This is a genomic window from Nocardia sp. NRRL S-836, assembly GCF_001279525.1.
Lineage (GTDB): Bacteria > Actinomycetota > Actinomycetes > Mycobacteriales > Pseudonocardiaceae > Lentzea.
The window spans coordinates 113,797-170,366 of record NZ_LGDY01000093.1; the positions used below are offsets into that span (position 1 = coordinate 113,797).

Below are 56,570 nucleotides of genomic sequence, written 5' to 3' on the forward strand. Positions count from 1 at the left end.
TGGAGGTCTTGTTCAACAACGGCCGCCGCTATCGGTACACGAGTGTTCCGGTCGAGGTTCACCGCGCGTTCCTCACGGCTCAGAGCCACGGGAGGTACTTCAACGCCCACATCCGGGACAAGTACCCGACTAGGAAGATCGTCTGAGTTTGGCGTTGGCGGGGCGTGATACGGTCGTCGAACCTCCTGTGGAGGTGCGGCCTTCACGAAGGGCTGCCACGGCGTCCAGCGGACGGTCTCGGCACCACCGCGTACGACGTCAGAAGGTGTGGGGCACCTGCTTCGTGGTGTTTCAAGCATGACTGTGTGAGAGCAACGTGACCCATGGCGGGCCGAGCCGCCGGAGATGGATCACGTCATGCCCGCGTCCAACCGCCGCACCCGTCGCGACCTCCGCCGCTCCTTCACCGGCGAGGACAAGATTGCCGCGGAAAGAGGCCTCGGCCGCGCCTGCCTGGGGCTCGACCGGTGCTCACTGGGACAGCGTCGTCTCCGAGCACTGCTCGCGCTGCACCTGTTCAACAGGTACGAGAGCATGCCGGACCACGTCGACGTCTACAGTGCGCACGCCTTCCTGTCGTACACGATGATCGCCTCACCCGAGTACGACCGCATGGTCTTCATCGTGCCGAGCGCCGTGCGCAACGCGTTCGGTCGTCTCATCGGCCATCCGCGTGATCTTCAACTCGGCATGCCGGGCCTCCGGCTGGTAGCCGGCGACTGGTCCAACACGTTCCACGCGATCCACCTTCCGACGGACGCCCGCGCCGTGTTCGCCGCGCGCTCGGACTTCGAACCGCTGAGCGCGGTCTCGAGATCGAGTGGCAATCTCACCGAACGGCAGACGGGCTCGTTTCCGTTCGCGGACGTGCCTCTCTCAGCGGAGGAGCAGAACTCCCTCGATCGCATTCCTCCGATGACAGCCGAGATCGAGACGCTGCTCGCCGCACTTGTCGTCCGCATCTCCGCAAGGGATCCGCACCAAACCTGGGACATCGGCAACTGGTGGGGCGCCCCTCTGCGGCGACCTCGGCGAGGTGGAGGCTGGAAGAGCCAGGAGCGTTTCTTGTGGGGCGCCGGCGAGCGCTGGACGCTGCGCTGGAACGAAGATCCCTACCCTGAAGACCTCGTCGCCAGCCTTACCACCCCGGAGATCGGTGTTGACGGCACGAGCTCGGAGAAGACCGAGTCTGGCTGGGCTGTCAAGCTCGGCCGGTCCGAACTGAGCCTCGACTACACCGGGCCGGACGCATGATCGAAACAGTCGGGGCGATCGTCCTCGCCGTCACGGCGACGGTCCCGCTCGTGTACCTCGGCCTCGCGGTAGGCACGGCACTCTTTCACCCGGATGCGGATCGCCGGAAGGACGCACGATCGGTGCTCATCACGTTGATCAAACGTGGTCGTCGCTAGCAGCGCCCAGCAAGCGCTGGCACTCGACACCGCGGGGCGGTCGGCCAAGCACTGTCACGACACCGTTCTCAGCAGCGGTGCAGAACGTCAACCGGTGCCGAGCAGCGGGTCTTTCACGCACACACTCGACGACACCGTCGCTGTGAGTGGAACTGCCACCCGGTACTCCGATGCCTGTACCTCCAGCGTGGTGGCCCGACCCGGACCACCTGCCGGCGGGACGAACAAGATGATCGCGACTCCACCGCGCGATGCAATCCTCGTGGCCCGCCACCCCTTCTTCTCACAGATTCGCAACGGATCCGCCGACACCGGGGTGAGTGTCACGTGCGCGGCGCGTGGCGGCAAGAACCACAGGGCGCTCCTGTCGTACGGCTTTCCTGCGGCGAGTGCTCGTCCAGCTTCGGTCGCAGTGGTTGCCTGATCCCAGCTGAAGACGATCAGTAATAGCAGTGTCGTGCCGACGAACGCCAACCGCGTGGTCCCGCGAATGTGCGCCCGGTGCCGCCGAAGCACCGAGGAGCCTTGGCGCAGCGCGACGCTCGCCGCGAGCCCGAGCGAGATCCCGGTGACTGGCGTGAGCGCGAAAGAGACGACCAACTCACGGTTCGTGCCATGTGGCAGCGACACTCCGATGATGACAGCGAGTGCACAGAACGCCAGCCCACAACCACTCGCGGTTATTGCGAACGCACGATAGCCGCGGCGAGTCAAGAGCGTCGACTCCAACCAGCGCACAAGCCTGAAACCGAGCACGAGGACAGTGGTGAAAGCGACCGCAAGTGCAGCGACAGTCAACGTGACCGCCAGCCCGGACAGGATCAGGTACGCCTTGTCCTGAGGGACATCGAGCAGCCCCACACCGAGCTGCCCGTAGTAGTAATACTGCGTCAGCAGTGACAGTGTCATGCCCGCCACCGCAAGCAGCGCGAGCACTGGCGCGGTGGCGCCTAGGATTTCTCTCCACGATGAGCTCGTCGCCGACGCGGGTTCGACCGGCCTCGGACGCATTCTGCGCTGCATGATCCGATTATGAACTGTTCGACCACGCGATGAGCGCGATTCACATGAAAAGGTTGATCAACTCACGGCGCCGACTCGCGGACGCGTCGCCCAGGATGGATTCCGACGATGATATTCATCGCGAGCGCACCCGCATGCGCGCCGGAATCTTCATCCGCAGGGATCAAGCGGCATGGCGATACTCGCGGCTTCGCCGAGGCGGTTCCGCTGATCCTTGGGGAGCCGAAAAACCTCGATCTCGTTCGGGACGTAAGCGCACTCGCTAACGTCGATCCAGCCGCCGGTCAACGCTCGTCAACGTGCATCGGCTAACCCTGCGCGCGAAGCTTGATGCCAGCACCGCGATGCCAGCAAAGACAAGGAGGGAGTTGCGCGCGTGAAGGAGTAATCGAACTCATGCAGTGGACCAATCGAGTCGGCTGCAACGAACGAGCCGCAGCCCTGGACTGGTAGTAAATCCGGTAGCCGAGACGCAGGACCACTACCGCGATTCTAGCGAATCCGTGAGAGCATATCCGGTCATCCATGCAGATCAAGGCAAGCGTTTTGAGATACGCGCGGCCGCCTGGCTCTCGAAATGATCCGTTCACACCGAAGAGGTCACTGGTTCGATCCCAGTATCGCCCACATAAACCGGGAACCTCTGACCTGCGAAGGTCAGGGGTTCCCGGCATTTTCGGACGCTCACGGACATCGTTCCGGGGTTCACCTGGCCTCAGGCCTGAAGCCGACGACCACCCCGACTCCGGGGGGTCAGCGCCCTCAGCTGGCCTCGTTCTCAGCTCAGCCCGCACCGCCCTGGCCGTGGCCTGCGACGCCGTCTCGCCTTACCACCAGGCCCTGGCCCACGACCGCCTGGCAGCAGTGTTCGACCGCCTCGGCGCCTGTTCACCGAACTGGGCGCACCGGAGGCCAACGGCATCCGCGCCCGCCTGGCCCGCGCACGGGCCGTGTCGGTGGGGTGAACGGGCGGGCCACTCGGGCCGGCTGCGCGAGTGGGCTGAATGCGGGTGCGTTGCCTGGGTGGGTTGCGCGCGGGCGGGCTTCGCAAGTCAACTGGTGTCGTTACTCCTGCTGCAGTCAGGATGTGTGACAGCCGCCGCGCCGGCCGCCGAGGTGGAAGAGCCGGTCCGCACGACCTACCAGAACGTAGAGTCGCTGCACGGGCAGCGTCCCGCTGTACGTCGATGCGGGCCCGGCTGGGGGCCACCGGCTGCTGGCTTGGCGGCTGTTTGACGACCCGCCGCCATCCTGGGACGACGAACACGGGCGCACCCGTTGATTCCAAGCGGACAATCATGATCAGGGCCCGGATATGGCGGTGGCGCGCTCTACGTGGTGCTGGCCGGTCTCCAGCGCTATCTCGGCACTACCGGAGGCGCTCTCACCGAGCTCAACTCAGCCGTCCAGATCCAGACGGCGACCGAACTGGCCCGCGCGAAGGGAGGCCGCATCGACGACATCGGCCGACTGTCCGCCGGTGAGTTCTACGGAGCAACAGAGGGCACGACGCCGTCGAAGATCAAGGTGCCGATGTGTCTGAGCCACCACCCGCCGACGGCACTGGCAGAGGAGAATGTCTTGGCGCGTGCGCGGCGTTAGGTGAGTACGTCCGCCGAGGAAACACGTTGCGCGAGCATGGCCCGGCTGGATGTAAGACGTGCATCGACTACGGTCGTCGATGAGAGCCTTCCAGCGTGCACAAGTCGGTACTGACTCGACTTTTCTGCAAGAAGCACAGCAGCACCTCAGATGCCGTCACGATTCCGCTGCACTGAGGTCGACCGACATGCGGACCGGGCGTTGCTTGCCCGAGCTGCTGATCCGCACCGACCTGCACGGACGTAATTCTCGGCACGCACGAGCTCAGGCTTCACGCCATCCCTGTTCCAGCATGTCAAATATGACGTCGAGAGCGGTGCGTGGATCAGGCTCGGCGCCGGCGAGATCCGGGACCATCAGGACGTACCGCGCGAGGGCACGGATGTCCATGTCACCAGCAGACCTCCCGCACTCGGCGGCGATGGCCTCCGCGAGCGCGTCCTGGCTGCGGAGCCACAGTTTGAGCTGGTATCCGCGCAAAGCGGGAGTGTTGACGATCAGCTCCGTTCTGCGGCGGAACTCCGCCGAGGGGTTGCTCCGGAACGGGCCCCGGTCGGCCAGGAACCCCCGCAGCGCCCGCAGAATCGTCGTTCCGCTCGGGCGGTCATGAACGGCGCCCACCAGGGCGGCGGTGCGTTGAGTGCCGTCATCGAAGATCAGGGACTCCTTCCCGTCCGGGAAGTGGCTGAACACGGTGCCCAGGGCGGTGTCGGCCGCCGCGGCGATCTCGGCCACGGTCACGTTGTCGTACCCGCGCTCCAGGAAGAGCGTCATCGCCGCCTCCGACAGAGCTTGGCGCGTCCGCGCCTTCTTGCGCTCGCGGCGCCCCACCGTCTCCACGGAGCGAAGCATAGGACACCTGGAACCATGTCAAAGTTGAAGTCATTCTAAGTTTGATATGGTTCTAGCGTTGGTCGCTACGGCGACAGGAAGCCGAAGACTGGAGTGACAACCATGGGTACTGCGATCACCAACGCGCGTGTGTTCGACGGCGAACGGGTGCTCGACGCCGCCACCGTCGTGATCGACGGTGGCGTCATCACGTCGATCGGCGTGCCTCCGCCTGCGGGGAGCGAGATCGTCGACGCTCGGGGCGGCACCTTGCTCCCCGGTCTGTTCGACGCGCATGTGCACACCAACGAGGAGGCGCTGGCGCTGGCCTTGCGGTTCGGGGTCACCACGGAACTGGAGATGCAGGGCACTCACACCAAGCCCAACCGGGCGCACATCACCGGCAACGACGCTCTCGCCGACGTCCGGTCGGCGGGTTTCGGGATCACGCCCCCCGGCGGGCATCCCAGCGAGCTGTTCCCGGAGGGCTTCCGGCCCGGTGGCGGGCGCCGCCCCGTCGGCGAGATCGTCCAGCCCTTCTCCACCACGCCGGAGGAAGCGGCCGGCTTCATCCCGCGGCTGGTTGCGAGCGGGTCGGACTACATCAAGTTCATGATCGACGACGGCAGTGTCGAGGGGCATCCCGGTCTTCCGATGCTCGACCGGGAGACCGTGGCGGCAGGCGTCGCCGAGGCGCACCGGCACGGCATGCTCACCGTCGCCCACACCCTCACCGTCGAGGCGACCAGGATGGCGATCGAGGCGGGCATCGACGGGCTGGTGCACCTGTTCATGGACCAACCGCACACCGATGACCTCGTCGAGCTCATCGCGGCCTCAGGCGTCTTCGTCGTACCGTGCGTGGTGCTCAACGCGTCGATGATGGGCATCACCGGTGATGCCCTCGCTGACGATCCGCGCGTGTCCTCCCGCCTCGACGCGGCCTGGACCGAGACTCTTCGCAGCAGCTTCAACCGCTATCCGCAAGGGAAGCTCGACGACGTGCTCCGCTCCGTCAAGGCGCTGCACGAAGCAGGTGTCGACCTCCTGGTCGGCACGGACGCCTCGATGCCGCTCCCCTTCCTGGGCGGCCTGGCCCACGGCGCCAGCGTTCACCAGGAACTGCAGTACCTCGTCCAGGCGGGTCTCTCCCCCGTCAGCGCTCTGGCCGCGGCCACGTCGTCTCCGGCACGACGCTTCGGGCTCCACGACCGCGGTCGCATCGCCGAAGGCGCGCGGGCCGATCTGCTTCTGGTGGACGGTGATCCGACCACGACGATCTCCGACACCCTCGGCACCCGTGCCGTCTGGCGCCGTGGCACTCGCCTTGAGCAGGAGAAAGGCATGCACAGCAACAACTCCACCTTCGCGCTGTGACGCCTCCGAATGCACGGGCCCGGGACCCGGCTGGCCGAACGGCCTGCACAAGCCGCCGGGCGCTGTGCGGATGGCGATCGGGCTCGACCGGCTTGTGCTGCACGGCTCCGTGGGCGAAGCTCCACGGGTCGAGGTTGTACTCGCAACGTCGTGAGCCCCGCGCCACGACGCCCCCGGCACGTCGATCACCCTCGGCAACGCGTGGCTGAAGATCCTCGCGGATGATTGCGCCGGTTGCAGCAGGGGCATCATGTGGTGAGTGCTGGTCGGGCGCGGCGGGACGTCGGGGCAGCGTTACCACTCTTTGACGAGGACGTGAGGCGCGTGCATCGCACTGGCGACACACATGACGGTCCCCGGACTGGCTCTGTGGAGTTCGCCGGGAACGCCGGGGCGCCTGCCGCGGCGCGGCGTTGGACGCGCGAGATGCTGCCTGACGTGAGTGGTGACGAGTTGGACGACATCCTCCTCGTCGTCACGGAGCTGGTGAGCAACGCCATTGACCACGGCACGAGCCCGTTCGCGTTGCGGCTGTCGCAGTCGGATGAGCCGTGCTGGGTGCGGGTCGAGGTCGACGACGCCGGTGCGGACCTGCCCGTTGTCGGCGTCTCGCGGCTGCACGGTGATCGCGGGCGAGGGCTGGTGATCATCGACCAGCTGGCCAAGGACTGGGGCGTCATCGCGGGTCCGGCGGGCAAGACCGTCTGGGCCGAGATCGCCTGTGAGCCGCCGTTCCGTTCAGCGTGACGCGTGACGCCTGACGCCGAACGCGCGTCACGGGCCCACGGCACGCCGCAGAGCGCGGTTGTACCGCGGCTCTGCTGCGGTCGTGGAGGAACGCCTACTGCCTGCTGTGGTCGAGCAGCTCGGGGAAATCGGGGTGCAGTTCGATCACCTGGTCGAGCTCGGTGATCTCCAACGGGTGCAGCACCGCGCGGTGACCGGCGATCACGATGAACCTCGTGCCGGCGTTGTGCGCGCGTAGGTGGCTCTGCGCCAGCAGGCGCATACCCGCCGAGCCGAAGAACTGGATGTTCTGCAGGTCGACGATCAACGTCGCCGGACGGCGTTCTAGCTGGACGCCGATGATGTCGCTGACCTCGTGGTCGTTGCTGGTGTCGATCTCCCCGCTGATCACGACGACAGGCACACCGTCACGTGTCTGGACCTCAACGCTGAAGGGTGCTGCATCATCGCGGAACGGAGCAACCATCGAGTGCTCTTCCCTGTTGCGCACTGCGCGCCCTCGGCTGCGTGCTCAACCCGGACCACAACCCGCCCTGTGGCGAGCACATCGTGTGCGTGACCACCACGGTAGGCGCATACCCGGTTATTCACAACCAAACGCGCGTTGAACTGCGGCGACTCTCCACCGGTTCTGGTGTTTGGTGATCGCGAGGGGCGGGCATACAAGGCGGAGCTGAGCACCGACGGAAGGCCCCCATGACCGTGTCCGCCCACGACAGACCGCTCGCCGAGCGTTATGAGCTCGCCGAACTGATCGGGTGCGGCGGGATGGCAGAGGTGTGGCGCGCGTGGGACACCCGCCTGCACCGGCACGTCGCGGTCAAGCTCTTCCGGGCCGGGTCCGACCTGGCCGACGGCCTCAGGTTCGACAACGAGATCAGAACGCTGGCCGCGTTGTCCCACCCGCGCCTGGTGCAGGTGCACGACGCCGGGACCAGCGGGGGAACGCCGTTCGTGGTGTTGCAGCTCATCGAGGGCCACACGTTGCGCGACCGCATCGCCGACGGACCGCTCGCCGCCGATGAGGTGCGCCGGCTCGGGGCCGAGCTCGCGGAGGCGCTCGCCCACGTGCACGACCGGGGTGTCGTGCACCGCGACGTCAAGCCGTCCAACGTGCTGCTCGACCGGGACGGCAACGTCCACCTCGCCGACTTCGGGCTGGCCCGGTTGATCGGCGCCACCCGGCTCACCCGCCCTGACCAGCTGGTGGGCACCGCCGCCTACCTCGCACCCGAACAGGTGCGCGGCGAGGAGTTCGGGCATCCGGTCGACGTCTACGCGCTCGGGCTCGTCCTGCTCGAATGCCTCACCGGCCGGCGGGAGTACCAGGGCAGCGAGATCGAGGCGGCCGTCGCCCGCCTGCACCGGCAGCCGGACGTCCCGGAGGACCTGCCCGCGGACCTCAGGCGCCTGCTCACGCTGATGACCTCGCTGTCGTCGCGGCGCCGCCCGACCGCCGCCGACTGCGCCCGGATGTTGCGTGACCCGCAGGCCACGCCCACCCTCGACAAAGCGCTGATCCCGGCACCACACCCGGTTCCGGCACGACACCCTGTTCCGGCACGACGCCCGGTCCGGCCGCTCGTCGCCGGTGCCGCGCTGACGCTGCTGTGCGCTGCCGGTGCCGCCACCGCCTTCCTCTGGCCGCCGCCGGCCACACCCAGCGGATCAGCGCCGCCCGCTTCGACCACGCCGGTCGCCTCGACGCCGTCCGGTGAGGCCCCGCCGTCTGCCGGGGCCGTTCCGCCTCCGGTCGCCCACACCGTCGTCGTGCCTGTCCAGGTCGACCCGAAGGGTGACGACAAGGGGTCCGAGAAGCAGAAGGGCAAGGGCAGGGCCGACGAGAAGAAGGGCGAGAAGCCCGGCAAGGGCTGACCCGCCTCAGGTCCGGGCCGGCGGCGCCGGGAGGTGTCTCAGCGCGCGGCGGCGAGTGCGGAGTCCAGGTCCGGGTGCAGCTCGAAGACCTGGTCGAGGTCGGTCACGGCGAGCGCGCGGAGCACGGTGCGCTGGTCGGCGACGAGCAGGAGCTTCGTCCCGGCCGCCACGGCCTGCCGGTGGCTGTCGACGAGCGCGCTGAGGCCGCTGGAGCCCAGGAAGGTGACCTCGCGCAGGTCGAGGACGAGGGCGGCCAGGTGTGCGGTGAGCTGGGCGTGGACCTCGTCGACCAGGAGGTCGGCGTCCTCGTCGACGTCACCGCCGATGACGGTCACCGCGACGCCTTCGCGGTCGTGGGTCCGCACGTACATCGCTCGCGCGTCGTCTTCGAGCTGGCCGTCCATCGCGAGGCCCGCCTTTTCTGCCCACGTCGTCTGCCGCGGTTCCGCTGCCCGCCCAGGGTGAGAGGCACCGATCACAGTAGGGACGTGTCCGCCCGGCCACAAGCGGAGCCGCGACGACCTCCCGGACACGCCTTCCACGTCCGCGTCGAGGTGGAGGACGGCGAACGCACGGCCGCCCGCACCGGCGTTCACCCACTTCGGGCTTCGGCTGGTCAGCGGCCTCAGCGCTGCGTGGGGTGTCGTGCGGGGGGACGATGGCAAGGTCGTCTGGGCGGACGTGACGCGATTCGACGGTGTGCCGTTCTGGCGCATCCCCGTCCAGCGGGCTCCGCGCACACCCTGATCGCCGGATCGGCGCGCCTCGACGGCGCAGGGTGAATCGCCGTCACCGGAACGAGCGAATTGTGTGACCTTTTCACCGCTCTTCCGGGCCTTGGCCTTGTCATGGCCCGGCACTCCGGGCATCGAACGGCCTCAGACCGGGACCGACCGTGGGAAGGTCACCGGTGTACGACGTACTGTCATGGGCGCGATCGGCGCAGAGGGAGGCGGAATGGCTCAACCCGGGAGTTCGGCCATCCGGTTGCACGTCCTCAACGCCGTCACCGACTGGACGCTGCGGGAGCTCGACCTCGACAAGCTCCTGGAGGTCCTGCTGGAGCGGACCCGTGAGCTGCTCGCGGTCGACACCGCGGCGGTGCTGCTGGCGGACCGGACCGGCGTGCAGCTGGTGGCGAAGGCGTCCTCGGGGCTGGAGGAGGAGGTCTTCCAGGGCGTGCGCGTGCCGGTCGGCAAGGGGTTCGCGGGCCGCGTGGCGCAGTCGCGGGAGCCGTTGCAGCTGGAGCGGGTCGACGAGTCGACCGTGGTCAACCCGTTGTTGTGGGAACACGGCGTGCAGGTGCTGCTGGGTGTGCCGATGATCGCCGAGGGTGAGCTGACCGGGGTGCTGCACATCGGCAGCACGACGGCACGCAGGTTCACCGACGAGGAGGTCGAGGCGCTGCAGCTGGTCGCCGACCGCCTCGCGGTGGCGGTGTACGTGGACCGGATGCGGTCCGAGCGCACCGCGGCCGCCATGCTGCAGGAGAGCCTGCTGCCCTCGCGCCTGCCCAGCACCGACGGCTGGGAGTTCGCGGCCCGTTACGTCGCCGGCACGGAGAGCGGTGTCGGCGGTGACTGGTACGACGTGTTCGAGCTGCCCGGCGACCGCATCGGCGTGGTGATCGGTGACGTGGCCGGCAGCGGCCTGAAAGCGGCTGTCGTGATGGGACGGCTGCGCAGCGCCCTGCGCGCCTACGCCCTGGACTACCCCGACCCCGCCGAGGTGCTCAACAAGCTCGACCGGAAGGCCAGCCACTTCGAGCACGAGACGATGGCCACCGTCGCCTACGCGGTCATCGACACGAGGACCCACCGCATGAGCCTCGCCGTGGCCGGGCACCTGCCGCCGATCAGCGCCGTACCGGCGGGCGAGGCCGGGTTCGTCGCCGCCCACGTCGGTCCGCCGATCGGGTTCGACCTCGGCAGCACGGGCCGCCGCAGCACCGACGTCGAGGTACCGCCGGGTGCGCTGATCATCCTCTACACCGACGGTCTCGTGGAGCGCCGCGGGCAGGACCTGGACGAAGGGCTGGAGCGGCTGCGGCAGGTCGTGGTGCCGACGGCGCCGGAGGCGGCGTGCACCCAGGTCATGGCCACGATGGTCGGCGACCAGCCGGCGACGGACGACATCGCGCTGGTGGCGATCCGCCACAGCGCTTGACGCTCCGGCGTTCCGGCCACGCGGCGACAGCGCCGCCCTCCAGTCCGTCCTGTGTGGACGAAACACGGACCCGGTCGCCGGCGCGGCAGGAGGCCGCCGGGACGACCTCCCGCCCGGCAACGGCGAACGCGGCACGAGGTCGTCGTTTGCTGTCGAACAGCGGTGCACGACCACGGCGTGGCGTAATACGATCGAGGGCGAATCCGGCCGCCCCGGTCCCCGGCGGTACCCGCTCCGCCGTTGCTGGTCCGGGGGCTTGCCATGATCGGAACATCGGACGTCACGCGCCTGGAGGAGAGCATCCGCACGCTGCGGGAGATCGACTACCGCAGCGGCGGCGAGGCCTGTCTCGACGAGGTGCGGCGGCGGATCCGGGACAGCCTTCCGCTGCTCGACGCCGCCGCGCCGGAGCACGTGCGGCGGCGGTTGCAGGTGGCCCTGGCGGACCTGCGGAACCTGGCCGGTTGGGTGTGCTTCGACGCCGGGCTGGTGAACAGCGCGCACAACCACTTCTGCCACGCGCTGGTGCTGGCCGGGCTCGCTCGCGCGGACGGGTTGACGGCCAACGTCTGCTACCGGTTGGGGCGGGTGTTCCTGCACCACGGGCACCTCGACGAGGCGTTGCGGTACTTCGACCTCGGGCAGCTCGCGGCCGCGCGGTCCGGTGACGTGCTCGCGGCCGGCATCCTGTCGGTCAACTCGGCGTGGGCGTGCGCCAAGAAGGGGGCCGAGCGGGGTGCGCTCGAACTGCTCGGGCGAGGCCAGGAGCAGTTCGCCGCGGCGGACCGCGGTGAGGTGGCCGGGTGGGCGGCGTTCTTCACCGAGGCGGACCTGTCCGGGCTGTCCGGGGCGGTGCACGCGGACCTGTCCGGCACGGCGGGGCGGCAGCACGCGGGCACGGCCGTCGCGCTGCTCACCACGGCGGTCGACGGCTACGGCGAGGGGATGGTCCGCAGCCGGACGTTCAGCCTGATCCTGTTGTCCACCAGCCATCTCGTCGAGGGGGACGTCCAGGCCGGTGTGGACGTCGGGTTGCGGGCGCTCGCGATGTCGGAGTCCGTGGGATCGGCCCGCGTGCGCGACCGGTTCCGGCCGCTCGTGTCGCTGGCGCGCAGGTACCACCGGCACGCGGAGGCGCTGGACCTCGCCGCGCGGATCGACGCCGGCACCGAACCACCCGCACCGGTGCGGCCCCTGGCGCCCGGCGAGTCCCGTGCGGTGGTCGAGCGGCCGCCGCCGTGAAGCCGCGTGGGATGCTCTGCACGACGAAGGGCGGGACCGGTGAGCGGTGAGCGGTGAGCGACTGGCCAAGGTGCTGGCGCACCTCGCCGGGGACGCGGCCGCCCGCGGCGTCACGACCTCCAGCGAGGCGGCGTGCGAGGCGTGCGTGCCGCTGGTCGGGGTGAGCGGCGCTCAACTGACCCTGATGAACGGCATGGGCCGGGGCGAGAGCCGGTACTCCACGGACGGGATCGGCAGCCAGCTCGAGAACCTGCGGTTCACCCTGGGTGAGGGGCCGTGCGAGGACGCGGTCCGGTCCGGGGTGCCGGTGCTGGTGGCCGAGCTGGACTCGTGGGCGAGCCACCAGCGGTGGCCGCTGTTCTCGCCCGCCGCGGCCGCTGCCGGAGCGCAGGCGTTGTTCGCCTTCCCGCTGCGCAGCGGTGCGATCCGGCTCGGCGCGCTCGTGCTGCACCGGACGAGCCAGGGCCCGCTGAGCGCGGACCAGGTCTACGACGCACTCGTGCTCGCCGACATCACCATGTCGTTGCTGCTGGACGAGCTGACCCGCCCGCACCTGGGCTCCGAGCTCCCTCCCGTCGACGGGATGCCGCTCAGCCGCGCCGAGGTGCACCAGGCCACCGGGATGCTGTCCGTCCAGATGGGGGTCAGCATGGACGAGGCACTGGTGCGGTTGCGTGCCCACGCGTTCGCTCACGACCGGTCGGTCATCGAGGTGTCCCGCGACATCGTCGCCCGGCGTCTGCGGCTGAGCCAGGAGGGGTGGTCGGATCCGCGATGACCACTCCGCCGGCGATCGAACAACAGAGGTGGCTCCCATGACCATGGAGAATCTGGCGGAGACCTTCGTCGAGCTGGCCGACACCCTGGTGGCCGACTTCGACCCGGTCGAGTTCATGCACCTGCTCACGGACCGCTGCGTCACGACGCTGGAGGTGGACGCCGCCGGCATCCTGCTCGTCGACCACCACGGCGAGCTGCAGGTGGTCGGTGCCTCCAGCGACCGCGCCCGGCTGCTGGAGCTCTTCGAGCTGCAGCACCGGCAGGGCCCGTGCATGGAGTGCTACCTCACCAGTGTGCCGGTGACCGTCGCGAACTTCACCGAACCGCCGCAACGCTGGCCCGAGTTCTCCTCGGTGGCGCGGGAGGCCGGCTTCGGTGCCCTGCACGCGCTGCCGATGCGGTTGCGCGAGCAGACGGTCGGCGCGCTGAACCTGTTCACCGTCGCCGAGGGGGCGTTGACCGAACCCACTCTCAGGGTCGCGCAGGCCATGGCCGACGTCGCCACCATCGGGCTGCTCCAGGCACAGGTCATCAGCCACCGCGAGCTGCTCGCCGGGCAGCTGCAGAACGCGTTGCAGAGCAGGGTGCTCGTCGAACAGGCGAAGGGCGTGCTCGCCGAGCGGCTCCAGATCGGCATGAGCGGGGCGTTCGAGCGCCTGCGCCGGTACTCGCGGAGCCACGGCGAACACCTCAGCAGGGTGGCGGAGGGGGTCATCGCGGGCTCGATCGACATCACAGCGCTGGCAGCGATCCGGGAAGCGGAACCGGACGTGTAACCCACGCGCGTGCGGGCTGGTTGCGCTGATCGCGTGTGAAGGATTGACCGCGACCTCGCCTCGGCTAGGCTGGTGGGTGAATCCGCCCAGACCCCGCGGTAGCTCTGGCCTCGTGAGGAGATGTCCTTGAGCACCGTGTGCGGTGGGTCGTGAACGCAACCCCGGCAGTGCTGGCCCGGCACCTCGGCGACGGTTCTGCCGTGTGCCCGGCGTGGTAGCGGGCGTGGACGGGCACGCGAGCGTGCGGGACGCCGTTCGCCACGTCTGCATCGCCTGCGGCGTCAGGACGGACGCGGTCGGCACGGCGATCTACCTCAGGGCGGGCGCGAACGCGGTGCGCTCGTTCGAGACCGCCGGTTTCTGCGGTGAGGAGGTCGCGGAGCTGCAGACGGCGCTCGCGGAGGGGCCGGCTCTCGCGGTGGCGCGGGACAACTGGCCGGTGCTCGTGCCGGACCTCGCGGACTCCGCGAGCACGGCGCGCTGGCCGCGGTTCGCTCCCGCCGCGGTCGAAGCCGGGGTTGCGGCGGTGTTCGCGTTCCCGCTGTCGTCGGGCGAGCAGTCCCTCGGTGCGCTGGAGGTCTACCGCGACACGCCGGGCACCCTCCTGCCGGAGGAGATCCTCGACGTGGGAGAGCTGGCCGACGCGGTGGTGGGCCTGCTGCTGGACCAGCCGGCGCGGGTCGCGGACGAGGTGCCGGCCGATGAGCGGTACGGGGAACCGGTGCTGCTCGGGGGCTCGTTGCGCGAGGCGGCCGGTGTGGTGGCGAGGCGGCCGACCGCCGGCTACGGCAGGGCGTTCGGCCGGGTGCGCGCGATCCGGCCGGTGCCCCTCCCCGGTGTCCGGCGCCGTGGCCGGACACGGAACGACGGTCACCAACAACGACAGGTGAGGGGCGCGCAGGTGTCGGACCAACGAGTGGCACAGACCTTTGTCGAACTGGCCGACACGCTCGTGGAGCGGTTCGACAGCATCGAGTTCCTCCACGTGCTGGCTGAACGGTGCGTCGAGCTGCTCGCCGTGGAAGCGGCGGGCATCCTGCTGGCCGACGAACGGGGCGCGCTCAGGCTGATGGCCGTCTCCAGCGAACTGGTGCGCCCGCTTGAGCACTTCCTGCTGCAGGGCGGAGAAGGTCCGTCCGAGGAGTGCTTCCGCTCCGGGCAGAGCGTGCGGGGCAACGACCTGCGTGCGGAACCGCAGCGGTGGCCCCGGTTCAGCGGCGCGGCGGCGGAGCTCGGGTTCGCCGCGGTCGACGCGGTGCCGATGCGGCTGCGCGACGAGGTCATCGGCACGCTGAACCTGTTCCGCGCCTCGCCGGGACCGCTCCTGCCGGAGGCGGCGGCGCTGGCGCAGTCGTTCGCGAACGTCGCGACGATCAGCCTGCTGCAGGTGCGGGCGTCGCGGCAGAACCAGGTGCTCGCCGAGCAGCTGCAGGCCGCGCTCACGAGCCGGGTCGCGATCGAGCAGGCCAAGGGCGTGCTGACCGAACGCCTGCAGATCGACCTCGTGGACGCCTTCTCGCTCATGCGGAACTACGCCCGCAACACCAACCAGCTGCTGTCGGAGGTCGCTGACCAGGTCAACGCCCGCGCACCGCAGATCGACGGGATGACGAGGACCGGCCGGCCGCGCAGCTAGTCGCCGACGGCACTCCACAGTGGACTCGGCGGCCGGCCGCCTGTCCGGGAGCCGGGTTCGGGCGTAGCGTCGGGGTCATCGACGAGTCGACGAGCGGGGAACAACCCGGCGCCGGTCCGCCCGAGGTCGCCGGGAGGATCAGGGCGGGCGCCGCCGTGATGGCGGGCGTTCTGGTGCTCGCCGCGGCCACGCTGGTCGTGACGTCCGGGATCGCGGACGCGGGCGCGGCGCTGCTGGGTGTGCTGGGCTGGCTGGTCGCGCTGGCGGCGAGCCTGCCGGTGCTCGCGTCGGCGAGCAGGCTGCACGCGGCCGGGAAGCGGGACACCATCCTCGCCGTCGCGTCGGGAACCACCGACGAGGTGGTCCGGCTCGCGCTCGTGCTGGTCGTCGTCGACGGGACCGGATCGGCGCGCTGGGCGGGCCTGGGCTGGGCGCTGGCGGGGCTCGTGTTCGCCGTCGCCACGCAGCTGAGGCGCTTCAGCCGGCCCGTCGGGCGGCAGGCGGCCGAGCAGCTGCGGTCACACGGCGGGTACATCAGCACGCACCCGCTGCACGGCGGCTTGCGCGGCATCACCGCGACCTCGTTCCACCTCGGCGCGACCCTGCTCCTGGCCTCGGATCCGCGGTGGGTGTTCGCCACCGCCGCCGCGCACGTGGTCTTGAACGTGGCGTTCGCGCGGTGGGCCCGGCGACGGCCGGTGCCGGTCGAGGTGATGGGCGCCGGGGTGAGCGCGGCGCTCCTCGCGGCCGGGCTGCTGACCTGAGGACGGCAGAACTGACGACGGCAGAACGCCCGCAGGAGCGCACACCCTGGGGTGCGCGCTCCTGCGACGGGCGAAGAGGGTCAGTCCTTCTTGAAGGCGTCCTTCACCTTCTCGGCCGACTCCTTGAGGTGACCCTTCGCCTGGTCGACCTTGCCTTCGGTCTCCAGACCCTGGTCGTCGGTGGCGCCGCCCAGGCCTTCCTTGACCTTGCCCTTGAGCTCGTCGCCCTTGGCGTCGATCTTGTCGTCGGTACCCATTGTGGTTCCGTCCTTCCCCCACACCTGAACCTCAGGTGCGACACGCACTGCGGATTCCCACTGCGGCGAAGCTCAATCCTCGAAGGTGCAGCGGGTTTGCCTGTTTGTGGTGTGCGACCAGGGGGAACTCACACCGCAGGCGGCCTGAACCCGCCGCCCACCGCCGATGGCCCCGGACCCCGGCGTCGGACACCGACACCGGAGGCACGAACGCCGTGAACACCAGAGCGGGCAGACGGTTCCGCTCGACTCCTCCCGTGACCACGCCGGAAGAGACCAGCCCGGAAAAGAACACGCCGGAAGAGCCGGTGACGCGGGAGCGGAACGGCGGCGGTGCCGCGTCCGCCGTTCCCGACGCGTTGCGCGTCGCCGCCGCGATCGGCTGGCGCTTGCTGGTCGTGGTCGCGGCGCTGTACGTGCTGGGTTCCGTCCTCGGCAGGCTCGCCGCACTGGTCGTGCCCCTCGCGATCGCGTTGCTGCTGGCGGCGTTGCTCACCCCGGCCGTCGGTCAGCTGATGGCGCGGCGGGTGCCCAGGGGCCTGGCCACCGCGCTGGTGCTGGTCGCGGGGCTGGCCCTGCTCGGCGGGCTGGTCACGTTCGTCGTGATCACCTTCGTCAACGGGGTGCCGGACCTCGCCGCGCAGCTGACCCGCAGCGTGGATGCCGTGTCCGGCTGGCTCGTCAACGGACCGTTGCACCTGAGCGAGAGCCAGCTGCGGGAGTTCGCGGACCGGATCGTGAAAACGTTGCAGGACAACCAGACCGTCATCACCACCGGCGCCCTCACCACCGCGGCGACGCTCGGTGAGATCCTCACCGAGGCACTGCTGGTGCTGTTCTCGCTCGCGTTCTTCCTCTACGACGGCCCGCGGATCTGGCAGTTCCTCGTGCGTGTGGTCCCGCAGGGCCCGCGCAGGCGGGTCGACGTCGCCGGCCGCCGCAGCCTCGCCGCGCTGGTCAGCTACGTCCGCGCCACCGGGGCGGTCGCCGTGGTCGACGCGCTGGGCATCGGCATCGGCCTCGCGGTCCTGCGAGTTCCCCTGGCGGTGCCGCTGGCCGCATTGGTGTTCATCTGCTCGTTCATCCCCATCTTCGGCGCGGTGGTGGCGGGAGCCGTGGCCGTCCTCGTCGCGCTCGTCGCGAACGGGCCCGTCACCGCGTTGATCGCCCTGATCATCGTCATCGCCGTGAACCAGCTGGAAAGCCATGTGCTGCAACCGTTCCTGCTGGGACGGGCGGTGAAGCTGCACCCGCTCGCGGTCGTGCTGGCCATCGCGTCCGGCCTGCTGGTCGCGGGCATCGCGGGCGCGCTGCTCGCCGTCCCGCTGCTGGCGGTGCTCAACTCGGCGGTCCGTTCCCTGCTCAGTGAGGCCGACGAGCACGTGCTGCCGGCCGACGTGCACACCAGCGAACCGGAGGAGTCCGGGCCGGACGAACCGGGCCTCGACACCGAAGCCGACAAGCTGAACCCCACCACGGCTCCCCACAGCCGACCGACCCCCGGAGCAGGTGCATGACCGTCACACGCGACGACTCGACCGACATGAAGAACGTCCCACGCGGCAGCGACTTCGCCCGCCTGACCAGAGAGCTGAAGGCCGCCGGCCTGCTGGAGCGCCGGCGCGGCTACTACCTGCTGCGGATGGCCGTCAACGCGGTGCTGCTCGCCGTGATCGCCGTGGCGTTCGTGGTGCTGGGCGACTCGTGGTGGCAGGTGGTCACGGCGGCCGTCCTGGCCGTGGCCTCGACGCAGCTGGCGTTCATCGGGCACGACGCCGGGCACCGGCAGATCTTCCGCAGCCACCGCAACAACGACGTCGTGGGGCACCTGCACGGCAGCCTCACCGGCATCAGCTACCAGTGGTGGGTCGCCAAGCACAACCGGCACCACGCCAACCCCAACCACGAGGACCACGACCCCGACATCGAGATCCACGCCCTCGCGTTCAGTCGCGCCCAGGCCGCCGAGAAGCGCGGCGTGTACAGCTGGATCACCAAGCACCAGGCGTTCCTGTTCTTCCCGCTGCTCACCGCGGAGGCGATCGTGCTGCGGCTGTCCGGCCTGGTCGCCCTGTGCCGCAGGGAACTGCGCACGCCGTGGCGGGAGGCGGCACTGCAGCTCCTGCCGCTGGCGGTGTACCTGACGGCGGTGTTCGTCGTGCTGTCGCCGCTGAAGGCGGTCGTGTTCATCGCGGTGCACCAGGGCCTGATGGGCGTCTACCTGGGGTGCTCGTTCGCCCCGAACCACAAGGGCATGCCGATCATCGGCGAGGGCGAGCGCCTGGACCACCTCCACAAGCAGGTGCTGACCTCCCGCAACGTCACCGGCGGCCGGTGGGTCGACGCGCTGCTGGGCGGTCTCAACCACCAGATCGAGCACCACCTCTACCCGCACATGCCCCGCCCGAACCTGCGCCACGCGCAGCCCGTCGTCGAGGACTTCTGCCTGCGGCACGGCATTCCGTACAGCAAGACCACGTTGCGCGACTCCTACGCGCAGGTCCTGCACCACCTGCACGACGCCGGGGCACCGTTGCGGCAGAGCTGACCGCGGGGCGCGAGGCCGGCCGCCGTTCGGTGTCAGTGGAGGAGCCGGTAGCGGGTGGGACCGACCCGTTCGAGGTCCGCGAACACGGTCGCGTGGTGATCCGGCGCGTTGACGCACATGCGCGAGACGACATGCGTGCGCACGGTGCCCAGGGCGTAGCGGCTGCCGGCGGTGCCGCGGTCGCTGACGTCGGCGGGGCGGAAGGCGGCGTCGATCGGGTCGGGTTTGCGTCCTGGCCGCCACGTCCTTGACCACGTCGTGGCGGCCGATGTCCTGGGCCGCCTGGGCCCGGCAGCTCATACCCCTCCCCCGCGGCCACGCCGGTGAACCGCGCTCGGCTTCCGAGTGGAACACCGGCCGTTGCGCGGCCGGAACACCGTTATCACCCCGCCCGCGCTCAGCTGTTCTGCGTCACCAGCACCCGCTTCGGCAGCACGGGCAACGCCCGAGGCTTCCCCACGGCCACCGCGACCAGCACCAACGTCACCAGCGCGAGCGCCGGATAGGCCCACCCGACCGCCGACAGCCACCCCGGCCGCGAGATGGTCCAGATCGTCGGCTGCCGCCGCAGCTGGAACGCGATGACGTCGTAGAACACCACCGGGCACCACGACACCAGCAACGTCACGCGTGCCCAGGTCACCAGGCGCCCGTGCACCAGCCAGATCAGCAGCGGCGCGACCCACACCCAGTGGTGGTCCCACGAGATCGGTGACAGCAGCAGCCCGAGGAACTGCACCGACAGCACGCCGACCAGCGGCTCCCCCGCCCGCACCGCGGCCCGCAGCGCGAACAGCGCCACCACCACCGACAGCGCCGCGGCGACGAGCCACGGCCACGTCAGCTGCACGTCGTGGCCCAGGGAACGGGACAACGCCCCGCGCAGTGACTGGTTGTGCGCGGTCGCGATGGGACCCACCCGGCTCGGGTCGCCCATCAGCGTGAACCAGTACCGCTCGGCCTGCTGGAAGTCGACCAGGAAGCCGAGGCCGACGGAGGCCAGGAACGCGGTCGCCGACCACGCCGCCGCGGACCAGCGGCGGGTGGCCAGGAGGTACAGGCCCGAGATGGCCGGGACGAGTTTCACGCCGGCGGTCAGGCCGATGCCGGCGCCGGCGACGTGCGAGCGCCGCGTCAGCAGGGCGGCGAGCGTGCACGCCGCCAGGAGCAGGTTGACCTGGCCGAACTCGAAGGTGTGGAAGACCGGCATCATCCACAGCAGCAGCGCGGTCCACAGGAACGCGCGCCGGGCCCAGACCGGTGTCCACGCCGGAGCGGTCGAGCGCAGCGTCACGCGCACCAGCCAGTACAGGCACAGCACGGACAGCGCGCGGAAGGTCCACTGGGCCGCGCCCCAGAACAGCCACGTCATCGGCAGGAACGCCAGCGCGCCGAACGGCGGGTAGGTGAACGGCAGCGGGAAGTCGGGTGGGGAGTGCGCGGACGTCACCTGGTAGAGGTCGCCGTCGAGGACGTGCGGGGCCAGCGACCAGTACACGTACAGGTCGATCGACTCGCTTCCGAAGCCGGTGACCATGGTCCAGGCGCGCAGGAGGACGGAGAGCGCCAGCAGCCACGGTGCGACGGCCAGCAGGGGCCGTTCAAACTTCGCGGGTGTGAGCACGGCGGCCCGCCTTCGAGGTCGTCCCGAGCAGCGTCGGGGTGGCGGCGAGGGTCAGCAGGCCGAGGACGGGGTAGGCCCAGCCGAGTGCGGCGAGCGGCCAGGGTCTCGGGATCTCCCAGATCGACGGTTGCCGGTCGACGAGGAACGTGATGAGGTCCGTGCCGGTCACGACGACCCAGGCGCCGGCCAGTGCGAGTGACGCACGGCCCGTGACGCCGTAAACGAGCCACAGCACCACCGGGATCACCCACAGCCAGTGGTGACTCCACGAGATCGGCGAGACGAGCAGGCCGAACAGCTGTACGGCGAGCACGGCGGCAAGCGTGTCCGACGCGCGCACGGCCGAGCGCAGAGCGAACCACGTCAGTGCACCGGACACGGCCGCCGCGAGCAGCCACGGCCAGGACGTCTCGACGTCGTGGCCGAGGGAGCGGGACAGGGCGCCGCGCAGCGACTGGTTGATCGCGGAGCCCACCGGGCCCACGCGGTCGGCGGCGCCGAGCAGCTCGAACCAGTAGCGCCACGAGTCCGCGGCGGACACCAGGAAGCCGATGGCCACGGTCAGCGCGAAGCCCGTGAACGACCACGCGGCCGCGGCGAACCTCCGCGTGGCCAGGAAGTACAGACCCGTGATCGCCGGGGTCAGCTTCAGGCCCGCGCCCACGCCGACGCCCAGGCCCGCCACGGAGTTCCGGGTGGCCACCGCGGCTGCGAACACGCCGGCCACCAGCACCAGGTTGATCTGGCCGAAGTCGAGCGTCTTGCGCACCGGCTCGCACCACAGCGCCAGCCCCGTCCACAGCAGTGCGCGCCGCGGGTCGTGGCCGATCTTCGGCGTTAGCACCGCCAGGGCCGTCCGCACGAGCCACCACAGGCACAGCAGCGACAGCAGCTGCCAGACGATCCGCGCCGCGAGCCACGGCAGCGCCGACAGCGGCAGGAACACCACCGCCCCGAACGGCGGGTAGGTGAACGGCAGCGGGAAGTCCGCCGTGAACGGCATGCTGACCGAGTAGAGCCGGTCGCTCAGCACGTTCGGGGCGAGGCTCCAGTACACCTTCAGGTCGATCATCCCCCAGCTCTCGGGGAACGTCAGCCGCCACGCGTAGCCGGCGAGGGACAGGCCCAGCACCAGCGGCGCGAACCGCAGCACGCGGGCCTCGACGACGCGCAACCGCTCGGTCACCGGTTCCTCCCACCACAGGGCTACAGGGCCACCACAGGGCCATCACCGAGGCCACCCTCTGGAGTTCCACAGCCCGGGACCATGCAAGCGCAAGATCGGCCCCGAGGCCACGGAGAACCGGCCGCAAGATCGAAGTCACATTTCCCGCGGGTCCCACGAACCGGTGGTTTTTCCCCGGTGAACCGACCGCGTGACGTTTCGCGGACGAACGTGTCCAAGGAGGGGACACGGACGAACAGGTGGGAGCAGCCATGAGCGTGGAGGCCGCCGCACTCGACGATGCCACGTTGGTGGCGCGGTCCCGTGACGGCGACATGCGCGCCTACGAGCTGCTGGTGCGCCGCTACCAGGGACAGATGTACCGGCTGGCGTTGCGCGTGGTGGGGAGTGCGGGCGACGCGGAGGACGTGGTGCAGGACGTGTTCCTGACCGCGTGGCGCCGGTTGGGGCAGCTCAACGACGACGCGGCGTTCGTGGGGTGGCTCTACCGCACGGCGACGAACAGGTGCCTGAACGTGCTGCGGCAGCGCAGGCCGGTGGCCGACGTCGAGCTCGACGAGCAGCCGTCGGTGGCGCCGCGGGAACGGCCGGAACGGGCGGTGGAGGTGAGCGCGCAGATGGACGCGCTGGCGGTGGCGTTGCGGGCGCTCACGCCCGAACAGCGCGCGTGCTGGGTGCTGCGCGAGGTGCACGGCCGGTCGTACGACGAGATCGCCGGGGCGATCGGCACCACGCAGCAGGCGGTGCGCGGAAGGCTCGCGCGTGCGCGCGCACAACTCGCGGAGGTGATGGCGCCGTGGAGGTGACGGCGGACTACGCCCTGCCCTGTGGGCGGGACGTGGAACAGGTCTGGGAGACGATCGAGACCGCCGACGAGCACACCCGGCGGTGTCCCCACTGCGCGGCGGTGCGCGAGAGCCTGCTGGTGCTGCGGGCGGCCACGCTGGAGATGGCGAGCGAACGCGTCGAACCACCGTCCGACCTGGTCAGCAGGGTGATGTCGGCGGTGCGGGCGGACGCGCGGCGCGGTGACGCCGTGCCGCTGCCCAGCGGCGGCACCGACCCGGCGCGGATCAGCACGCGGGCGATCGCGGCGGTGCTGCGGTTCGCGGCGGACGGGGTCGACGGCGTGCGGGCGCGCGGGTGCCGGGTCAGCGAGGCGGCCGAGTCGAGCGAGGCGGACCCGGTGATCGAGGTGGAGCTGAGCATCGCGATCGCGGTGGGACCGGCCACGGCGCGGACGTTCGACGTGGTGCGGGAACGGGTGATCGCGGCGGCCTCCGCCCGCATCGGCGTGCGGCTGGCGCGGCTCGACCTCGTCGTGTCCGACGTGCTCGAAGGGTGACCGGGGTGCTCGAAACTCTCGAAACGGTCGTGGCGGCGCCGGTGGTGGCCGCGGTGGCGGTGCACGCGGCGCAGCGGGTGCCCGGCGTGCGGGTGCAGCCGGGGGTCGCGGGGCTGGTCGGCTCCGTGGTCCGCACCGCGCGCCAGCACGTGAAGGGGCTGAACCCGGCGCCCGTCGAAGGGGTCCGGGTGCGGTACGCGGAGGCCGCCGTGCAGCTGGAGGTGGACGTGGTGATCTCGGGTGACGACCAGGCCGCCGCCGTGGCGCGGGCGGTGCAGCGGTCCGTGCGCGCGGTGGTGCCGGAACTGACCGGCGTCGCGGTGGAGTCGGTGCTGGTGACGGTGGTGGACGTCGCGTGCTGATCGTGGAGGAGCTGCTCAAGGCGCTGCGCAAGGTCGAGGGGCTGCGGCCGTCGACGCCGGCGTTGTCGGTGCGCGTGCCGTGGGACGTCGACGGGCTCGCGGTGGACGTGGCGGACGACCTGGTGTGCGTGCGGGTGGTGGCGACGCGGTTGCCGTTGCCCGCGCTGCTGGCGGAGGCGGGTGCCGTGCTGCGGACCGCTCTCGCCGGCACGCGGTGGGAGTCGGCGCGGCTGCGGCTCGTCGTGACCGATGTGGACGGAGACGCCCTGGACGGTTCACGGCCGGATCACCCGATCAGGCCGTGACATTCCCGGATCGGCGGTGTCTTTCAGGTGTGGACGGTGCTTCGAAGGAAGGAACGACGATGACCACGCAGACTGCGGAGAAGAACAGCGCGGAGAAGAACAGCGCGGTGGGCAGCGGCACGAGCAAGCTCGTCACCGACCGGGGCACGACCACCATCTCGGAGGTGGTGGTGCAGAAGGTCGCCGGCCTCGCGGCCCGCGAGATCAAGGGCGTGCACGCGCTCGGCGGCGGTGCGACGAGGGCGCTGAGCGCGTTGCGCGAGCGGATCCCCGGCGCCACGGCCAGCGCCGGCCAGGGCGTGTCGGTCGAGGTGGGCGAACGCCAGGCCGCGGTCGACCTTGAGCTCGTCGTCGACTACGGCGTGCCGATCGCGGACCTCGCGAAGTCGGTGCGCGGCAACGTGATCGCCGCTATCGAGCAGATCACCGGCCTTGAGGTGGTCGAGGTCAACATCAACGTCAACGACGTGTACATCCCGGCCGACGACGACGGCGGCGCCGAGCCCGAGTCCGGCGGCAGCCGCGTCCAGTGAGTCCTGCCCGCCGCCTCTCCGTCGGGGGCGAGGCGGCGGGTTTCCCATCGTGGCGAAGGAGAACGGCAATGACCACGACCGCATTGGGACTGCTGACGGGCCTGGCACTGGGCCTCGCGGCGGCGTTCGGCGGCTTCAGCGCCTTCCTGCTCGTGCTGGTGTTCGGCGCGCTCGGCCTGGTCGCGGGCCGGGTGGCCGAGGGCAAGCTGGATCTGGCGCAGCTGCTCGGCAGGGACAGGGACTGAGCCGATGACGACCACGCTCACCGTGCCGCAGCGCGGCACCACCACGGTGGCCGACCGCGCCGTCGGCCGGATCGCGACCCGCGCGGCGCACGAGGTCGCCGGTGTCGCGGCCGCCACCGCCGGCGCGCACGTGACCGGCGGGGTGGCCGCGCTCGACGTGCGGCTGGACCTGCACTACCCCGCGCCGGTGGCGGCGACGACCGCCGCGGTCCGCGCGCACCTGGCCGACCGGGTGGGTGCGCTCACCGGGCTCACCGTGTCCGTTGTGGACGTTGCGGTGACCGAGCTGCGGACGGCGGCCCAGGCGACCGGGAGGGTGCGATGACCCGCCGGTCACGCCGGTCGTTGCCGGCCGTTCTCACCGCGCTGGTGCTGCTCGCCGTGTGCGCGCTGGTCGCCGTGTGCGCGATCCAGCTAGCGATGGGCGGGACACCGCTCATCTCCTACTCCGCGGTGGCCGACACGTTGCACGGAACATCGTGGGCCGCAAGGGAAGTGCTGATCGCCGCCGCCGTCGCGGCCGCCGCCGGGCTGGTGCTCGTGCTGGTGGCGGTCGTGCCGGGGCGGTCGCGGACGGCGGCGCTGGACGAGCGCACGTCGGTGTCCCGGCGGGGACTGCGCAACGCGGTGCGGGCGGCCGCGCGGGTGGACGGCGTCGAGTCGGCGGCGGTCCGGGTCGCGCGCAGCCGGGTCAAGGCCGCCGTGCGGACCCGGCGCACCAACACCGAGGGCCTCGCCGACACCGTGCGCGAGTCGGTGCAGCGGCGGCTGGCGGAGATCGCGCTCGCCCGCACGCCGCGGGTCGTCGTGCGGGTCAAGGCTTCCAGGGGTGCGTCGTGAACCGGGTGCTGCTGTCGCTGTGCGGTCTGGTGCTGCTGGCCGCGGGCGGGGCCGCCGGTGCCGCACACCTCGGCCGGATCCCGCGGCTCGATCCGCAGGCCCCGCTCGTTCCGGGAACGGCGCTGCCACCCACGTGGGTGTTCGTGGTCACCGCCGCGGTGGCGGTCGTGCTCGGCCTGCTGTGCGTGCGCTGGTTGCTGGCCCAGGTCCCGCGCACGCCGACGACGACGTGGCGGTGGACCGGTGACAACGGCTCGACGCGGATGTCCACCGGGGTCGCGGCCGCGCCGCTGGCCGAGGAGATCGGCGGCTATCCCGGCGTGCGCAAGGTGGAGGCCGCGCTGACCGGGCCGCACACCGCGCCCCGGCTCGCGCTGGTGGTGCGCGCCCACGGCGACGCCGACCTGCGGGAGATCCGGCGCCGCATCGACGACGAGGCCGTGCCCCGGCTGCGTGCGGCGCTGGAGTCGCCGGACCTCACCGCGACCGTGGAGTTCCGGCTCGCGGCGACCACGGCCGACACAAGGGTCTCCTGAGCCGGGCCTCCGGCTTCGGCGCTGACCGGGACTACTCCTCGCAGCTGCCCGGATTCGCCGCTCAGACCTGGTCGGCCAGCCGTTCGACGTCCGCGGTCTTCCCGGCGACGATCACCACGTCGCCGTGCTCGACCACGGTGTCGGCGGTGGCGTAGGTGAAGCCCTCACCGGCGCGCTTGACGCCGACGACGGTGACGCCGTACTTGGCCCGCAGCTTGCTCTTGCCGAGCGGGTGCCCGATGGCCTCGCGCGGCGGCCGCAGCTTGACCATGGCGTAGTCGTCCTCGAACTCGATGTAGTCCAGCATGCGGCCGGTGACCATGTGGGCCACGCGTTCGCCCATCTCGTGCTCGGGCAGCACGACGTGGTGGGCGCCGATGCGTTCGAGGATGCGGCGGTGCTCGTGGCTGATCGCCTTGGCCCAGATCGTCGGGACGCCGAAGTCGGCGAGGACCGCGGTGGTGAGGATGCTGGCTTCGAGGTTCGTGCCGATGCCCACGACCGCGCGCTGGAACTCGTCGACACCGAGCTGGCGCATGACCTCGGCGTCGGTGCTGTCGGCGACCACGGCGTGGGTGAGGTCGTCGGCGTGCCGCTGGACCAGCGCCGGGTCGGACTCGATCGCCATGACCTCGGTGCCCTGCGACATGAGCTCCAGCGCGACCGAGCTGCCGAACCGGCCCAGCCCGATCACGACGACACGGGATGCCTGCCTATCCGACAATGGGTCGCTCCTCGGGTAGCTCGTAGCGTCGCCGGCGTTCGCGCAGCGCGAGCGCCGACACCAGTGTGATCGACCCGACCCGTCCGGCGAACATCAGGACGATGACCACCAGCTGCGCGCTGACCGGCAGCCGGCCCGTGATGCCGGTCGACATGCCGACCCCGCCGAACGCCGACGCGGTCTCGAACAGCACGTCGTCGAGCCGGAAGCCGGTGGTGGCGAGCAGGAACAGCGTCGCGGCCATCACCACGCCGATCCCCAGCAACGCCACCGTGACCGCCTGCCGCTGCACCTCGGCGCTGATCTTGCGGCCCATGACGTGCACACTCGGCTCGGCCCGCACCTCGGCCAGCAGCACGAACGCGATCAACGCGAACGTGGTGACCTTGATGCCACCCGTCGTGCCCGCGCTGCCGCCGCCGATGAACATCAGCACGTCGTTGACGAGCAGCGTGGCCGGTTGCAGCTGGGCGATGTCGATGGTGTTGAACCCCGCCGTGCCGGGCATGACGCCGTGGAACAGTCCGATGAGGAGCTTGTCCGCGACGCCGTACGGCCCGAGCGTGCCCGCCTTCGCCCACTCGACGACGAGCACCACGAGCGTCCCGAACGCCATCAGCCCCAGGTAGACCGGCACCGTGATCTTGGTGTGGAGCGACCACCGGCGCTTGCGCTGCCGCTTGCCACGCAGCACCTCGAACAGCACCGGGAACCCGAGCCCACCCGTCACGGCGACCACGACGATCGTCAGGCACACCCACGGATCCGTGGCGAACCGCATGAGGTTGTCCGGGTGCAGCGCGAGCCCGACGCTGTTGAACGCCGACACCGAGTGGAACACACCCTCGTACAACGCCCGCCCCGGCGACATGCCGTAGCCGAGCCAGAACCGCGCCGCCAGCACGAGCGCGCCGGCCGCCTCGACCGCGAGGCTGATGAGGACGACCCCCGACACGAGCTCGCGGACGTGCCCGAGGTTGAGCGTGTTCGTCTCGGTCTTGACGGTGAGCTGCATGTGCAGCCCGAGCCGGTGCGACACCAGCAACGCCAGCACCGAGGCCATCGTCATGATCCCGAAGCCGCCGACCTGGCACAGCGTCAGCAGCACGACCTCGCCGAACGTGGACCAGTGCGACGCCGTGTCGACGACGGCCAGCCCGGTGCCGGTGATGCCGGAGACCGCGGTGAACAGGGCGGTCATGAAGGTGGTCGTGCGGCCGGGTTCGGTGGCGACGGGGAGCAGGAACAGGACCGTCCCGACGGCCGTGGCGGCCAGGAAGGCGAGGACGACGAGGCGGGCGGGGTGCCGCCAGCCGGACATGACCGGGCCGGTGATCACCGGGTCAGCCTAGGTGAGCGCGGTTCGGCCGGATTGGGGGGACATGACCGGCGTCGCGACGCACCCGGCGCCGCCTCACGACGACGTGCCCCGCAACGGGTTGGGGCAGTCGACGTACCGGCTCGCGGTGCCCTCCGCCCGGCTCCACCGCAGCAGCAGGTTCGCCTTCGCCGGCACGACCGGGCTCTCCAGCAGCGACATCAGCAACGCGGGCGACCCGTGCTCCTCGGCGTACGCGGCGAACACCGCACGGGCCTCACCCCACACGTCGGCGCCGGGGTGGCGGGCCTGGACGGCTCCGGCGATCTCCACCAGGTGGTTGACGACGAGGCAGTACTGCAGGCGTTCCCAGCCCTTGGCCTCGGACACGCCGCGGGCGCCGGCAACACCACCGTCCACATCAGACAGCAGTGCGGTGTGGCGGGGCAGCAGGCGCATGCCCTCGTGGTCACGGTAGAAGGCTTGCACGGGCAGGCCGGAGGCGTCCACGCCGACCAGGACGTTCTGCATGTGGCATTCCATGACCACGCCGTGGGCGAAGAAGGCGTGCAGGACGGGTGGGGCGACGACGGAGACGTAGGCGCGGAACCAGGCCAGCGGGTCGGTCAGCGTGTCGAGGGGGTTGCCGTCGAAGCCCTCGGAGAGGCCGGCGGCGAGCAGCGGGGTGACGCCGGGGCGGGTGTGGCGGCGGATGCCGTCGCGCAGGACCACGGCGAGGGCCTCGAAGGCGGCCGGGGTGGTGCGGTAGCCGCGGTCGAGGAGGAACGCGGTGCCGGGGTAGGTGGCGGCGATGTCGGCGAAGACGGGTTTCAGCACCTGCGCCAGGGGTGGGATCCACCGCAGGTCGTAGGTCCAGAGGCGGCGGACGTCGTTGGTGATCTGGATGTCGAGGCTGAACTTGTAGAACAGGTCGGCGGCGGGGTCGTAGACGGTGCGGACGGAGGAGGTGGGCCAGACCTCGGGGCCCTCGGCGTCCGCGGTGCGGCCCAGCAGGGCGAGTTGCAACGGGTGGGCGGGCAGCGTGCCGGGGGGCAGGTCGATGTCGCCGGCGTCCACGACGTCGGTGTGCAGCAACGAGACGGGGAAGCTCGCGTGGGTTTCCGGGGCGTACGGGAGCCAGGTGGTGGCGGGCAGGCTGCCGCGGCTCTTCGGGGCGGGGTGGTAGCGGTGGCCGGCGACAAGGGCCTGTTCGGAGCGCTGGTACAGGTCGGCGGGCGGGGTGGTGCGGGCGGCGAGGATCGCGGCGATCGCGGAGTGGGAGGCGGCGATCTCGTCGAGGAAGCCGACGGGGGCGGTGCCGAGCTCCTTCACGACCAGGACGGCCAGCTCGTGCCAGGTGACGGGGTGCCAGGTGCCGGTGAACAGCTCGGGTGACTCGGGCCAGCGGCCGTGGCGGGCGCGCAGCAGGGTGCCGGTGTGCGGGAGGCGCAGGAGCAGGTGGCCGGCGGTGGTGGACACCTCGGCGACCTCGCGGCGCAGGCAGTTCAGCAGTGCGGTCGAGGTGGTGCGGTCGGGGTCGGAGATCGCTTCCACCGGTGTCTGCTTCCCTCTGGCGAATGTGTCAGGATCACGTCATTCTCACGCAGACGCAGGTCGAGACGGAATTCGCCGCCGCGCTGGAGGGCGAGCGGGCCGAGCGGTTCGTCGCCGGGCTGCCGGACGCACGGGCGGCGGTGCTCGCGCGGGTGCGCCGGGCGGTCGCCGTGGAGCCGTTGCCGCCGATCGCGCGCACGAGCGGTCATCCGGCCGACGTGGTCGGGCAGTGGCCGGGCAGCGGTGAGCTCGCCGGGGAGGTCGCGCACAGCGTGGCCGGGCTGGCGCTGGCGCGGACGGCGGAACCGCTGGCCACGCCGTTCCTCGACCGGACGCTGGAGGAGCACGAGCAGAGCGTGGTGGACGGGCACCCGCTGCACCCGTGCTGCCGCAACCGGACCGGGTTCACGGCGCAGGACCACCTCGACTACGGGCCGGAGCACCGGCCGGTGGTCGCGCTGAGGCTGCACCCGGCCGCGGACCACGTGGTGTTCGGCGACTGGCCGGACGAGCTGCGAGACGGCCGGGCGATCCTGCTGCCGGTGCACCCCTGGCAGGCTCGACGGACGAAAGTTCACTCGATCGGGACGCTCGACGCGAGCCCGCTGATGGCGCTGCGGACCCTGTCGGCCGGCCCGTGGCACATCAAGACGACGCTCAGCGCGCAGCTCACCTCGGCCGTGCGGGACATCTCGGCGAGCTCGATCACCACCGCCACGGCGGTCTCGGACTTCCTGGACCGGACCGTCGAGGGCATCGAGCTGCAACGCAACCGGGCGTCGGCCGCCGTGCTGACGAACGGCCGGCCCGACCGGGAGCTGGGCGTGATTCTGCGCGACCGGCCGCTCCCCCGCCCCGGTGAGACGCTGCTGCCGCTCGCCGCGCTCACGGCCCGGCCGGTCGACGGCGGGCCGCCGCCGATCCGCGGTCTCGGCGACCCGGCCGGCTGGCTCGCGGAGTTCGCCGAGCTGGCGGTGCCGCCGCTCATGACGCTGCTCGCCAGGGGCGTGGCGCTGGAGGCGCACGAGCAGAACCTGCTGCTCGGGCTCGTCAACGGCCGGCCAAGGCGGCTGGTCTACCGCGACCTGGCCGACATCCGCGTCAGCCCGCGTCCCGGCCTGCCCGAACGGCTGCACGCCGACCCCGCCGCCCTGCGCGCCAAGACGTTCGCGACGTTCTTCGCGACGGCCGTGACCGGGCTCGTCGGCGCGCTCGACGCACCGGACGACGAGCTGTGGCAGGTCGTCGCACGGACGGTGCCGGACACGCCCGACCGGCACGCGTTGCTGCACGACCCGATCCCGGCGAAACCGCTCACGTTGATGCGACTCGACCACACGACGAAGAGGTGGGCGTACCTGCCCAACCCGTTCACGCGCTGACCAGCAGCTCGGCCACGTCGTCGAACCGCAGCACCATCGCAGCGCCCACCGCCCCGAGCACGGCGGCCAGCACCGACGCCACCGGGTCCAGCTCCGGCACGGCCAGGCCCACCAGCGCGACCACCGGCAGCACCGCGTTGCGCACCACGTGCCGCACGCCCAACCGCGCGGCCGAACGACCGAAACACCGGCACACAGCGCTAGAACGACGGGAGACCGCCCGCCAGACCGCCGCGGTCAGCACGGCGAACAGCACAGCGGCGGCCGACAACCCGGCCACCGGAAGCCACGCCAGCAGCGCGACGACCGCGAACTCCGCGCACACGGTCAGCAACGCGGTCGAACGGACCCACCGCGCCGGAACACCGAACGCGGGCACCGACGCGACGAACTCGGCGTAGTCCGCGCGTGAGCGCACCTTGCTCATCGCCGACACCAGCAGCACGAGTCCACAGAGGACGACAGCACCGAGCACCGGTCTCACCCCTGCCCGATCGGCCGGAGCACCACGCCGATCAGCGCGGCCGCCGGGAGGTAGCCCAGGCGCCGGGAGTCGTTGCTGCGCGCGAGGTTGTCCCCCAGCACCAGCAGCCGCCCCGACGGCACGACCGGGTCCGGCACGGGCATCGCGGCCGGCACCGGGTCCCCCGGCACGGCCACCGCCCGCTTCACCAGCCGCCCGCCGGTCGGGTCACCGCGGCCGGCCTCGACCTGCACGACCACGACCTGACCGGCCCGGACGGCGGCCAGCCGCGACCGCCGCACCAGCAACCGGTCACCGGAGCGGTACGTCGGTTCCATGCTGACCCCGCGCACGGTCACCACCAGCCACCGCCTGCGCGCCAGCACCACGCACGCGCCGCCCAGCACCACGGCCGCGAGCCCCACCCAGATCACCCGGACACCACCTCGTCGTAACCGGAAGCCTGCAAACGGAACAACCGCGCGTACGACCCGTCCAGGGCGATCAACGAGTCGTGCGTGCCCAGCTCGGCCACCCGCCCACCGGCCAGCACGGCGATCACCCCGGCGTCGCGGACCGCCCCCAGCCGGTGCGAGACCAGCACGCTCGTCGCACCGGCGCGGTGCCGCCGCAGGCTCGCGTGCACCTCGTGCTCGGCCTGCGCGTCCAGCCCGGAGCTGGGCTCGTCCAGGATCATCAGGTCCCTGCGGTCGCGCAGGAAAGCCCGCGCCAACGCGAGCCGCTGCCACTGCCCGCCCGACAGCAGCACGCCGGTCTCCGGGTCCGCGCGGTCGGCCTCGTCGAAGAACATCCGCGACAGCAACGTGTCGTAGCCGCGCGGCAACGCCGACACCACGTCGTCGGCTCCGGCCCGCCGGGCCGCGGCGGCCACGCGATCGCGACTGTCCATCACGGACACGTCGCCGAGCCCGATGTTCTCCGCGGCGGTGAGGTCGTACCGCATGTAGTCCTGGAACACCGCGCCGATCCGCGCGCGCAGGGAGTCCACCGACATCGACCGCAGGTCCACGCCGTCCCACAGGACCGCGCCACGCGACGGGTCGTAGAACCGGCACAGCAGCTTGACGATCGTGGACTTCCCGGCTCCGTTCAGCCCCACGAGCGCGAGCGACTGACCGTGCGGGATCGTCAGGTTCACGCCGCGCAGCACCCACGGCTGGTCGTCCGCGTACCGGAACCACACGTCCCGCAGCTCGACACCGGACCGCAGCGGCGGCACCCCGGCCGCACCGCAGGGCAGGTCCGGCGGCTGCGCCACGATCTCCTGGAAGTGGTGGAACAGCAGCACCGAGTGGTGCGCGGAGGCCAGGCAGTGCACCAGGCTCTGCAACGCGCCCTGCACCCCGGCGACCGCCGCCACGAACATCGCGACGTCGCCGATCGACGACGAACCGGAGGCCGCGAGCCACACCGACCACACCAGCCCGCCCGCGGCCACCGCGGCGGTCAGCCCGGCCAGCGCCCCGTGCGCCCGCGCGTCACGCCGGTCCTGCCCCTCCACCACGGCGTGCGCGGCCGACAGCTCCACCAGCATCCGCCGCCGGAACAGGTCGCCCAGCCCGAGCAGCCGCAGCTCCTTCGCCGCGTCCAGGCTCGACAGCAGCTCGGCGTAGAAGGCCTCCCGCCGCTCGGCCGGCGTGATCGACCACAGCACCCGCGCCCGCGCCCGGCTCAGCCGCAGGTGGGCGAGCAGCGCCGGAACGGCGGCGACCAGCACGACCACGGCCATACCGGCGTTGAGCAGCAGCAACGTCGCGAAGAAGCCGGACAGCGTCACCACGGCCTGCGCGGCGCCGAGGCCGTCGTCGACCAGCTGACCGGGCCCGCTGCGCCCGGTCTGCTGCGCCAGCTGGAGCTTGTCGCGGAACCGCGGGTCCTCCATCCGCGCGAGACCGGTGAGCCGCCCCATCGCCCGGTACAGCCGGTCCATCGACACCACCGCGACCGCGCGGTCCAGCCGTTGCTTCAGGTACTGCGACGCGACCGGCAGCAGCCCGCTGAGCAGACCCGTCACCGCGAGTCCCGCCGCCCACGGCAGCAGCGCGGCCCAGGCGCCACCGGCGGACAGCCCGTCCAGCAGCACCTTGGTGCACCACGCGGACCCGAGCGGCACCAAACCGCCCAGCAGGCACAGCACCGCGTAGAGCGGTGTGCCCGCCGGTGCCGCGCTCCTGGTCAGCCCGATCGCGCTGACCAGGAGCGACAGCACCCGGCCGGCCCCCAGCGAGGGGGTCACCGCGTCGCCGGCACCGGCAGCGCGGACATCTCCCACCCGCTCGCCACCACGGTCCCGGACGCGTCGACCAGCCCCACGGCCGGATAACCCGTGGTGCCGAAGGCGGTGTGCAGCGGTCCGCCGATCTCCTCGACGAACACCTCCGCCACCTCACCGAGGCGCACCACCATGTCGGCGGTCTCCTCCGCACCACCGGCGGCGACGGCGATGACCCTGCCGCGGTGCCCCGTGGCGTACTCGATGAACTGCGGCATGCGCTCCTTGCACGGTTCGCAGCCCGGCGAGAAGAAGCCGACCAGCGCACCGGTGACGTCCACATCGGACACCGCGCCCACGGTCGCACCCGCGGGCAGCATGATGTCCGGTTCGGCCGCCGCCTGCTTCTCCCGCAGGTCGCGCAGCACCTCGTTCTGCGCGCGCAGCCGCCGGATGACGCCGAAGCTCAGCAGCAGGTCCAGCACGCACAGCACGCCGACGAGCACGACCGCCGCGGTCAGCACAGACATGGCACTCTCCGAAGCTCGAAGGGGAACGCCGCGGGTGGCCGCCAACAGGCCACCCGCGGCGTCGAGGGGTCAGGTCCCGCAGGTGCGGAAGACCGCGCACGGACCGCACGTGACCTGGCAGGCGCCGTTGTACGAGCAGCGCTGGCGGAAGTCGCTGCGCTCACGGCAGTAGCAGTGCTTGTAGAACGGGTCCGGAGGGCAGCCCGCACCCACGTCCACCTTGGCCACGAACACACTGAGCAGCTTGTCGCTGAGCGACCCCAACGTCTTGCGCATGTTCCGCGCTCCCTTCCTCCGGCGCCGGGTGGCGTCGGTGGCGCCAACCTAGGAAAGCCGCGTACACACCTGCCCCCAGCGCGCATACACGCGCCCGTGTACGCCGTGTCGGCGGTGTGTCAGCGGCCACGGCCAGGATCGGGCGGGTGTCAGTCGAGTTCAGAGTTCTCGGGCGGATCGAGGTGCGGGCCCGCGGCGGCGTCGTCGTGCCCGGCTCGCTCAAGCAACGCCTCCTGCTGGCGACGCTGCTGCTCAACCCCGGCCGGGCGGTGCCGGTCCGCCGCCTGGTGCGCACGCTGTGGGGCGAGGAGCCGCCGATCTCGGCGGTCGCGAACCTGCGCACGTACGCCAACCGGCTGCGCCGGGCACTCCCCCCGCTGCCCGACGGCTCCTGCCGGATCGCCGGCCGGGAGGCGGGCTACGAGCTGACGCTGCGGCGCGGCGAGCTGGACCTGCACCTGTTCACCGAACGGGCCGAGGCCGGTCGCGCGGCGCTGGCCCGCGGCGCCCACGCCGAGGCCGCGCGCCACCTCGGTGCGGCGCTGTCGGGGTGCCGCGGTGCCGTGCTGGAAGACCTGGCCGGGCACGACGCGCTCGCCGCGGCCATCGCACCGGTCGAGGAGCTGCGGCTCGCCGTCACCGAGGACCACTTCGACGCCCGGCTCGGACTGGGTGAGCACTGCGCGGTGATCACGCCGCTGCGCGAGTTCACGGGCGATCACCCGCTGCGGGAACGGCCGCGGGCGCAGCTGGTCACGGCGCTCTACCGGGCCGGCGACCTGGCCGGTGCGCTCGCCGTCTACAGCGACTACCGCCGCGTGCTCGCCGAGCACCTGGGCCTCGAACCCTCGCCGGAGCTCGCGAAGCTGCACCAGGCCGTGCTGGACCGCGATCCCGGCCTCACCGTCACGGTCCGCGCTCCGCAACCCGATGCGCCGCGCGAGCTCCCGGCGCGCTGCGGGGCGTTCGCCGGGCGTGCACACGACGTGGCGCGGCTGCACGACGTGCTGCGGCAGCGGCCCGCGCTGGCCGTGGTGCACGGTCCGTGCGGCATCGGCAAGAGCGCTCTCGCGCTGGAGGTCGCGCACCGGGCCGCGGCCTCGTTCCCGGACGGCCAGCTCCACATCGACCTCAGCCAGGCCAGCAGGGTGCCGCACCGGCTGCTGCGCCACCTCGGCGTGCCGGCGAAGGACGTGCCGTGGACGTCCGAGGAGGCCGCCGCGGTCCTGCGCTCGCACCTGGCCGGCCGCGCGGTGCTGGTGGTGCTGGACGGCGCGACCGGCCCGGCCCAGGTGCGCGACCTGGTGCCCGCCGCCGGGCCGTGCGCGGTGCTGGTCACCAGCCGCTCGCCGCTGCTGCTGGACGGCGCCGCGCACGTCGGCCTCTCCGCACTGTCCGAAGTGGACGGGTTCGAGCTGCTGGTCCGGCTGGCCGGTGCCGAACGGGTCGAGGCCGATCCGTCCTCCGCCGCCCGGATCGTCCGCTGCTGCCACGGGATCCCGCTCGCCCTGCGCCTCGCGGGCACGATCCTCGCGCACCGCCCACGCCGGTCGCTGGCGTGGCTCGCCCGGCGCCTGGAACCGGAGAAGCGCAGGCTCGCCGAGCTCAGCTACGGCGGCGAGTCGGTCCGCGCCGCCTACGCCGCGGCGCTCGCCGACGTCGACGACCCGCTGGCGGTCGCGGCGTTCCGGGTGCTCGGCCGGCACGGGCTGTGCGACGCGGCCACGGCGGCCGTGCACCTGGACACCGGTGTGCTGGAGGCGGAGGCGGCGCTGGACCGCCTGGTGGACCTCGGTCTCGCGGAGTGGGGCGACGGCGACACCTACCGGCTGCCCGGCCTGCTGCGGTTGTTCGCGGCCGAGCTCAGTCGCGAGTGGACCGCGGCCGGCTGAGCAGCGTCTCCCGGTGCTGCCACGCCAGTGCCAGCAGGGCTGCCCCCGCCGCCTGCGTCGGTTCGTCGTGCACGAACCGCTCGACGTTCGCGGCGGTGAAGTCGAGCCCGGCCAGGACGCGGCCCTCGTCGTTGTGCGCCACCAGGTCCCCGAACAGCTCGTCGAACAGCGCGGCCGGGAAGACCGCGACGGTCAGCAGGTCCGTCGCGAACGTCAGCGGGTCCACGCCCATCCCGAGGTAGTGCACCCGCGCCTCGGCCAGCCTGCGCGCGAACGGCCACCCCGCGTAGTCGACCGGCTCCGCGTACTCCTCCGCCGCGCCGAGCAGTTCCTCCGCGAACTCGCGGATCATGCAGTGCCACAGCGAGAAGTCGTTCGCCACGTCGGTGGCGGGCTGGAACACCCCGACCGGCAGCACCTGGTACATCCCGCCCGCGTGCCCGACCTTGCGCGGGTCCCGCCAGTGCAGGAAGAACGTCGCCGCGCCGCTCGCCCGGTCGTGCCGGATGGTCAGGGTGCTGATCGCGACGTTCACCGGCCGCCGCGCCGGGTCGCACGGGTCGCCCACGGCCTCGCGCATCGGCACCGCGTCGGCCAGTCCGAGCTCGCGTGCCGCGTACTCGTGCGCACACGCCTCGCCCACGTCGATCCCGTCGAAGTACGAGCCGACGCCGAACGTGAGGTGCCGGCCGGTGCTGCCGAGCAGCCGGTAGGTCGGCCGGTTCTCGAACACGGCGGGTGCCGCCAGTGCCGCCATCGCCTCCGAGTAGCTGCGGAAGCCCTCCGGCAGGCCGCCGGTCATCGGCGGGAAATCGGTGGCCCCGGCCAGTTCCAGGGTGAGATCGTGCAGCGGGACCGGTTCGGACGGCATCCAGTGGGCCGCGGTGAGCAGCGGCGTGCCGGCCACCTTCGGCACGTCCGGGTACTCCGCGGCGGCTTTGACCGCGAAGGCGTGCCGGTGTTCGAGCAGGTGGGCACGGACCTCGAGCCACTGTGCAGGCATGGGCGTGATGGTGTCACGGACCGGGAGGATGAGTGGAACTGCTCGCCGGCGGCGGAATCAACGTCGTCTATCGCATCGGCGAGACCGTGCGACGCCCCGTCGGCCCGTGGTCACCGCGTGTGCACGGACTGCTGCGCCACCTGCGCGAGCGGGGCTTCACCGGCGCACCGGACTTCCACGGCATCGACGAGGAGGGCCGCGAGGTCCTCACGTTCTTCCCCGGTGAGGTCGGCAACTACCCGCTGTCGGCCGCTGTGCGATCGCGGGAGGCACTCGTCAGCGCCGCCCGGCTGCTGCGGTCCTACCACGACGCCACGGCCGGCTACGACCACCGCACCGGCTGGATGCTGCCGGTGCGGGAACCGGCCGAGGTGGTCTGCCACGGCGACTTCGCGCCGTACAACTGCGTGCTGGACGGCACGACGGCGGTCGCGTTGATCGACTTCGACACCGCGCACCCGGCGCCGCGGCTGTGGGACGTGGCCTACGCGCTGTACCGGTGGGCGCCGCTGACCCACCCGGACAACCACGACGGCTTCGGCACCACGGCGGAGCAGGCCGCCAGGGCCCGCGCGTTCTGCGACGCCTACGGCCTGGCGGACCGCTCGGGCCTGGCGGAGGCGGTGGCCGACCGGCTCACCGCGCTCGTGGAGCTCATGCACGAGCGGGCGAACGCGGGTGACGAGGCGTTCGCGCGCCACATCGCCGACGGCCACGACCGGCTGTACCTGCGTGACATCCGGTACGTGCGGGAGGCGGCGGCGGACCTGTTCCCGGCCTGACCCGCTGTCAGCGCGCGGACATCACCGGCTGCCGGTCCGGGATCGCCGCGGCCACCGCCACCGCGGCGAGTGCGGCGGCCGCGCCGAGGCCCATGATCAGCCGGAAGCCGCCCAGGTTCGCGTGGTGCGCGAGGATCGACCCGGCCACCGCGCTGGACACCGACGTGCCGATCGCGCGCATCAACGTGTTGAGGCTGTTGGCCGCGGCCGTCTCCGACACCGGCACGGCCGACATGATCAACGCGGGCATCGCGCCGTACGCGAGCCCGATGCCCGCGCCGATCACCGACGACACCAGCACCAGCTGCCACACCTGCGACATCAGGCCGGCCCCGGCGCCGTAGCCGGCGGCCACCACGAAAGCGCCGTACATCAGCGTCCTCTTCGGACCACCGGCCGCCGAGACGCGGGCCGCGACCGGTGCCATGACCATCATGACCAGACCGCCCGGTACCAGCACCAGACCGGTCACCAGCATCGACTGGCCGAGGCCGTACCCGGTGGCCGCGGGCAGCTGCAGGACCTGCGGCAGCACCAGCGACTGCGCGAACATGGCGAACGCGAACACCAGCGACGCGAGGTTCGTCAGCAGCACCTGGCGGCGGATCGTGGTGCGCAGGTCGACCAGCGGCCGCGAGCGCCGCAGCTCGTACCAGCCCCACAGCAGCAGCACCACCGCCGCGGCCGCGAACAGCCCGGTCGTGTTCCACTCGGACGCCTTGGAGATCGCCAGCAGCAGGCACACCAGCGCCGCGGACAACCCGAAGGCGCCCACGAGGTCGAACCGCCCGCCGCTGCGCACCGAGGACTCCGGCACCAGTGCGAAGACGCACACCGTCACGACCGCGCCCGCCGCACCCGCGGTCCAGAACACCACGTGCCAGTCGCTCCGCTCGGCCAGCAACGCCGCCGCCGGCAGCCCGAGCGCACCGCCCACGCCGAGGGACGCGCTCATCACCGCGGTCGCCGAGCCGAGCCGTTCGGCCGGCAGCTCGTCGCGCATGATGCTGATGCCCAGCGGGATCACGCCCGCCGCGAGCCCCTGCACCGCCCGTGCCGCGACCAGCCACGGCAACGTCTCGCTCAGCGCCGCCGCGACCGAGCCGATGACCAGCAGCACCAGGCTGACCAGCAGCATCCGCCGCTTGCCGTACATGTCGCCGAGGCGCCCGACCACCGGTGTGGCGACGGCGCTCGCCAGCAGGGTCGCGGTCACCACCCACGCCGTGTCGCCGGGTGGCGCGCCGAGCAGCGCGGGCAGCCTGGGCAGCAACGGGATCACGAGGGTCTGCATGAGCGAGACCACGATGCCGCCGAGCGCGAGCACGGCCACCAGGACGTTCGGGCGAGCAGTCATGACGGTCATCGTAAGTCAGTTGATTGACTTAACAGCAAACGTCCGGGACGGTGGAGAAGAACGGCGAGCGTGCTCCAGCGGTGCTCGACGCGCCGCCTCCCGTCGCCGGGCCCGGCGGTCGCGGTGGAAGATCTCCGTCGAGTGGAGGCCCGTCGGGCCCGAGGAGCTACCGGTGCGATGGTGATCATGAGCAAGGCCGAACGCGCGACCGCGACCCGTGCGGCGATCCTGACCGCGGCGGAACGGCTGTTCGCCGAGCACGGCGTGGGTGCCGTGTCGAACCGCCAGGTCAGCGAGGCCGCCGGGCAGGGCAACAACACCGCGGTCGGCTACCACTTCGGCACCAAGGCCGACCTGGTGCGCGCCATCGTCCGCAGGCACGCCGAGCCGGTCGAGCTGGCCCGGCAACGGCTGGTCGCGCAGCTCGGCGAGGAAGCGGACCTGCGCGACTGGCTCACGTGCCTGGTGCGGCCGAGCGTCGACCACCTGGCCGAGCTCGGCAGCCCGACCTGGTTCGCCCGGTTCAGCGCACAGGTGATGACCGACCCGTCGCTGCGGCCCATCATGATCGAGGAGTCGCGCACGCCGGCGATGGCGCGCGTGCTGGCCGGGCTGCACGCCGCCCTGCCGGAGCTGCCGGACGAGGTGCACGCCGAACGCGGTGACATGGCCCGCCAGCTGCTCGTGCACATGATCGCCGAACGCGAGCGCGCGCTCGCCGACGGCACCCCCACACCGCGCGCCAGCTGGGCCGACGCGGCGACCGGGCTGATCGACGCCCTCTTCGGGCTCTGGCACGCACCGGTCCACCCCGGGAAGACCCCGTGATGGCCACCGCCGGACCGCGGACGCGGTGCCCGGCACGTCGTCTGTCCGCTGTGGACGGGTCGGTCACTCCACGGCGCAGGCGCTGCCGTTGAGCGTGAACGCGGCCGGTTCCGGGTTGGCGCCGCGAACGCTGCCGTTGAACCCGAACGACACCGTGCCGCCGGGCGCGATCTCGGCGGTGTAGTCCTCGCTGAACGCGCGGACCGGGCTGGTGCCGCGCAGCAGCCTGGCCCGCCACATCTGCGTGACGGCCTGGTCGCCGCCGAACGTCCAGCCCACCGTCCAGCCGTTGACCGGGGACGCGCTGGTGTTGCGCAGGGTCACCTCGGCGGTGAACCCGCCCTGCCACTGAGCCGTGATCACGTAGCCGACCGCGCACGGCCGGGGCGGGGCAGGTGGCGGTGGTGGCGGCGGTGCGGTGGTCCGGGCAGGGGGCGGCGGAGTCGTCGTGACCGGTGTCGGCGCCACCGCCTTCGTCGGCTCGGACGGGTCCATGCCCTCGCACGGCGGTCCCCACAGGCCGCGGTTCGCTTGCGCCGCCGCCATTTCGGCATCGGTGAACCTGCCGCCGTCAGCGCCCTGCGACCGCAGCACGCCCTCGCGCACGGCGAGCAGCGCGTAGTCGGTGCCGTCCTCCAGCAGCAGGCTGGCCTCGCCGGGCGTGATGCTGCTGACCCGGACCGTGCGGGCCAGCAGCGTGGTGCGCGCGAACGCCAGCGCCTGCGGCGCCCAGCAGTCGGCGGGCGGTGCCAGCAGGGCGATGCGAACGCGGGTGCCGTCGGCCAGCTCGACGGTGAGCGGGTCCGGCACGGCCCGCACCACGTGCGGGACGCCCTCGGGCGCGTCGGAGACCAGCGTCGGTTGGTTCAGCAGCGGGCGGGTGGGGTTCGGCGGCGTGGTCGGCTGCGTGCTGCACGCGGCGAGTGACACCGCGAGCAGCAGGGCCGGCAGGGTTCTGGTCATCCGGAGGTGGCGGTCCAGTGCTGGTCGGGTGGAAATGGGGGTGCGCAAGCATTTCGACCGCCATCTTGGCGAGCCTCGCGAACGACGTCCAGCAACGAACCGATCACGGCCCCGCAATCGTGAATCCTCGATGTTCACGTTCACATACGTCGTTTTCCGCAGACGCGGTGAGGCCCTGCCGAGCGGTGGCGCGCTCCGCTCGGCAGGGGGCTGATGGCGCTCGATCCCAGCGCTTGGTTGACGAACCACCCCTCCACGTTCACTGACCCCAAGTGGTTACAGACCGGCATACGGACCGGGATGATAAATCGTTCAACTACTTGTGAGCGCTCACAGTGGACTGTCATGCTGGCGCCCGATTCGCAGAGCGCACCTGCGTCCGGGGGAAGGCCGCCATGCCACCGCACCACGACACCGTTCACGAGCTGCTGAGACTCCGCGTCAACGGCGTGAACCTCAAGATCGCCGCAGCCCGCACCACCGGCCGGCTCGCCCCTGTCGTGTTCCTGCACGGGTTCGGTGGCACCAAAGAGGACTACACCGACGTCGTGCTGCGCCCGGCGTTCCACGACCGGCCGGTCATCGTCTTCGACGCACCCGGTTGCGGCGCCAGCGAATGCGCCGACCTCGCCGCCGTCGACATCCCGTTCCTCGCCGACACCGCCCGCGCGGTCGTGGACCACCTGGGCGTCAACCGGTTCCACCTCGTCGGTCACTCGATGGGCGGTGTCTCCGGCCTGCTGCTCGCCCACCGCCAGCCCGGCCGGGTGCTGAGCTTCGTCAACATGCACGGCAACCTCACCCCGCAGGACTGCTTCCTCAGCCGACCGGCGCTCTCCGGCCACCGCCCCGACTTCTTCGCCGCGTTCGCCGAGGACGTCCGCCGCGCCCCCGGCTACGCCGCCGCCCTGTACGCGACCGGCCTGCCGCACAAGGTCCGCCGCGGTGCCGCGCGCGGCATCCTCGAGTCCATGGTGGAGCTCTCCGACCACGGCGGGCTGATGCCGAAGTTCCTGTCGCTGCCGTGTCCCCGGATGTTCCTGTACGGCGAGGAGCACGCGGGGCTGCCCTATCTGCCGCAGCTCGACGCGAACGGCGTGGAGCTGGCGGAGATCCCGCACAGCGGCCACTTCCCGATGTACTCCAACCCGGTCGCGATGTGGCGGCACATCGCCGAGTTCCACCAGCGCGTGGAATCCGGGCACGGCGGGGACGTCCGCTTCCACGCCTGACCGCGCGGGCGAACCGGTCGCGGCATTGGTCCTGTCGGGCGAACGGGACCGCGACCCGGCCCGTCGCGCTGCCCCGGCGTGCTATCCCGGTCGGATGGGGGGAACCGAGTTCCGGCTGCTCGGGACTGTGGGGGCCTGGCGTGGGAACCAGGCCGTCCAGCTCGGGCACGGCCGAAGACGATGTGTGCTGGCCGCGTTGCTGGTCGACGCGAACCAGGTGGTGTCCGCCGACCAGCTGCTGGACCGGGCGTGGGGTGACGCCGTGCCACGGCGGGGGCGTGACACGTTGTACGCGTACCTGTCCCGGCTGCGGCAGGCGTTCCGCGGGCTGGACGTGGAGATCACCCACCGGTCCGGCGGGTACGTGCTCGTGGTGGACCCGGACACCGTGGACCTGCACCGGTTCCACCGGTTGCTCGCGCGGGGGCGGGCGGAGGCCGGTCCCGCGGCCCGGCTGGCGCTGTTCGACCAGGCCGTGGCGCTGTGGCGGGGTGAGGCGTTCGCGGGGCTGAGCACGCCGTGGCTCGACAACGTCCGGGAAAGCCTTGCGAAGGAACGGTTCGGCGTCGAGCTGGATCGGATCGACCTCCGGCTGGAGCTGGGGTTGCACGGCGAGCTGGTGACCGAGCTGGCCGCGGCGGTGCGCGAGCACCCGCTGGACGAGCGGCTGGCCGGGCAGCACATGCTGGCGCTGTACCGGTCGGGGCGGCAGGCCGAGGCGCTCGCGGAGTACCAGGCGTTGCGCGACCGGCTGGCCGACGCGCTCGGGGTCGACCCGGTGCCCGAGGTGCGGCGGCTGCACACGGCGTTGCTGCGGCAGGCACCCGAGGTGGCGCCACCGGAGGCGGATCGGCCGCCCGCGCAGGTGCCCGGCGGTGTCCCGCACTTCGTCGGCAGGGAGGAGGCGTTGCGGGAGCTCGGTCGTCCGTTGTCGGTGGTCGTGGGCACCGGGGGCGCCGGGAAGTCCGCGCTCGCGGTGCACTGGGCGCACCTGCACGGCGGCGACTTCCCCGACGGGCAGCTGTACGTGAACCTGCGCGGCTACGACACGGCCGAGCCGATGACCGCTTCCACGGCGCTGGAGGGTTTTTTGCGCTCACTGGGGGTGGAGCGGATTCCGCCCGGTGTGGACGAGCAGTCCGCGTTGTACCGCTCGACGCTGGCCGGGCGGCGGATGGTCGTGCTGCTGGACAACGCGCGGTCGGCCGGCCAGGTGCGGCCGCTGCTGCCCGGACGGCAGGGCTGCGCCGTGGTGGTGACGAGCCGCGACGACCTGGCCGGGCTCGTGGCCCGCGACGGCGCGCACCGGGTCACGGTGGGGCGCCTGAGCGAACCGGAGGCGCTGGAGCTGCTGCGCCGGGTGCTGGGCGCGACCAGGGTCGACGCGGAGCTCCCGGTGGCGGCCGAGCTGGTCCGGCGGTGCGTGGGGCTGCCGCTGGCGGTGCGGGTGGCGGCGGAACGGGCTGCGGGCGTGGCCGGCCTTGCGGACCTCGTGGCGGAGCTGGACGACCTCGACGCGCTGGACGTGCCCGGCGACCCGGCCTCCGCGGTGCGGAGCGTGTTCTCGTGGTCCTACCGGGCGTTGCCGCCGCCCGCGGCCCGGCTGTTCCGCCTGCTGGGCCGGCACCCCGGACCCGACCACGGCGCCTCCGCCGCTGCCGCACTGGCCGGTGTGGACCTACCGATCGCCCGGCGGTTGCTGGACGTGCTCAGGGCCGCGCACCTGGTCGAGCAGACCGCGCCGGACCGGTACGCGATGCACGACCTGTTGCGGCTCTACGCCCGGCAGCTCGGCGCGGAGCCGGAGGCGTTGCGGCGCTTGGCCGACTGGTACCTGCACACCGCGTGCGCGGCCGTCGAGCTGGTGAACCCGGCGGTGCTGCACCTGCCGCGGCCGGAGGTGCGCGCGGCGCTGAGCGGCCGCGCCGAGGCGCTGGAGTGGCTGGACACCGAGCGGCACAACCTGGTCGCGCTCGTCCACACGGCCGACGGCCCGATGGCGTGGCGGCTGGCGGACGCGTTGCGCGGCTACTTCTGGTTGCGCAAGCACCACGACGACTGGCTCGACACGGCACACGCGGGACTTCAGGCGTCCGTTGTGGACGGTGACCTGCGCGCACAGGCCGCCATGCACCAGAGCATCGCCACCGCGCGGCTCAGCCTGAGCCACTACCGGCTCGCCGCGGAGCACTTCGAGCACGCCCGCGCACTCAGCGAGCGGATCGGCTGGCACGAGGCACAGGCCGCCGCGCTCGGCAACCTCGGCGTCCTGCACCGCCACCGCGGCCGGCTGCGCGACGCCGCCGCCTGCCACGCGCGGGCGCTGGCCGTGGTCAGGTCGATCGGCGCGGAGGCCGGGGAGGCCGAGGTGCTCGGCGACCTCGGCGACGTCTACCACGAGATGGGCCACCTGCGCCTCGCCGAACGGCAGTGCCGGCGTGCGCTGGCCCTCCACCGCGCGCACGCCTCGGGGTACGGCGAGGCGGCCGGCCTCAGCCTGCTCGGCAGGATCTCGTTCGAGCTGGGCGAGCTGTCGGGGGCCGTCGCGCACTTCACCGCCGTGCTGCGCTTGGACCTCGGCGCGCGCGGTCTGGAGGCGGCGACCCTCGCGCGGCTCGCCCTGGCCGAGTGCGCACTGGGCGCGCACGACCGGGCGGCGGTGCACGCGGAGGGCGCGCTGGACCTGGCCCGCGACACGGACAGCCGCGGCGCCGAGCTGGACGCCCAGAACGCGCTGGGCCTGGTCGACCGCAGGTGGAACCGCTGCGCCCAGGCGGCCGAACGCCACCGGCACGCTCTGGACCTCGCCCGCTGCGACGGTTACCTGCGCGGCGAGGTGGAGTCCCTGATCGAGCTGAGCGCCGCGGTGGTGGCGCTCGGCTGTCCCGACCCCGGCCTGACCGAGCAGGCGGTCACGCTGGCGGCGGAAGCCGGTTTCCGGGTGCTCCACGGCCGCGCCCTCACGGCTCAGGCGCAGGCATGGGCGGCGTGCGGTGCCGTGGACGCGGCGGTGGCCAGCGGCGAGGCGGCTCTGGGTGTCCACCTCGCCACCGGCCACCGGCTCGGTCACGCCGCCACCGTGGCGTTGCTGGCCCAGCTCACGGGTACCGGCCCGTAGAGCCGGTGGCGGTCAGCGGCCGGTCGTGCGGTGCCCGGATCAGCACGCCACCAGGCTGCCCCGGAGCCCGTTGGAGTTCAGGTCGAGGTAGGCGTCGCTGACCCAGCCCTGCACGCCGGTCGTCGTGTCCCGCAGGTACGTCCACGTGGTGTAAGTGCTGCCGTTCCTGGTCACCGAGTCGCCCAGGGCCCAGCAGTGGTAGTCGACGTTGTGCGTGAGCTGGCCCTGGCCGTCGGACGTGCACGAGCTGGTGTGCGGGCCGCGGCGGATGTTGACGTTGCCGGCATCGAAGAACCGGCCACTGCGGGTGTCCTTGTTGCTGTGCGCGGGCGAGGCGCACGCCAGGCTGCCGACACCGGACTCGACGGTGTCCGCCGCGCCGGTGTGCACGGGCGCCGGCTTGTCGTCCGCCGCGTTCGCCGTCCCCATCAGCGCGAGCGACGTCGTGGCCGCGAACAGCACAGCGGCCAGAGCAGAAGAAACCTTCATGTTCGTCCCCCTTCAAGGTGTGCTTGCGCCGCCCAGCCTGCTCACCGGGCCGTGCCCAAAACCTTGCGCAAAACCTTGACCCCCGTTTCGGCCCGGCTGGTCCGTTCGGCCGATCAGCCGCGACCGTTGGACGGCGCCAAACGACCTGTCGCCGCAGCCGCCGTCCCGGTTTCATGATCACCGGGCAAGAGTTTGACCGGTGGCCAAGACCTACAGTTACGCGGACGCCGTCCGGCTCCTCGGCAAGAGGGAGAGCGCCCTCGTCACCGCGCTCGACAGGCTGGCGGGGTTCACGCTGCTCGGCGGTGCCGCCGGCGGGGTGTCCGAGCTGCTCGGCTGGTTCGACGCGAAGACGGACTTCGTGCGGCTGAGCCACGAGCTGCTGGTCAAGGCCGGTGAGAAGCGGTCGGGCCTGAGCCGGTACAGCCGGACCGAACGCCTGCACGCCGCCCACACCGTGATCGTCGTGGTGGCGCTGTTCGAGGCATTCGAGCAGGTCGAGCTGCCGTTCCGGTTCACGGAGCTGGGGCTCGGCAAGGACGAGCAGCGCACGCTGGTCGGGCTGAACAACATCTTCGACGGCGAGGGCGTGCTGCCCAGCGCGCACCGCCCCTACGAGCAGAACCTCCTGGCCCTGGAGCAGCAGTACGAGGGCGCCTGCCGCGGCATCCTGCGGCTCGTCAGGGACAGGGCGGTCTGGGCGCTGCTGAGCGGTGAGCAGCGCGACCGCACCGAACGGGTGCTGTCCACCCTGCACAAGGCCGCGCTGACCCGGTACGAGGAGCTGGTCCGCAAGCTGGGCGCCGAGTACCACGAGCTGGCCTTCTGGTTGCAGGCCGACCAGAACGCGCACATCTCGGCCGGGCTGACGCGGCTGGAGGAGGCGCTCACCCGCACACGGGTCGGTGCCGAGCCGGACGAGCGCCGCAGGGCGCTGGCGAACCGCTACCGGGCGGTGCTGGACCGGCCGATCATCGACCCCGGCCAGGTGCCGGCCGGGCTGGAGATCCCGATCACCCGCCACGCCTACGTCGACCCGGACTACCAGGTCGTGCCGATGACGCAGGGCGCTCACCCGGCCGAGCTCGGCTTCTGGTGCGCGCCCGAGCAGCGCTCCGACCTCTACCAGTACCTCGTCGGCCACCTGACCTCGCCGAAGGCGGTCAGCCACCCGCTGGTGGTGCTCGGCGACCCCGGCTCCGGCAAGTCGCTGCTCACGAAGGTGCTGGCCGCGCGGCTGCCGGCCAGCGACTTCCTGACCGTGCGCGTGGAGCTGCGGTCGGTCGCCGCGGAGGCCGACCTGCGCAGGCAGATCGACCAGGGGCTCAGCCTGGCGCTGCACGAGGACGTGAGCTTCGCGGCGATGGCGAGGGCGGCCGGTGACGCGTTGCCGGTGGTGCTGCTCGACGGGTTCGACGAGCTGCTGCAGGCGACCGGGGTGAGCCAGACCGACTTCCTGCACCGGGTGCAGACGTTCCAGCGCGACCACGCCGACGCCGGGCACCCGGTGGCGGTCGTCGTGACCAGCCGGATCAGCGTGGCCGGCGGCATGCAGATCCCGCTCGACACCGACGTGCTGCGGCTCGCGCCCTTCACCGACGCGAACGTGGCGGCGTGGCTGGAGGTCTGGAACTCCTCCAACGAGGACTACTTCCGGCACAACGAGGTCCTGCCGCTGACCGCCGGCGCGGTGATCGCGCACCACGACCTGGCCGAGCAGCCGTTGCTGCTGCTGATGCTCGCGCTGTACGACGCCGTGGGCAACGCGTTGCAACGCCACCACGACAGCCTGGGCCGGATCGACCTGTACGAGAAGTTGTTGCGCCGCTTCGCACGCCGCGAGGTCGACAAGGGCAACGACGTCGTCGCGGCGGACGACGACCCGGTCGAGGTGGAGCTGGAGAAGCTGTCGGTGGTCGCGTTCGCGATGTTCCAGCGCGGCACGAAGTGGGTGGCGGGCAAGGCGATCGACCAGGACCTGACCGCGTTGCTGCGCGCCGGTGTGCCGCAGTCGACGCACGGGATGCGCACGCCGCTGAGCGAGGGCGACCGGATCGTCGGCAGGTTCTTCTTCGTGCAGTGCGCGACGGCGACCCGCGACAAGCACCTGTTGCACACCTACGAGTTCCTGCACGCCACCTTCGGCGAGTTCCTGGTCGCGCGGTTCATCTGGTGCGTGCTCAGCGACCTGCGCGAGCGGGAGTCCTCCGGGCGGCGCATCACCGGCGCGCAGCCCGACGACAGCCTGCTGTGGGGCCTGCTGTCGTTCGCGCCGCTGACGTCGAGCAACCCGGTGATCGAGTTCCTGATGGAGATGGCGGGTGCCGACAAGCACCGCGACGCGCTGAAGACGTTGGTGCAGCGGCTGTTCGCACTGGCGCAGATCCCGCGCGCCCGTTCGCTGGAGGCCTACCAGCCGGTGCGCAGGCCCGCACCGGCGCGGTACGCGATCTACAGCCTCAACCTCGTCGTGCTGCACGTGGTGCTCGACCAGTGCTGCAGCTCGCACGACATCGGCGTGCCGGACTGGTCGAAGCTGACGACGTTCTGGAAGTCGCAGCTGTCGGACGCGGAATGGCGCACCCTCATCGAGTCGCTGTACGTGCGGCGCGACACCCCGCCGCACGTGGTCCTCGCCATCGGCACACCGGTCCCGACCACCGTGGAGCAGGACGGGCTCGCGGGGCGCGTCTCGTTGAGCGAGGCGGCGCTGGACGTCCGGTTCACCGGCGACCCGGCGGGCAGCCAGTTCAAGCACGCGTTCGAGGCGCTGCCCGAACACCGCCTCGACGTGGACTACGCGCGGGCGCTGATCCAGCTCACCGCCTCACCGGCGCACCCGGCCGACCGGGCGCGCCACTACCTGCGCTGGGCCGACCGGTACCCCGACCTGGTGCTGGAGTGCCTGCGCCGCGACATCACCGTGGGCGTGCAGACCCTCGAACGGCTCGCGACCACGAAGGTGGGCACCAGCAGCGCGTTCGTCGTGCAGCTGTGCGACCGGATCGGCCGCGGTGGTCCCGATGCCGAGCTGCTCGGCGTGCTCGGGAGCATCGTCACGAGCGGCTCCGAGGTGCCGATGCTGGACGCGTTCCTGCGGCTGCACGAGGGCAGCTACCGGGACTGCGAGCTGGATCTGCGAATCATCTTCGCGTCCGTGGACTTCGAGCGGGTGGGCGCCCACCGGCCCGACCTGGTCTACCGGGCCGGGACGGTCGCGCACGACATCGGGCTCTTCGACTAGCAGCAGACGTGCGACGGCGACCGGGCCGCCCGATCCGGCCCGGTCCGCGTCGTGCCGCGGTCAGGCCCGCCAGCGCCTGGACGCGTGGACCACCTCGCCGACCGCACGGGCGAGACTGCCGTCGACGTCGACGTGGCGCTCGTGCTCGGCCGTCGGAAGCGGCCTGGCCGGCTGCTCCGGGGCCTCGTACGGGTCGCTGTCGTCCCACCGCAGCCTGCGTGCCGTCTTCACGAACACGACCGCCGCGGCCAGCAGCAGCACCCCGACCGCGACCGGCCACAGGACCTTTTCCGCGATCGCGATGGCGAACTGGACCTGGGCCACGACGACGAACACGACGGTGAGCCCGACCACCGACCACGGCGCCGAGTGTCCGTCGCGTCTGCGCTTGGCGGCACCGGTTGCCCCCATTGGCGTCACCTCCACCGATGTCGCTTCGGACATCGGCGATTGATCGCACGGAGTTACACCGCCCAGCGTACTCCTCGGTCGTTTGGTTGCGCACAGTCATCACCCGCGGTACCGCTCACCAGGCACGGACGAGCGGACCGGCGTGCGCACGATTCACCCCGTGGTGTGATCATCGACCCATGACCGCACTGCACCACGGCGACCCGGCCGCGTTCGCCGCCGACGTCCTCGACGAGGGCCCGCCCGAACCCGAGCACGACCCCGGCGTGGCCTCCCGCCGTCCCACCAAGACCTCCGCCGCGGGCGCGCTGATCCGTGATTCCACCGGACGCATGCTGTTCGTGGTGCCGACCTACAAGTCCGTCTTGGACATCCCCGGTGGAATGACCGAGGACGACGAGTCGCCGAAGGCCGCGGCCGCCAGGGAGATCCGCGAGGAGCTCGGCACGGACCTCGCGCTCGGGCGGTTGCTCGTCGTGGACTGGACGCCGCGCAACGGCGTCTGGCGCGACTGCCACCAGTTCGTGTTCGACGGCGGTGTGCTCGACGGTGCCGTGGCGCACGACCCCGAGCTGGAGTCCGTGGTGTACCTGACGCTCGACGAGGCCAGGCCGCGCATCTACCCGTCGCTGCACCGGCGGCTGGTGCTCGCGGTGGCGGCGGCGGAAAGCGGTTCCACGCGGTACGCCGAGTTCGGCCGGGAGGTGTAGGAGGGCGGCGGCTGGCGGGCGGCGGGCTGGTGGGTTCCACTGTGGACGGGCGCGTGCCGCAGCCGTCGTGAGCCGTGGCCCGCGGCCGGCAGCGCCACCGTGGTCCGCGGCCCGCGGTGCGCGCCGCCGTCGCACCGCCCGTCCACCCCGCCCGTCCACCCCGCCCGCCTACGCCGCCGGTCCCGCCTTGCCCCTCCGCGTGGCATTTAAGCTCGCCCCATGGACCTGACCGCGTTCCCCAGGGTGAGCCTGGGCAGCTGGCCGACCCCGCTCGACGACGCCCCGCGCCTGGCCGCGGCGCTCGGCGGCCCGCCCGTCCTGGTCAAGCGCGACGACGTCAACGGCCTCGGCGCGGGCGGCAACAAGCTCCGCAAGCTCGAGTTCCTCCTCGGCGCGGCGGTCGAGCAGGGCGCGGACACGATCATCACGTTCGGTGCGCTGCAGACCAACCACGGCCGCCAGACCGCCGCGGCGTGCGCGAAGCTCGGTCTGCGCTGCGAGCTGGTGCTGACCGCCAAGGTCCCGATGTCCGGTCCCGCCTACGAGCAGTCGGGCAACGTCGTCCTCGACCACATGTTCGGCGCGAACGTGCACGTCTGCGCGACGCCGGAGGAGGCCGTCGAGGTCTACGACCGGGTCAACCACGCGGGCGCCGTCACGCTCCCCGTCGGCGGTTCCAACGCGCTGGGCACCCTCGGTTACGTCGCCGCCGCCGTCGAGCTGGTCGGGCAGCTGGGCGAGCGCGGCATCGACGACGCGTGCGTCGTCGTGCCGCAGGGCTCCGGCGCCACCGCCGCGGGCCTCGCGCTCGGCACCGAGCTGCTGGGGTGGCCGGGCACCGTCCACGCCGCCAGCGTCTCGCACAGCGCCGAGGAGGCCACCGCGGAGCTGCACCGGCTCGCCACCGACGCCGCCGGGCTGCTCGGCCGGGCCGCTCCGAAGCTCGGCCACGTCACCGTCACCGACGACACGATCGGCGCCGGCTACGGCGTGCCGACCGACGAGATGTGGGCCGTGCTGAAGCTGTTCGCGTCCACCGAAGGGGTGATCCTGGACCCGGTCTACACGGGCAAGGCCGCGGTGGCGTTCGAGCGCCTCGCACCCACCCTGACCAAGCCGGTCGTGTTCCTGCACACCGGCGGCCTGCCCGGCTTCTACGGTTACGCGCCGCAAGCCGTGAACCAGTACCGATAGCCAGGTCAGTACGCTGGACGGCGTGACCGACCTGGCCGACGACCTCAGCCTGCTTCGCGACCTCGAACGCAGGTTGCTCGTCTACAAGTTCGCGATCGAAGAGCTGATGACCAAGCTGAGGATCCTCAGCGAGGAGTTCGACTCGGTGCACCGGCACGACCCGATCGAGCACATCACGAACCGGGTCAAGAAGCCGGAGGGCATCCTGCAGAAGCTGCGGCGCAAGGGCCTGCCGTTCGAGCCCGACCGCATCGGCGACCAGCTCGACGACATCGCGGGCGTGCGGGTGATCTGCCCGTTCGTGTCGGACGTGTACCGGGTGTCGGCGATGCTGGCGAGCCAGCACGACGTGGACGTCCTGCTCACCAAGGACTACATCGCCGTGCCCAAGCCGAACGGGTACCGCAGCCTGCACCTCATCGTGCGGATCCCGGTGTTCCTGTCGGACCGGGTGGAGCACGTGAAGGTCGAGGTGCAGCTGCGGACCATCGCGATGGACTTCTGGGCCACGCTGGAGCACAAGCTGTTCTACAAGTACGACGACCGGCCGCCCGCGGACTTCGTCGACGAGCTCATGTCGTCGGCGTTGATCGCGGCGCAGCTGGACGAGCGGATGGAGTCACTGCACCGCCGCATCCACCAGGACGAGCGCTAGCTCCCGCGCGGCCTCCCCGCGCAGCACGCCGTAGTGGTCGGCGTCGATGCGGTGCTTGGCGGCGTCGGTCAGCGTCGCCCACTGGTCGAGCTGGCTGTCCAGCAGGTCGGCGGCGACCACGACCGCACGGGTCTGCTGCGGCTTGCGAGCCGTGTAGCCCGCGGAGGCCCTGGCGTGCCGCAGGAAGGCATCCCAGCGCTCGCTCAGCACGTGCGCGGGCACGTGGTGGCCGGCCTGGGCGAGCCGTGCGGCCATCACCAGCGTGTCGCCGAACTCGCCCTCGACGCCGAACGACGCCATGACGTTGCGGCCGAAGTCCTGGAACCACTCGCGTTCGACGTCCTCGGGGTAGTTCTGGCCGATCGGTGGCGTCGAGTCGATCAGGGCGAGCAGCGGTGGTTCCGGGTAGCGGGCGGCCATCTCGAACACGACCTGCCCGCCCATCGACCAGCCGGCCAGCACGTCGGGCGTCAGCCCGGCCAGGTCGAGGTCGGTGCGGTAGGCGCGGGCCATCATCGGCACGGTGGCCAGCGGTTCGACCTCCTGCGACACGGTGACGCGCCAGTCGTCCGGGAGCGCCGCAGCGAGCTCGCGGTAGTCCTGGACGCCGCCGCCCGCGCCGTGGACCAGGTGCAGGTGCGTGCCGGGGCCGTCCCGCAACGTCACGAGCGTGCTCGGCGCCGCCTGCTCCTCGGTGTTCAGCAGCTGGGTGACGAGCCGGCGCGGGGTGGGTTCGACGAGCCAGTCGGCGATGTCGACGGGCGCGCCCAGCCGGTCCCGCACGGCCGCCAGCAGCCGCACGACGTGCAGGGAGTGGCCGCCGGAGGCGAAGAAGTCGGCGTCCGGGCCGGTGGGCGGTGACTCGACGAGCGCGGCCCACTCCTGCGCGATCACCTCCCACTCGGTTCCGGACGGAAGTGCCTGGTGCTCCACGGCTTCGGTCTCGGCGCGGCCGGCGACCGCGCGGGTCCTGACCGGCAGGGCGCCGACGGTGAGCGCGGGATCGGCCCTGAGCACGGCGTCGACGTCGTCGAGCAGGCCGACGACGGTGTCGCGGTCGTAGCGGCCGGTGTTGTACTCCAGTTCGGCGCGGTGGCCGCCGTCGACCTCGGCGAACGACATGGCCATGTCGGCACGGGCCGCGCGGTTGGGGCTGGCGAGCCAGGTGAGGCCGACGTCGCCGAGCTTGAGGTCGAAGCCGATCGAGCCGAGGTAGCTCACGAGCAGCGGTGCCGCGTCGGTCAGGGACGCCTGCGTGGCAGGGGGAAGCGCGGCGAACACGGCCGGGTACGGCACGTGCTGGTGCGCGAACATCTGCCACAGCCCGTCGCGGGCGCGGGTGGCGACCGCCGCGATGGTGTCGGTGTCCTCAATGGACGCCCGCACCACGCAGAGGTTCGCGGTGTAGCCCATGAGGGCCTGGTCGCGTGCGCTCATCCGGTTCGCGGCGACGACACCGAGGCTGATGTCGTTGCCGGCGGTGCGGGCGAGCACGATCTCCAGTGCCGCCAGCATGATCGCGAACGGCGTGGCGAACGACGCCTTGGCCAGCGCCGCGACGCCCGCGCTGGCCTCGGCGCTCAGCATGTGCCTGATCACGACACCGGGCGCGCCGACGCCGAACCGGCCGGGGCGGTCGGCGGCGACGGTCGTGGCGGTGGCGCCGTCGAGCGCCGAACGCCAGTGGTCCAAGGTCTTGTCCCACTTGCCGCTCGCGCGGGCCTCGTGCTGTTCCACCGCGTACACCGTGAAGGGAACGGCGTCGGAGTCGAACTCACCGCCCTCGTAGGCGGTCGAGAGCTCGGCCATCAGCAGCTGGATCGCCCAGCCGTCCAGCACGATGTGGTGGACGGTCAGCAGCAGCTCGTGCCGCTCCCCCACCCGCACGTGCGTGAGGCGGGCGAGCGGCGCGTCGGCGAGGTCGATCGGCTGTTCCTGCACCTCTTCCGCGATGAAGCGGGCCAGTTCCTCGTCGCCGTGGGGGACCTCGACGACGTCCAGGCGGGCCTGCCGGGTGTCGTGCACGGTCAGCGTGACGTCGTCGCCGGTCCGCTGGACGGCCGTGCGCAGGGCCTCGTGACGGTCGGTGAGGCGTTGCCAGGCGGCGCGCAGCCGTTCGGTGTCGAGCGGGCGGTCGCAGAGCAGCCGCCAGGTGAGGTTGTAGAGGGACTTGTTGCGGGCCCGCTGGTGGATCCACCAGACGGACTCCTGCATCGCCGTCGCGGGACTAACGAACACCCTGTGCCTCCAGGAACTCCGCGAGCAGCCGCTTGCGGTCGACCTTGTCGATGTCGGTCAGCGGGATGTCGGCGCGGTGGTGGAACGCGCGCGGCCGCATGTAGACCGGCAGGGTGTCGGTGAGCTCGGTGAGCTCCTCCTCGCTGACCTCGGCACCGGTGTGGAACGCGTGCAGGTCGATCTCGCCGTCCGCCGCGGTGACGGCCAGCACGACCGCCTCGACGACACCGGGGTGGCGGCGCAGCACGGACTCGATCTCGCCGAGCTCGACCCGGTTGCCGCGCACCTTCACCTGGTGGTCGATCCGTCCCATGTGGACCAGCTCGCCGCTCTCCCGGCACACCCGGTCGCCGGTGCGGTACCAGAGGTCGCCGGAGACGGGGCTGGTGCCGTCGTAGAGGGTTCCGCGCGCCTCACCGTCCTTCCAGGACACGAAGCGGCCGATGTTCTCGCTCTCGGTCAGGTAGCCGGGGAACCGCTGCGGGCCGCGCACGCACAGCTCGCCGTCGTCGTCCTGCGGTTCGAACTCGTCGTTGAACAGCACGTGGTCGAGGTGGTCGAACACCGTGCCGATGGGCGCGGACCCGTTGGAGGTGACGATGCGGTCCTGCGGGTCGGCCGGCACCTCGTAGGCGGTGACGATGCACGCCGCCTCGCTGGGGCCGTAGCAGTTGATCACCGCGGTGTTCGGTGCCGCCTGCGTCCAGGCCTCGATCTGTTCCACGGTCAGGGGTTCGCCGCCGAACGAGCTGAGCCGCAGCGTCGGCATGCTGTTCGGTGCGAGGGCGCGCAGCCGCTTGGCGAACGAGATCAGCGACGGCACGGACATCCAGTGCGTGAGCCGCTTGCCGCTGATGAACTTGACCGGCGTGAGCACGTCACCGCGTTCCGCGACGACGAGGGTCGCGCCGGAGCCCCACGCACCGAACATCGACAGGATCGAACCGTCGAAGCACATCTCGAACGTCTGCGCCACCCGCGAGTCCGGGGTGAGCTTGTAGCGCTTCATGACCTCGGCCAGGAACCAGCTGACGTTGGTGTGCGTGACCGGCACGCCCTTCGGCTTCCCGGTGGCACCGCTGGTGTAGACGACGTACGAGCCCTCGTCGAGGTCGGGGCGGATGATGTCGGGGATCGCCGTCCCGTTGGCGGGCAGCAGGAACTTGCGCCAGCGGTCGCCGGTCATGTCGAACAGCGGCACGGTCGTCTTCGCCCGGTACTCCTCCAGCCCCTCGCCGGAGCTGTCGTCGATCATGGTGAAGTCCACGTGGGCGTCCTCGGTGATGCCGAGGTTGCGGACGGCGGGCGCGGCCGGGTTGAGGGCCACCGCCGTCGCGCCGAGCCGCAGCCCGGCCAGGTAGGAGATGTAGCCGATCAGGCTGCGCGAGGTCATCAGGCCGACGCGCTTCGGTGCGCGGCCGAGGTTCTCCAGCATGGCGGCGCTGACCCGTTCGACGGCTTCCTGCAGCTCGGCGTAGGTCAGGGTGACGCTGGAGATCTCGATGGCGACGTTGTCCGGGTACTCCTGTGCGGACGCGTGGAACCAGTCGTAGAGGGAGCGGGTGGTCAGCACGGTTGCCTCCGGGGCGAGATCGGTTTCGAGCTCAAGCAGGTGACGCAGGGTGTTGTGCACGAGCGACGCGCGCGGCCGTCCCCTGCGCGCCGAGTCCACGGCGAACCGCAGCGCCTTGGGCAGCCCTTCCCAGGCGGTGCCCGCGTCGGTGTGGCCGAACAGCCGGTGCCGGAAGGCCCGGTGCTGCGCCGCGGTCCACAGGTCGTCGAGGTTTCGTTCGGTGATGCGGTCGGCCAGGAACGGCAGTACTTCCTCGTCCTTGCGCAGCCACTCGCCGTCGAGCCGCGGCGTGACACCGGGACCCGGCTCGCGAGTGAGCCACAACGGGCCTGGTGGTTGTTCGAGCGGAAAACCGAACACGTGCTCGTTCCTGATCTTCTGTTCGGTCG

General features: G+C 71.7%; 55 protein-coding genes (2 of these 55 only partly in view). 33 read left to right on the forward strand and 22 right to left on the reverse strand.

The window, feature by feature from the left end:
- Window positions 1-146: the 3' portion of a KTSC domain-containing protein gene (locus tag ADL03_RS16560; protein ID WP_053734349.1), read on the forward strand. Its footprint begins 67 nt before the window's first position; the window shows 146 of its 213 coding nt (coding positions 68-213); its start codon lies off the left edge, out of view; the stop codon is at window positions 144-146.
- A 211-nt stretch (window positions 147-357) separates the two neighbouring features.
- Window positions 358-1,254 carry a hypothetical protein gene (locus ADL03_RS16565; RefSeq protein WP_157528815.1) on the forward strand — a complete coding sequence of 299 codons (897 nt, stop codon included), beginning with the start codon at window positions 358-360 and terminating at the stop codon, window positions 1,252-1,254.
- A 245-nt stretch (window positions 1,255-1,499) separates the two neighbouring features.
- Here the strand turns inward: ADL03_RS16565 and ADL03_RS16570 are convergent, their stop codons facing one another.
- The gene (locus ADL03_RS16570; protein WP_157528817.1) at window positions 1,500-2,435 is read right to left on the reverse strand and encodes a hypothetical protein; all 936 of its coding nucleotides are present in this window, start codon (window positions 2,433-2,435) and stop codon (window positions 1,500-1,502) included.
- A 1,335-nt stretch (window positions 2,436-3,770) separates the two neighbouring features.
- On the opposite strand from ADL03_RS16570, the gene ADL03_RS16575 reads away from it, so the two are divergent.
- Window positions 3,771-4,037 carry a hypothetical protein gene (locus ADL03_RS16575; protein ID WP_053734352.1) on the forward strand — a complete coding sequence of 89 codons (267 nt, stop codon included), beginning with the start codon at window positions 3,771-3,773 and terminating at the stop codon, window positions 4,035-4,037.
- Window positions 4,038-4,301: 264 nt separating this feature from the next.
- Here ADL03_RS16575 and ADL03_RS16580 read toward each other — a convergent pair whose 3' ends face one another.
- Window positions 4,302-4,868 (reverse strand): TetR/AcrR family transcriptional regulator, encoded by a 567-nt coding sequence (locus tag ADL03_RS16580; protein ID WP_231641928.1) that lies wholly within the window; start codon window positions 4,866-4,868, stop codon window positions 4,302-4,304.
- Window positions 4,869-5,036: 168 nt separating this feature from the next.
- On the opposite strand from ADL03_RS16580, the gene ADL03_RS16585 reads away from it, so the two are divergent.
- Together ADL03_RS16585 and ADL03_RS16590 are read left to right on the forward strand one after the other, a co-directional pair.
- The gene (locus ADL03_RS16585) at window positions 5,037-6,245 is read left to right on the forward strand and encodes an amidohydrolase family protein (protein ID WP_231641935.1); all 1,209 of its coding nucleotides are present in this window, start codon (window positions 5,037-5,039) and stop codon (window positions 6,243-6,245) included.
- Between the two features lie 369 nt (window positions 6,246-6,614).
- The gene (locus tag ADL03_RS16590; RefSeq protein WP_053734355.1) at window positions 6,615-6,992 is read left to right on the forward strand and encodes an ATP-binding protein; all 378 of its coding nucleotides are present in this window, start codon (window positions 6,615-6,617) and stop codon (window positions 6,990-6,992) included.
- 94 nt (window positions 6,993-7,086) lie between these two features.
- Here the strand turns inward: ADL03_RS16590 and ADL03_RS16595 are convergent, their stop codons facing one another.
- Window positions 7,087-7,458 (reverse strand): STAS domain-containing protein, encoded by a 372-nt coding sequence (locus ADL03_RS16595; protein WP_157528820.1) that lies wholly within the window; start codon window positions 7,456-7,458, stop codon window positions 7,087-7,089.
- Between the two features lie 230 nt (window positions 7,459-7,688).
- Between ADL03_RS16595 and ADL03_RS16600 the strand changes: the two genes are divergently transcribed.
- The gene (locus ADL03_RS16600; RefSeq protein ID WP_053734357.1) at window positions 7,689-8,867 is read left to right on the forward strand and encodes a serine/threonine-protein kinase; all 1,179 of its coding nucleotides are present in this window, start codon (window positions 7,689-7,691) and stop codon (window positions 8,865-8,867) included.
- Window positions 8,868-8,905: 38 nt separating this feature from the next.
- Here ADL03_RS16600 and ADL03_RS48430 read toward each other — a convergent pair whose 3' ends face one another.
- Complete coding sequence (locus tag ADL03_RS48430; RefSeq protein WP_053734358.1) at window positions 8,906-9,271, reverse strand: STAS domain-containing protein; 366 nt, start codon at window positions 9,269-9,271, stop codon at window positions 8,906-8,908.
- 553 nt (window positions 9,272-9,824) lie between these two features.
- Between ADL03_RS48430 and ADL03_RS16610 the strand changes: the two genes are divergently transcribed.
- The 6 genes from ADL03_RS16610 to ADL03_RS16635 all read left to right on the forward strand — a co-directional run bounded on the left by ADL03_RS16610 (window position 9,825) and on the right by ADL03_RS16635 (window position 16,231).
- On the forward strand, window positions 9,825-11,033 hold the full coding sequence (locus ADL03_RS16610; RefSeq protein ID WP_053734359.1) for a PP2C family protein-serine/threonine phosphatase: 1,209 nt from the start codon (window positions 9,825-9,827) through the stop codon (window positions 11,031-11,033).
- Between the two features lie 261 nt (window positions 11,034-11,294).
- The gene (locus ADL03_RS16615; RefSeq protein WP_053734360.1) at window positions 11,295-12,275 is read left to right on the forward strand and encodes a hypothetical protein; all 981 of its coding nucleotides are present in this window, start codon (window positions 11,295-11,297) and stop codon (window positions 12,273-12,275) included.
- Between the two features lie 46 nt (window positions 12,276-12,321).
- Window positions 12,322-13,053 (forward strand): GAF and ANTAR domain-containing protein, encoded by a 732-nt coding sequence (locus ADL03_RS16620; protein ID WP_053734361.1) that lies wholly within the window; start codon window positions 12,322-12,324, stop codon window positions 13,051-13,053.
- 37 nt (window positions 13,054-13,090) lie between these two features.
- Complete coding sequence (locus ADL03_RS16625) at window positions 13,091-13,831, forward strand: GAF and ANTAR domain-containing protein (protein ID WP_053734362.1); 741 nt, start codon at window positions 13,091-13,093, stop codon at window positions 13,829-13,831.
- A 202-nt stretch (window positions 13,832-14,033) separates the two neighbouring features.
- Window positions 14,034-15,467: a GAF and ANTAR domain-containing protein gene (locus ADL03_RS48435; protein ID WP_197288382.1), complete on the forward strand. Its 1,434-nt coding sequence runs from the start codon at window positions 14,034-14,036 to the stop codon at window positions 15,465-15,467.
- A gap of 158 nt (window positions 15,468-15,625) precedes the next feature.
- Window positions 15,626-16,231 carry a hypothetical protein gene (locus ADL03_RS16635; RefSeq protein ID WP_053734363.1) on the forward strand — a complete coding sequence of 202 codons (606 nt, stop codon included), beginning with the start codon at window positions 15,626-15,628 and terminating at the stop codon, window positions 16,229-16,231.
- Between the two features lie 80 nt (window positions 16,232-16,311).
- On the opposite strand, the gene ADL03_RS44760 is transcribed toward ADL03_RS16635, so the two are convergent.
- The gene (locus ADL03_RS44760; protein WP_063798600.1) at window positions 16,312-16,488 is read right to left on the reverse strand and encodes a CsbD family protein; all 177 of its coding nucleotides are present in this window, start codon (window positions 16,486-16,488) and stop codon (window positions 16,312-16,314) included.
- 308 nt (window positions 16,489-16,796) lie between these two features.
- Here ADL03_RS44760 and ADL03_RS16640 point away from each other — a divergent pair, with 308 nt between their 5' ends.
- On the forward strand, window positions 16,797-18,005 hold the full coding sequence (locus ADL03_RS16640; RefSeq protein WP_053734409.1) for an AI-2E family transporter: 1,209 nt from the start codon (window positions 16,797-16,799) through the stop codon (window positions 18,003-18,005).
- Window positions 18,002-19,036 carry an acyl-CoA desaturase gene (locus ADL03_RS16645; protein ID WP_053734364.1) on the forward strand — a complete coding sequence of 345 codons (1,035 nt, stop codon included), beginning with the start codon at window positions 18,002-18,004 and terminating at the stop codon, window positions 19,034-19,036. Before ADL03_RS16640 ends, ADL03_RS16645 begins: the two co-directional genes overlap by 4 nt.
- Window positions 19,037-19,433: 397 nt before the next feature.
- Here ADL03_RS16645 and ADL03_RS16650 read toward each other — a convergent pair whose 3' ends face one another.
- Both ADL03_RS16650 and ADL03_RS16655 read right to left on the reverse strand, forming a co-directional pair.
- Window positions 19,434-20,660 (reverse strand): glycosyltransferase 87 family protein, encoded by a 1,227-nt coding sequence (locus ADL03_RS16650; RefSeq protein ID WP_053734365.1) that lies wholly within the window; start codon window positions 20,658-20,660, stop codon window positions 19,434-19,436.
- Window positions 20,638-21,846 (reverse strand): glycosyltransferase 87 family protein, encoded by a 1,209-nt coding sequence (locus ADL03_RS16655; protein ID WP_053734366.1) that lies wholly within the window; start codon window positions 21,844-21,846, stop codon window positions 20,638-20,640. The genes ADL03_RS16650 and ADL03_RS16655 overlap by 23 nt, the downstream gene beginning before the upstream one ends.
- Before the next feature lie 251 nt (window positions 21,847-22,097).
- On the opposite strand from ADL03_RS16655, the gene ADL03_RS16660 reads away from it, so the two are divergent.
- The 9 genes from ADL03_RS16660 (at window position 22,098) to ADL03_RS16695 (ending at window position 26,012) form a co-directional block, all read left to right on the forward strand.
- On the forward strand, window positions 22,098-22,652 hold the full coding sequence (locus tag ADL03_RS16660; RefSeq protein WP_053734367.1) for an RNA polymerase sigma factor: 555 nt from the start codon (window positions 22,098-22,100) through the stop codon (window positions 22,650-22,652).
- The gene (locus tag ADL03_RS16665) at window positions 22,643-23,191 is read left to right on the forward strand and encodes a hypothetical protein (protein WP_053734368.1); all 549 of its coding nucleotides are present in this window, start codon (window positions 22,643-22,645) and stop codon (window positions 23,189-23,191) included. The genes ADL03_RS16660 and ADL03_RS16665 overlap by 10 nt, the downstream gene beginning before the upstream one ends.
- 5 nt (window positions 23,192-23,196) lie before the next feature.
- Complete coding sequence (locus ADL03_RS16670) at window positions 23,197-23,553, forward strand: Asp23/Gls24 family envelope stress response protein (protein ID WP_231641940.1); 357 nt, start codon at window positions 23,197-23,199, stop codon at window positions 23,551-23,553.
- A complete protein-coding gene (locus ADL03_RS16675) occupies window positions 23,547-23,858 on the forward strand; it encodes a hypothetical protein (RefSeq protein WP_053734370.1) in 312 nt (103 codons plus the stop codon). Before ADL03_RS16670 ends, ADL03_RS16675 begins: the two co-directional genes overlap by 7 nt.
- Before the next feature lie 59 nt (window positions 23,859-23,917).
- Window positions 23,918-24,391, forward strand: a complete 474-nt coding sequence (locus ADL03_RS16680) for an Asp23/Gls24 family envelope stress response protein (RefSeq protein ID WP_053734371.1) — start codon at window positions 23,918-23,920, stop codon at window positions 24,389-24,391.
- Window positions 24,392-24,459: 68 nt separating this feature from the next.
- Window positions 24,460-24,636, forward strand: a complete 177-nt coding sequence (locus ADL03_RS48440) for a hypothetical protein (protein WP_197288383.1) — start codon at window positions 24,460-24,462, stop codon at window positions 24,634-24,636.
- A gap of 4 nt (window positions 24,637-24,640) precedes the next feature.
- Window positions 24,641-24,961, forward strand: a complete 321-nt coding sequence (locus ADL03_RS16685; RefSeq protein ID WP_053734372.1) for a hypothetical protein — start codon at window positions 24,641-24,643, stop codon at window positions 24,959-24,961.
- On the forward strand, window positions 24,958-25,476 hold the full coding sequence (locus tag ADL03_RS16690) for a DUF6286 domain-containing protein (RefSeq protein WP_063798601.1): 519 nt from the start codon (window positions 24,958-24,960) through the stop codon (window positions 25,474-25,476). Before ADL03_RS16685 ends, ADL03_RS16690 begins: the two co-directional genes overlap by 4 nt.
- Window positions 25,473-26,012, forward strand: coding sequence for a hypothetical protein (locus tag ADL03_RS16695; protein ID WP_053734373.1), 540 nt, complete (start codon window positions 25,473-25,475; stop codon window positions 26,010-26,012). Before ADL03_RS16690 ends, ADL03_RS16695 begins: the two co-directional genes overlap by 4 nt.
- A 61-nt stretch (window positions 26,013-26,073) precedes the next feature.
- Here ADL03_RS16695 and ADL03_RS16700 read toward each other — a convergent pair whose 3' ends face one another.
- From ADL03_RS16700 to ADL03_RS16710, 3 genes are all read right to left on the reverse strand, one after another.
- Window positions 26,074-26,706: a TrkA family potassium uptake protein gene (locus ADL03_RS16700; protein ID WP_255353370.1), complete on the reverse strand. Its 633-nt coding sequence runs from the start codon at window positions 26,704-26,706 to the stop codon at window positions 26,074-26,076.
- Window positions 26,707-26,725: 19 nt separating this feature from the next.
- A complete protein-coding gene (locus tag ADL03_RS16705) occupies window positions 26,726-28,075 on the reverse strand; it encodes a TrkH family potassium uptake protein (protein WP_231641942.1) in 1,350 nt (449 codons plus the stop codon).
- Between the two features lie 75 nt (window positions 28,076-28,150).
- Window positions 28,151-29,608, reverse strand: coding sequence for an IucA/IucC family C-terminal-domain containing protein (locus ADL03_RS16710; protein WP_063798602.1), 1,458 nt, complete (start codon window positions 29,606-29,608; stop codon window positions 28,151-28,153).
- A 23-nt stretch (window positions 29,609-29,631) separates the two neighbouring features.
- Between ADL03_RS16710 and ADL03_RS16715 the strand changes: the two genes are divergently transcribed.
- Window positions 29,632-30,990, forward strand: a complete 1,359-nt coding sequence (locus ADL03_RS16715) for an IucA/IucC family protein (RefSeq protein WP_053734374.1) — start codon at window positions 29,632-29,634, stop codon at window positions 30,988-30,990.
- On the opposite strand, the gene ADL03_RS16720 is transcribed toward ADL03_RS16715, so the two are convergent.
- From ADL03_RS16720 to ADL03_RS16740, 5 genes are all read right to left on the reverse strand, one after another.
- On the reverse strand, window positions 30,980-31,465 hold the full coding sequence (locus ADL03_RS16720; protein ID WP_157528822.1) for a MauE/DoxX family redox-associated membrane protein: 486 nt from the start codon (window positions 31,463-31,465) through the stop codon (window positions 30,980-30,982). The genes ADL03_RS16715 and ADL03_RS16720 overlap by 11 nt on opposite strands.
- Window positions 31,466-31,470: 5 nt before the next feature.
- On the reverse strand, window positions 31,471-31,887 hold the full coding sequence (locus ADL03_RS16725) for a S26 family signal peptidase (protein WP_053734376.1): 417 nt from the start codon (window positions 31,885-31,887) through the stop codon (window positions 31,471-31,473).
- Window positions 31,884-33,746, reverse strand: a complete 1,863-nt coding sequence (locus tag ADL03_RS16730; RefSeq protein ID WP_082373205.1) for an ABC transporter ATP-binding protein — start codon at window positions 33,744-33,746, stop codon at window positions 31,884-31,886. The genes ADL03_RS16725 and ADL03_RS16730 overlap by 4 nt, the downstream gene beginning before the upstream one ends.
- Window positions 33,707-34,216, reverse strand: coding sequence for a hypothetical protein (locus ADL03_RS16735; protein ID WP_157528824.1), 510 nt, complete (start codon window positions 34,214-34,216; stop codon window positions 33,707-33,709). The genes ADL03_RS16730 and ADL03_RS16735 overlap by 40 nt, the downstream gene beginning before the upstream one ends.
- Before the next feature lie 69 nt (window positions 34,217-34,285).
- Window positions 34,286-34,492 (reverse strand): hypothetical protein, encoded by a 207-nt coding sequence (locus ADL03_RS16740; RefSeq protein ID WP_053734378.1) that lies wholly within the window; start codon window positions 34,490-34,492, stop codon window positions 34,286-34,288.
- A gap of 146 nt (window positions 34,493-34,638) precedes the next feature.
- Between ADL03_RS16740 and ADL03_RS16745 the strand changes: the two genes are divergently transcribed.
- A complete protein-coding gene (locus ADL03_RS16745; protein WP_053734379.1) occupies window positions 34,639-36,384 on the forward strand; it encodes a BTAD domain-containing putative transcriptional regulator in 1,746 nt (581 codons plus the stop codon).
- On the opposite strand, the gene ADL03_RS16750 is transcribed toward ADL03_RS16745, so the two are convergent.
- Window positions 36,356-37,387: a hypothetical protein gene (locus tag ADL03_RS16750; RefSeq protein WP_053734380.1), complete on the reverse strand. Its 1,032-nt coding sequence runs from the start codon at window positions 37,385-37,387 to the stop codon at window positions 36,356-36,358. The genes ADL03_RS16745 and ADL03_RS16750 overlap by 29 nt on opposite strands.
- Before the next feature lie 32 nt (window positions 37,388-37,419).
- Between ADL03_RS16750 and ADL03_RS16755 the strand changes: the two genes are divergently transcribed.
- Entirely contained in the window at window positions 37,420-38,169 is a 750-nt protein-coding gene (locus tag ADL03_RS16755) for an aminoglycoside phosphotransferase family protein (protein WP_053734381.1), read from the forward strand.
- Between the two features lie 7 nt (window positions 38,170-38,176).
- Here ADL03_RS16755 and ADL03_RS16760 read toward each other — a convergent pair whose 3' ends face one another.
- Entirely contained in the window at window positions 38,177-39,526 is a 1,350-nt protein-coding gene (locus ADL03_RS16760) for an MFS transporter (protein ID WP_082373207.1), read from the reverse strand.
- 177 nt (window positions 39,527-39,703) lie between these two features.
- Here ADL03_RS16760 and ADL03_RS16765 point away from each other — a divergent pair, with 177 nt between their 5' ends.
- A complete protein-coding gene (locus ADL03_RS16765) occupies window positions 39,704-40,354 on the forward strand; it encodes a TetR/AcrR family transcriptional regulator (protein ID WP_053734383.1) in 651 nt (216 codons plus the stop codon).
- Window positions 40,355-40,417: 63 nt separating this feature from the next.
- Here the strand turns inward: ADL03_RS16765 and ADL03_RS16770 are convergent, their stop codons facing one another.
- A complete protein-coding gene (locus ADL03_RS16770) occupies window positions 40,418-41,317 on the reverse strand; it encodes a cellulose binding domain-containing protein (protein WP_053734384.1) in 900 nt (299 codons plus the stop codon).
- A 395-nt stretch (window positions 41,318-41,712) separates the two neighbouring features.
- On the opposite strand from ADL03_RS16770, the gene ADL03_RS16775 reads away from it, so the two are divergent.
- Both ADL03_RS16775 and ADL03_RS16780 read left to right on the forward strand, forming a co-directional pair.
- Entirely contained in the window at window positions 41,713-42,549 is an 837-nt protein-coding gene (locus ADL03_RS16775; protein ID WP_053734385.1) for an alpha/beta fold hydrolase, read from the forward strand.
- 94 nt (window positions 42,550-42,643) lie between these two features.
- A complete protein-coding gene (locus tag ADL03_RS16780; protein ID WP_063798603.1) occupies window positions 42,644-45,667 on the forward strand; it encodes an AfsR/SARP family transcriptional regulator in 3,024 nt (1,007 codons plus the stop codon).
- Between the two features lie 39 nt (window positions 45,668-45,706).
- Here the strand turns inward: ADL03_RS16780 and ADL03_RS16785 are convergent, their stop codons facing one another.
- Window positions 45,707-46,156: a hypothetical protein gene (locus tag ADL03_RS16785; protein ID WP_063798604.1), complete on the reverse strand. Its 450-nt coding sequence runs from the start codon at window positions 46,154-46,156 to the stop codon at window positions 45,707-45,709.
- Window positions 46,157-46,355: 199 nt separating this feature from the next.
- Here ADL03_RS16785 and ADL03_RS16790 point away from each other — a divergent pair, with 199 nt between their 5' ends.
- On the forward strand, window positions 46,356-49,400 hold the full coding sequence (locus ADL03_RS16790; RefSeq protein WP_053734388.1) for an NACHT domain-containing NTPase: 3,045 nt from the start codon (window positions 46,356-46,358) through the stop codon (window positions 49,398-49,400).
- A 60-nt stretch (window positions 49,401-49,460) separates the two neighbouring features.
- Here ADL03_RS16790 and ADL03_RS16795 read toward each other — a convergent pair whose 3' ends face one another.
- Window positions 49,461-49,811: a hypothetical protein gene (locus tag ADL03_RS16795; RefSeq protein WP_053734389.1), complete on the reverse strand. Its 351-nt coding sequence runs from the start codon at window positions 49,809-49,811 to the stop codon at window positions 49,461-49,463.
- 179 nt (window positions 49,812-49,990) lie between these two features.
- Between ADL03_RS16795 and ADL03_RS16800 the strand changes: the two genes are divergently transcribed.
- The 3 genes from ADL03_RS16800 (at window position 49,991) to ADL03_RS16810 (ending at window position 52,370) form a co-directional block, all read left to right on the forward strand.
- Window positions 49,991-50,521 (forward strand): NUDIX hydrolase, encoded by a 531-nt coding sequence (locus ADL03_RS16800; protein WP_053734390.1) that lies wholly within the window; start codon window positions 49,991-49,993, stop codon window positions 50,519-50,521.
- Window positions 50,522-50,740: 219 nt separating this feature from the next.
- Window positions 50,741-51,715, forward strand: a complete 975-nt coding sequence (locus tag ADL03_RS16805) for a D-cysteine desulfhydrase family protein (protein ID WP_053734391.1) — start codon at window positions 50,741-50,743, stop codon at window positions 51,713-51,715.
- A 22-nt stretch (window positions 51,716-51,737) separates the two neighbouring features.
- Entirely contained in the window at window positions 51,738-52,370 is a 633-nt protein-coding gene (locus tag ADL03_RS16810; RefSeq protein WP_231641944.1) for a GTP pyrophosphokinase family protein, read from the forward strand.
- On the opposite strand, the gene ADL03_RS16815 is transcribed toward ADL03_RS16810, so the two are convergent.
- Both ADL03_RS16815 and ADL03_RS16820 read right to left on the reverse strand, forming a co-directional pair.
- Window positions 52,335-54,608, reverse strand: a complete 2,274-nt coding sequence (locus ADL03_RS16815; protein WP_197288384.1) for a condensation domain-containing protein — start codon at window positions 54,606-54,608, stop codon at window positions 52,335-52,337. The genes ADL03_RS16810 and ADL03_RS16815 overlap by 36 nt on opposite strands.
- Window positions 54,598-56,570 carry the 3' portion of an AMP-binding protein gene (locus ADL03_RS16820; RefSeq protein WP_197288385.1) on the reverse strand. It continues 448 nt past the right edge of the window, so the window shows 1,973 of its 2,421 coding nt (coding positions 449-2,421); its start codon lies off the right edge, out of view; its stop codon occupies window positions 54,598-54,600. Before ADL03_RS16820 ends, ADL03_RS16815 begins: the two co-directional genes overlap by 11 nt.

Excerpts from the sequence above, each read along its gene's own strand:
- ADL03_RS16635 (WP_053734363.1), top strand. The coding sequence starts at position 15,626 with ATGGCGGGCGTTCTGGTGCTCGCCGCGGCCACGCTGGTCGTGACGTCC.
- ADL03_RS16645 (WP_053734364.1), top strand. The coding sequence starts at position 18,002 with ATGACCGTCACACGCGACGACTCGACCGACATGAAGAACGTCCCACGC.
- ADL03_RS16595 (WP_157528820.1), bottom strand. The coding sequence starts at position 7,458 with ATGGTTGCTCCGTTCCGCGATGATGCAGCACCCTTCAGCGTTGAGGTC.
- ADL03_RS16615 (WP_053734360.1), top strand. The coding sequence starts at position 11,295 with ATGATCGGAACATCGGACGTCACGCGCCTGGAGGAGAGCATCCGCACG.
- ADL03_RS16735 (WP_157528824.1), bottom strand. The coding sequence starts at position 34,216 with ATGTCTGTGCTGACCGCGGCGGTCGTGCTCGTCGGCGTGCTGTGCGTG.
- ADL03_RS16600 (WP_053734357.1), top strand. The coding sequence starts at position 7,689 with ATGACCGTGTCCGCCCACGACAGACCGCTCGCCGAGCGTTATGAGCTC.
- ADL03_RS16795 (WP_053734389.1), bottom strand. The coding sequence starts at position 49,811 with ATGGGGGCAACCGGTGCCGCCAAGCGCAGACGCGACGGACACTCGGCG.
- ADL03_RS16800 (WP_053734390.1), top strand. The coding sequence starts at position 49,991 with ATGACCGCACTGCACCACGGCGACCCGGCCGCGTTCGCCGCCGACGTC.
- ADL03_RS16570 (WP_157528817.1), bottom strand. The coding sequence starts at position 2,435 with ATGCAGCGCAGAATGCGTCCGAGGCCGGTCGAACCCGCGTCGGCGACG.
- ADL03_RS48430 (WP_053734358.1), bottom strand. The coding sequence starts at position 9,271 with ATGGACGGCCAGCTCGAAGACGACGCGCGAGCGATGTACGTGCGGACC.
- ADL03_RS16565 (WP_157528815.1), top strand. The coding sequence starts at position 358 with ATGCCCGCGTCCAACCGCCGCACCCGTCGCGACCTCCGCCGCTCCTTC.
- ADL03_RS16660 (WP_053734367.1), top strand. The coding sequence starts at position 22,098 with ATGAGCGTGGAGGCCGCCGCACTCGACGATGCCACGTTGGTGGCGCGG.
- ADL03_RS16760 (WP_082373207.1), bottom strand. The coding sequence starts at position 39,526 with ATGACTGCTCGCCCGAACGTCCTGGTGGCCGTGCTCGCGCTCGGCGGC.
- ADL03_RS16770 (WP_053734384.1), bottom strand. The coding sequence starts at position 41,317 with ATGACCAGAACCCTGCCGGCCCTGCTGCTCGCGGTGTCACTCGCCGCG.
- ADL03_RS16765 (WP_053734383.1), top strand. The coding sequence starts at position 39,704 with ATGGTGATCATGAGCAAGGCCGAACGCGCGACCGCGACCCGTGCGGCG.
- ADL03_RS16785 (WP_063798604.1), bottom strand. The coding sequence starts at position 46,156 with ATGAAGGTTTCTTCTGCTCTGGCCGCTGTGCTGTTCGCGGCCACGACG.
- ADL03_RS16750 (WP_053734380.1), bottom strand. The coding sequence starts at position 37,387 with ATGCCTGCACAGTGGCTCGAGGTCCGTGCCCACCTGCTCGAACACCGG.
- ADL03_RS16690 (WP_063798601.1), top strand. The coding sequence starts at position 24,958 with ATGACCCGCCGGTCACGCCGGTCGTTGCCGGCCGTTCTCACCGCGCTG.
- ADL03_RS48440 (WP_197288383.1), top strand. The coding sequence starts at position 24,460 with ATGACCACGACCGCATTGGGACTGCTGACGGGCCTGGCACTGGGCCTC.
- ADL03_RS16805 (WP_053734391.1), top strand. The coding sequence starts at position 50,741 with ATGGACCTGACCGCGTTCCCCAGGGTGAGCCTGGGCAGCTGGCCGACC.
- ADL03_RS16715 (WP_053734374.1), top strand. The coding sequence starts at position 29,632 with ATGTGTCAGGATCACGTCATTCTCACGCAGACGCAGGTCGAGACGGAA.
- ADL03_RS16775 (WP_053734385.1), top strand. The coding sequence starts at position 41,713 with ATGCCACCGCACCACGACACCGTTCACGAGCTGCTGAGACTCCGCGTC.
- ADL03_RS16780 (WP_063798603.1), top strand. The coding sequence starts at position 42,644 with ATGGGGGGAACCGAGTTCCGGCTGCTCGGGACTGTGGGGGCCTGGCGT.
- ADL03_RS16740 (WP_053734378.1), bottom strand. The coding sequence starts at position 34,492 with ATGCGCAAGACGTTGGGGTCGCTCAGCGACAAGCTGCTCAGTGTGTTC.
- ADL03_RS16610 (WP_053734359.1), top strand. The coding sequence starts at position 9,825 with ATGGCTCAACCCGGGAGTTCGGCCATCCGGTTGCACGTCCTCAACGCC.
- ADL03_RS16625 (WP_053734362.1), top strand. The coding sequence starts at position 13,091 with ATGACCATGGAGAATCTGGCGGAGACCTTCGTCGAGCTGGCCGACACC.
- ADL03_RS44760 (WP_063798600.1), bottom strand. The coding sequence starts at position 16,488 with ATGGGTACCGACGACAAGATCGACGCCAAGGGCGACGAGCTCAAGGGC.
- ADL03_RS16680 (WP_053734371.1), top strand. The coding sequence starts at position 23,918 with ATGACCACGCAGACTGCGGAGAAGAACAGCGCGGAGAAGAACAGCGCG.
- ADL03_RS16685 (WP_053734372.1), top strand. The coding sequence starts at position 24,641 with ATGACGACCACGCTCACCGTGCCGCAGCGCGGCACCACCACGGTGGCC.